Source organism: Ideonella sp. sgz306126, from assembly GCF_056032705.1.
The window spans coordinates 445,266-500,532 of the sequence record NZ_JBVYWP010000002.1 but is presented as its reverse complement, the minus strand read 5'-3'; the positions used below and the strand labels follow the sequence as shown (position 1 = coordinate 500,532).

Annotated in this window: 54 protein-coding genes and 1 riboswitch (2 of these 55 only partly in view); of the genes, 26 read left to right on the top strand and 28 right to left on the bottom strand. The window is 70.1% G+C overall.

The genetic code is table 11. From position 1 onward, the window contains the following. The 3 genes from thiC to AC0N04_RS06770 all read right to left on the bottom strand — a co-directional run. On the bottom strand, positions 1-22 hold the start of the coding sequence (thiC, locus tag AC0N04_RS06780; RefSeq protein WP_474279884.1) for a phosphomethylpyrimidine synthase ThiC. Its footprint begins 1,892 nt before the window's first position; the window shows 22 of its 1,914 coding nt (coding positions 1-22); its start codon is at positions 20-22; its stop codon lies off the left edge, out of view. An 88-nt stretch (positions 23-110) separates the two neighbouring features. Continuing rightward, positions 111-213: riboswitch (TPP riboswitch) on the bottom strand. A 27-nt stretch (positions 214-240) separates the two neighbouring features. Then, positions 241-1,434, bottom strand: a complete 1,194-nt coding sequence (locus AC0N04_RS06775; protein ID WP_474279882.1) for an acyl-CoA dehydrogenase family protein — start codon at positions 1,432-1,434, stop codon at positions 241-243. Positions 1,435-1,448: 14 nt separating this feature from the next. Then, complete coding sequence (locus AC0N04_RS06770; RefSeq protein WP_474279881.1) at positions 1,449-2,633, bottom strand: lipid-transfer protein; 1,185 nt, start codon at positions 2,631-2,633, stop codon at positions 1,449-1,451. A gap of 265 nt (positions 2,634-2,898) precedes the next feature. On the opposite strand from AC0N04_RS06770, the gene AC0N04_RS06765 reads away from it, so the two are divergent. Continuing rightward, positions 2,899-4,014: an NADH:flavin oxidoreductase/NADH oxidase gene (locus tag AC0N04_RS06765; RefSeq protein WP_474279880.1), complete on the top strand. Its 1,116-nt coding sequence runs from the start codon at positions 2,899-2,901 to the stop codon at positions 4,012-4,014. 10 nt (positions 4,015-4,024) lie between these two features. On the opposite strand, the gene AC0N04_RS06760 is transcribed toward AC0N04_RS06765, so the two are convergent. From AC0N04_RS06760 to pqqA, 7 genes are all read right to left on the bottom strand, one after another. Then, entirely contained in the window at positions 4,025-4,261 is a 237-nt protein-coding gene (locus tag AC0N04_RS06760; RefSeq protein ID WP_474279879.1) for a hypothetical protein, read from the bottom strand. Positions 4,262-4,346: 85 nt separating this feature from the next. After that, positions 4,347-6,668 (bottom strand): TonB-dependent receptor, encoded by a 2,322-nt coding sequence (locus AC0N04_RS06755; RefSeq protein WP_474279878.1) that lies wholly within the window; start codon positions 6,666-6,668, stop codon positions 4,347-4,349. A gap of 96 nt (positions 6,669-6,764) precedes the next feature. Then, positions 6,765-7,937, bottom strand: a complete 1,173-nt coding sequence (pqqE, locus tag AC0N04_RS06750; RefSeq protein WP_474279877.1) for a pyrroloquinoline quinone biosynthesis protein PqqE — start codon at positions 7,935-7,937, stop codon at positions 6,765-6,767. Then, positions 7,934-8,200 (bottom strand): pyrroloquinoline quinone biosynthesis peptide chaperone PqqD, encoded by a 267-nt coding sequence (pqqD, locus tag AC0N04_RS06745; protein ID WP_474279876.1) that lies wholly within the window; start codon positions 8,198-8,200, stop codon positions 7,934-7,936. Before pqqD ends, pqqE begins: the two co-directional genes overlap by 4 nt. Then, complete coding sequence (pqqC, locus tag AC0N04_RS06740; protein WP_474279875.1) at positions 8,200-8,943, bottom strand: pyrroloquinoline-quinone synthase PqqC; 744 nt, start codon at positions 8,941-8,943, stop codon at positions 8,200-8,202. Before pqqC ends, pqqD begins: the two co-directional genes overlap by 1 nt. Then, positions 8,940-9,854, bottom strand: a complete 915-nt coding sequence (gene pqqB / locus AC0N04_RS06735) for a pyrroloquinoline quinone biosynthesis protein PqqB (protein WP_474279874.1) — start codon at positions 9,852-9,854, stop codon at positions 8,940-8,942. Before pqqB ends, pqqC begins: the two co-directional genes overlap by 4 nt. A gap of 107 nt (positions 9,855-9,961) precedes the next feature. Further along, complete coding sequence (pqqA, locus tag AC0N04_RS06730; protein ID WP_474280508.1) at positions 9,962-10,036, bottom strand: pyrroloquinoline quinone precursor peptide PqqA; 75 nt, start codon at positions 10,034-10,036, stop codon at positions 9,962-9,964. A gap of 179 nt (positions 10,037-10,215) precedes the next feature. Between pqqA and AC0N04_RS06725 the strand changes: the two genes are divergently transcribed. The 15 genes from AC0N04_RS06725 to AC0N04_RS06655 all read left to right on the top strand — a co-directional run bounded on the left by AC0N04_RS06725 (position 10,216) and on the right by AC0N04_RS06655 (position 23,036). After that, positions 10,216-11,664 (top strand): sensor histidine kinase, encoded by a 1,449-nt coding sequence (locus tag AC0N04_RS06725; protein ID WP_474279873.1) that lies wholly within the window; start codon positions 10,216-10,218, stop codon positions 11,662-11,664. Continuing rightward, positions 11,661-12,296 carry a response regulator gene (locus AC0N04_RS06720; protein WP_474279872.1) on the top strand — a complete coding sequence of 212 codons (636 nt, stop codon included), beginning with the start codon at positions 11,661-11,663 and terminating at the stop codon, positions 12,294-12,296. Before AC0N04_RS06725 ends, AC0N04_RS06720 begins: the two co-directional genes overlap by 4 nt. 491 nt (positions 12,297-12,787) lie before the next feature. Next, positions 12,788-14,608 (top strand): methanol/ethanol family PQQ-dependent dehydrogenase, encoded by a 1,821-nt coding sequence (locus AC0N04_RS06715; RefSeq protein WP_474279871.1) that lies wholly within the window; start codon positions 12,788-12,790, stop codon positions 14,606-14,608. A gap of 144 nt (positions 14,609-14,752) precedes the next feature. Continuing rightward, entirely contained in the window at positions 14,753-15,139 is a 387-nt protein-coding gene (locus AC0N04_RS06710) for a c-type cytochrome (RefSeq protein WP_474279870.1), read from the top strand. Continuing rightward, on the top strand, positions 15,136-15,999 hold the full coding sequence (locus AC0N04_RS06705; RefSeq protein WP_474279869.1) for a quinoprotein dehydrogenase-associated putative ABC transporter substrate-binding protein: 864 nt from the start codon (positions 15,136-15,138) through the stop codon (positions 15,997-15,999). The genes AC0N04_RS06710 and AC0N04_RS06705 overlap by 4 nt, the downstream gene beginning before the upstream one ends. Before the next feature lie 10 nt (positions 16,000-16,009). Beyond that, a complete protein-coding gene (locus AC0N04_RS06700) occupies positions 16,010-16,747 on the top strand; it encodes a hypothetical protein (protein ID WP_474279868.1) in 738 nt (245 codons plus the stop codon). Further along, on the top strand, positions 16,744-17,127 hold the full coding sequence (locus AC0N04_RS06695) for a hypothetical protein (RefSeq protein ID WP_474279867.1): 384 nt from the start codon (positions 16,744-16,746) through the stop codon (positions 17,125-17,127). The genes AC0N04_RS06700 and AC0N04_RS06695 overlap by 4 nt, the downstream gene beginning before the upstream one ends. A gap of 14 nt (positions 17,128-17,141) precedes the next feature. Next, entirely contained in the window at positions 17,142-18,011 is an 870-nt protein-coding gene (locus AC0N04_RS06690; protein WP_474279866.1) for a quinoprotein dehydrogenase-associated SoxYZ-like carrier, read from the top strand. Positions 18,012-18,026: 15 nt separating this feature from the next. Continuing rightward, the gene (locus AC0N04_RS06685; protein WP_474279865.1) at positions 18,027-19,016 is read left to right on the top strand and encodes a beta-propeller fold lactonase family protein; all 990 of its coding nucleotides are present in this window, start codon (positions 18,027-18,029) and stop codon (positions 19,014-19,016) included. Positions 19,017-19,042: 26 nt separating this feature from the next. After that, positions 19,043-19,591, top strand: coding sequence for an SRPBCC family protein (locus tag AC0N04_RS06680; RefSeq protein ID WP_474279864.1), 549 nt, complete (start codon positions 19,043-19,045; stop codon positions 19,589-19,591). Positions 19,592-19,593: 2 nt separating this feature from the next. Beyond that, positions 19,594-20,613: an MBL fold metallo-hydrolase gene (locus AC0N04_RS06675; RefSeq protein ID WP_474279863.1), complete on the top strand. Its 1,020-nt coding sequence runs from the start codon at positions 19,594-19,596 to the stop codon at positions 20,611-20,613. Positions 20,614-20,624: 11 nt separating this feature from the next. Next, the gene (locus AC0N04_RS06670; RefSeq protein ID WP_474279862.1) at positions 20,625-21,503 is read left to right on the top strand and encodes a quinoprotein dehydrogenase-associated SoxYZ-like carrier; all 879 of its coding nucleotides are present in this window, start codon (positions 20,625-20,627) and stop codon (positions 21,501-21,503) included. Then, complete coding sequence (locus AC0N04_RS06665) at positions 21,500-22,039, top strand: thioredoxin domain-containing protein (RefSeq protein WP_474279861.1); 540 nt, start codon at positions 21,500-21,502, stop codon at positions 22,037-22,039. The genes AC0N04_RS06670 and AC0N04_RS06665 overlap by 4 nt, the downstream gene beginning before the upstream one ends. Before the next feature lie 108 nt (positions 22,040-22,147). Next, on the top strand, positions 22,148-22,552 hold the full coding sequence (locus AC0N04_RS06660) for a DUF6404 family protein (protein WP_474279860.1): 405 nt from the start codon (positions 22,148-22,150) through the stop codon (positions 22,550-22,552). Further along, positions 22,533-23,036, top strand: a complete 504-nt coding sequence (locus tag AC0N04_RS06655; protein WP_474279859.1) for a hypothetical protein — start codon at positions 22,533-22,535, stop codon at positions 23,034-23,036. Before AC0N04_RS06660 ends, AC0N04_RS06655 begins: the two co-directional genes overlap by 20 nt. Before the next feature lie 135 nt (positions 23,037-23,171). On the opposite strand, the gene AC0N04_RS06650 is transcribed toward AC0N04_RS06655, so the two are convergent. The 6 genes from AC0N04_RS06650 to gcl form a co-directional block, all read right to left on the bottom strand. Beyond that, positions 23,172-25,838, bottom strand: coding sequence for a M16 family metallopeptidase (locus AC0N04_RS06650; RefSeq protein WP_474279858.1), 2,667 nt, complete (start codon positions 25,836-25,838; stop codon positions 23,172-23,174). Positions 25,839-26,189: 351 nt separating this feature from the next. Then, positions 26,190-27,128, bottom strand: coding sequence for a pseudouridine synthase (locus tag AC0N04_RS06645; RefSeq protein ID WP_474279857.1), 939 nt, complete (start codon positions 27,126-27,128; stop codon positions 26,190-26,192). Between the two features lie 39 nt (positions 27,129-27,167). Then, positions 27,168-28,499, bottom strand: coding sequence for a glycerate kinase type-2 family protein (locus tag AC0N04_RS06640; protein WP_474279856.1), 1,332 nt, complete (start codon positions 28,497-28,499; stop codon positions 27,168-27,170). Positions 28,500-28,550: 51 nt separating this feature from the next. Beyond that, positions 28,551-29,474, bottom strand: coding sequence for a 2-hydroxy-3-oxopropionate reductase (locus AC0N04_RS06635; protein WP_474279855.1), 924 nt, complete (start codon positions 29,472-29,474; stop codon positions 28,551-28,553). A 23-nt stretch (positions 29,475-29,497) separates the two neighbouring features. Beyond that, positions 29,498-30,277 carry a hydroxypyruvate isomerase gene (gene hyi / locus AC0N04_RS06630; RefSeq protein ID WP_474279854.1) on the bottom strand — a complete coding sequence of 260 codons (780 nt, stop codon included), beginning with the start codon at positions 30,275-30,277 and terminating at the stop codon, positions 29,498-29,500. Between the two features lie 32 nt (positions 30,278-30,309). After that, positions 30,310-32,091, bottom strand: a complete 1,782-nt coding sequence (gcl, locus tag AC0N04_RS06625) for a glyoxylate carboligase (protein ID WP_474279853.1) — start codon at positions 32,089-32,091, stop codon at positions 30,310-30,312. Between the two features lie 122 nt (positions 32,092-32,213). Here gcl and AC0N04_RS06620 point away from each other — a divergent pair, with 122 nt between their 5' ends. Next, positions 32,214-33,122, top strand: a complete 909-nt coding sequence (locus tag AC0N04_RS06620) for a LysR family transcriptional regulator (protein WP_474279851.1) — start codon at positions 32,214-32,216, stop codon at positions 33,120-33,122. 55 nt (positions 33,123-33,177) lie between these two features. On the opposite strand, the gene AC0N04_RS06615 is transcribed toward AC0N04_RS06620, so the two are convergent. The 3 genes from AC0N04_RS06615 to uraH form a co-directional block, all read right to left on the bottom strand. Next, positions 33,178-34,671 carry a nucleobase:cation symporter-2 family protein gene (locus tag AC0N04_RS06615; protein ID WP_474279850.1) on the bottom strand — a complete coding sequence of 498 codons (1,494 nt, stop codon included), beginning with the start codon at positions 34,669-34,671 and terminating at the stop codon, positions 33,178-33,180. A gap of 102 nt (positions 34,672-34,773) precedes the next feature. Beyond that, complete coding sequence (locus AC0N04_RS06610; RefSeq protein WP_474279849.1) at positions 34,774-35,976, bottom strand: urate hydroxylase PuuD; 1,203 nt, start codon at positions 35,974-35,976, stop codon at positions 34,774-34,776. A gap of 335 nt (positions 35,977-36,311) precedes the next feature. Beyond that, entirely contained in the window at positions 36,312-36,668 is a 357-nt protein-coding gene (gene uraH / locus AC0N04_RS06605) for a hydroxyisourate hydrolase (protein ID WP_474279848.1), read from the bottom strand. A gap of 138 nt (positions 36,669-36,806) precedes the next feature. Here uraH and AC0N04_RS06600 point away from each other — a divergent pair, with 138 nt between their 5' ends. The 4 genes from AC0N04_RS06600 to AC0N04_RS06585 are packed head-to-tail and all read left to right on the top strand — an operon-like array spanning position 36,807 to position 41,607. After that, on the top strand, positions 36,807-37,565 hold the full coding sequence (locus AC0N04_RS06600) for a GntR family transcriptional regulator (RefSeq protein WP_474279846.1): 759 nt from the start codon (positions 36,807-36,809) through the stop codon (positions 37,563-37,565). Positions 37,566-37,596: 31 nt separating this feature from the next. After that, positions 37,597-38,556 (top strand): allantoinase PuuE, encoded by a 960-nt coding sequence (gene puuE / locus AC0N04_RS06595; protein WP_474279845.1) that lies wholly within the window; start codon positions 37,597-37,599, stop codon positions 38,554-38,556. 4 nt (positions 38,557-38,560) lie between these two features. Beyond that, positions 38,561-40,369 carry a 2-oxo-4-hydroxy-4-carboxy-5-ureidoimidazoline decarboxylase gene (uraD, locus tag AC0N04_RS06590; RefSeq protein ID WP_474279844.1) on the top strand — a complete coding sequence of 603 codons (1,809 nt, stop codon included), beginning with the start codon at positions 38,561-38,563 and terminating at the stop codon, positions 40,367-40,369. Then, a complete protein-coding gene (locus AC0N04_RS06585; RefSeq protein ID WP_474279843.1) occupies positions 40,366-41,607 on the top strand; it encodes a M20 family metallopeptidase in 1,242 nt (413 codons plus the stop codon). Before uraD ends, AC0N04_RS06585 begins: the two co-directional genes overlap by 4 nt. Positions 41,608-41,637: 30 nt before the next feature. Here AC0N04_RS06585 and AC0N04_RS06580 read toward each other — a convergent pair whose 3' ends face one another. The 5 genes from AC0N04_RS06580 to AC0N04_RS06560 form a co-directional block, all read right to left on the bottom strand. Next, a complete protein-coding gene (locus AC0N04_RS06580; RefSeq protein WP_474279842.1) occupies positions 41,638-42,201 on the bottom strand; it encodes a cytochrome b in 564 nt (187 codons plus the stop codon). Positions 42,202-42,299: 98 nt separating this feature from the next. Next, positions 42,300-43,178, bottom strand: a complete 879-nt coding sequence (locus tag AC0N04_RS06575; RefSeq protein ID WP_474279841.1) for an ABC transporter permease — start codon at positions 43,176-43,178, stop codon at positions 42,300-42,302. 61 nt (positions 43,179-43,239) lie between these two features. Next, complete coding sequence (locus tag AC0N04_RS06570; protein ID WP_474279840.1) at positions 43,240-44,061, bottom strand: ABC transporter ATP-binding protein; 822 nt, start codon at positions 44,059-44,061, stop codon at positions 43,240-43,242. A gap of 91 nt (positions 44,062-44,152) precedes the next feature. Further along, entirely contained in the window at positions 44,153-45,157 is a 1,005-nt protein-coding gene (locus AC0N04_RS06565; protein WP_474279839.1) for an ABC transporter substrate-binding protein, read from the bottom strand. A gap of 130 nt (positions 45,158-45,287) precedes the next feature. Beyond that, positions 45,288-46,217 carry a porin gene (locus AC0N04_RS06560; protein WP_474279838.1) on the bottom strand — a complete coding sequence of 310 codons (930 nt, stop codon included), beginning with the start codon at positions 46,215-46,217 and terminating at the stop codon, positions 45,288-45,290. A gap of 362 nt (positions 46,218-46,579) precedes the next feature. Between AC0N04_RS06560 and AC0N04_RS06555 the strand changes: the two genes are divergently transcribed. Continuing rightward, entirely contained in the window at positions 46,580-47,245 is a 666-nt protein-coding gene (locus tag AC0N04_RS06555; RefSeq protein ID WP_474279837.1) for a response regulator, read from the top strand. Beyond that, positions 47,232-48,635 carry a sensor histidine kinase gene (locus tag AC0N04_RS06550; RefSeq protein ID WP_474279836.1) on the top strand — a complete coding sequence of 468 codons (1,404 nt, stop codon included), beginning with the start codon at positions 47,232-47,234 and terminating at the stop codon, positions 48,633-48,635. Before AC0N04_RS06555 ends, AC0N04_RS06550 begins: the two co-directional genes overlap by 14 nt. 4 nt (positions 48,636-48,639) lie before the next feature. On the opposite strand, the gene AC0N04_RS06545 is transcribed toward AC0N04_RS06550, so the two are convergent. Further along, a complete protein-coding gene (locus AC0N04_RS06545) occupies positions 48,640-49,746 on the bottom strand; it encodes an ABC transporter substrate-binding protein (protein ID WP_474279835.1) in 1,107 nt (368 codons plus the stop codon). Positions 49,747-49,885: 139 nt separating this feature from the next. On the opposite strand from AC0N04_RS06545, the gene AC0N04_RS06540 reads away from it, so the two are divergent. The 3 genes from AC0N04_RS06540 to AC0N04_RS06530 all read left to right on the top strand — a co-directional run bounded on the left by AC0N04_RS06540 (position 49,886) and on the right by AC0N04_RS06530 (position 52,921). Beyond that, positions 49,886-50,242: an ATP-binding protein gene (locus AC0N04_RS06540; RefSeq protein ID WP_474279834.1), complete on the top strand. Its 357-nt coding sequence runs from the start codon at positions 49,886-49,888 to the stop codon at positions 50,240-50,242. Between the two features lie 288 nt (positions 50,243-50,530). Then, positions 50,531-52,384, top strand: coding sequence for a P-loop ATPase, Sll1717 family (locus AC0N04_RS06535; protein WP_474279833.1), 1,854 nt, complete (start codon positions 50,531-50,533; stop codon positions 52,382-52,384). A 276-nt stretch (positions 52,385-52,660) separates the two neighbouring features. Beyond that, entirely contained in the window at positions 52,661-52,921 is a 261-nt protein-coding gene (locus tag AC0N04_RS06530; protein ID WP_474279832.1) for a VF530 family protein, read from the top strand. Between the two features lie 108 nt (positions 52,922-53,029). Here AC0N04_RS06530 and AC0N04_RS06525 read toward each other — a convergent pair whose 3' ends face one another. From AC0N04_RS06525 to AC0N04_RS06515, 3 genes are all read right to left on the bottom strand, one after another. Then, complete coding sequence (locus AC0N04_RS06525) at positions 53,030-54,361, bottom strand: TRAP transporter large permease (protein ID WP_474279831.1); 1,332 nt, start codon at positions 54,359-54,361, stop codon at positions 53,030-53,032. After that, positions 54,358-54,987 carry a TRAP transporter small permease gene (locus AC0N04_RS06520; protein WP_474279830.1) on the bottom strand — a complete coding sequence of 210 codons (630 nt, stop codon included), beginning with the start codon at positions 54,985-54,987 and terminating at the stop codon, positions 54,358-54,360. Before AC0N04_RS06520 ends, AC0N04_RS06525 begins: the two co-directional genes overlap by 4 nt. 116 nt (positions 54,988-55,103) lie before the next feature. Beyond that, positions 55,104-55,267: the 3' end of a TRAP transporter substrate-binding protein gene (locus tag AC0N04_RS06515; protein ID WP_474280506.1), read on the bottom strand. The gene runs 844 nt beyond the window's last position; only the last 164 of its 1,008 coding nucleotides appear in the window; its start codon lies off the right edge, out of view; the stop codon is at positions 55,104-55,106.

The window sequence follows — 55,267 nt, the reverse complement described above, 5'->3', positions numbered from 1 at the left end:
GGGGAGCTGAGGTCGTCGTCATCGGGGCGGTCTTTCCGTTGGGCAGGTGGTGCTCCGGAAAGTGCCCCTTGATGTGTGCGCCACGGCGTGCCGCCATGACGTGAACCTCAACGGGAACCAACGGCTCTTCTTACGCCGGTATGAACCGGATCAAGTTCGTCGGGTTCGGCGTCGTCGCCATCTCAGCACTTGCGTGCACCCCGGAGCGGGGCGCAGTGTACGGGCGGCGGCGCGCGAAGGTCAAGACGATGATGAACGCGCCAACCCGTCCCGGCCGTCACCCGAGGCGAACAGCCGGCGCGAGATCAGGTCTTTCATGATCTCGGTGGTGCCGCCGTAGATGCGCTGGATGCGCGCATCGGCGTAGAGGCGCGCGATCGGGTAGTCGACCATGTAGCCGTAGCCGCCGAACAGCTGCAGGCACTCGTCGGTGACCTTGCCCTGCTGTTCGGTGCACCACCACTTGGCCATGTAGGCGGCCTCGTCGTCGAGTGTGCCGTCGAGCAACCGCTGGATGCAGTCGTTGACGAAGCTGCGCACGACATGCGCCAGCGTCGCGCATTCGGCGAGCTTGAAGCGGGTGTTCTGAAAGTCCGACAGCGGCTGGCCGAACGCGTGCCGCTGCCGGGTGTAGTCGACCGTCAGCTCCACGGCGCGCTCGATCACCGCCGCCGCCGGCACGCACAGCAGCAGGCGCTCGTAGGGCAGCTGGCTCATCAACTGGGCGAAGCCTTCGCCTTCCTTCTCGCCGATCAGGTTGGCCGCCGGAATGCGAACGCCGTCGAAGAACAGCTCGGCGGTGTCGGAGGCGTGCTGGCCCAGCTTCTCGAGCCGCCGGCCAACCCGGAAGCCCGGCAGCCGTTCGGTTTCCAGCACCGCCAGCGAGACGCCACGGCTGCCGGCACCGCCGGTGCGCACCGCCACCACCAGCAGGTTGGCGGTGGCGCCATTGGTGATGAAGGTCTTGGCGCCGTCGATGACGTACGCGTCGCCATCGCGCCGGGCGCGGGTGCGCAGCGCCTTCAGGTCCGAGCCGCAGCCCGGTTCGGTCAGCGCGATGCCGGCGAGCAGCTCGCCGCTGGCCAGCCGCGGCAGCCAGCGCTGCTTCTGCGCGTCGGTGCCATAGTCGAGCAGGTAGTGCGCCGCGATCGTGTGGACCGCGGTGTTGGCCGGCATCTCGGCCCGCGCCAGTTCGTCCTGCACCACCAGCTGGTAAGCCAGCGAGGCGCCCGCGCCGCCGTGGGCCTCGTCCAGCTCGGGCAGCAGGAACCCCATCTGCCCGAACCGGCGCCAGATCTCGCGCGGAATGAAGCCCTGGCGGCGCCAGCCGTCCAGCTGCGGCGCCAGTTCTCCGGTGATGTAGCGGCGGACGGCGTCGCGGAAGGTCTCGATGTCCGCGTCCATCCAGCGATGGCGATGAAGCTGCGGCAGCATGGTCCGGTCCCCGCTCACTGGCGCTCGTAGAGGGTCACCACGCAGGCCCCGCCCAGGCCCAGGTTGTGCTGCAGCGCCAGCCGCGCGCCGTCGACCTGGCGGCGCCCGGCCTGGCCGCGCAGCTGCTGGACCAGCTCGGTGCACTGCGCCAGGCCGGTGGCGCCCAGCGGGTGGCCCTTGCTGAGCAGCCCGCCCGACGGGTTGGTGACGATCCGGCCGCCGTAGGTGTTGTCGCCAGCATCGACGAAGGCCTGGGCGCCGCCGGGCGGGCACAGGCCCAGCGCTTCGTAGCTGATCAGTTCGTTCTGCGCGAAGCAGTCGTGCAGCTCGACCACGTCGAGGTCCTGCGGGCCGACGCCGGCGGCCTCGTAGACCTGCTGCGCGGCCGCCTGCGCCATGCCGTAGCCGACGAGTTCGCGCATGTCGTTCGCCTCGAACGTGGACGGCCGGTCGGTGGTCATCGCCTGCGCGCGGATGCGCACCCGCCGGTCCAGGCCGTGGGCCTGGGCGAAGGCGTCCGAGCAGACCACGGCCGCCGCCGCGCCGCAGGTCGGCGGGCAGGCCATCAGCCGCGTCATCACGCCGGGCCACAGCGTCGGCGCACTCAGCACCTCCTCTTCGGTGACCACGTTGCGCAGCAGCGCCAGCGGGTTGTTCGCGGCGTGGCGGCTGGCCTTGGCGCGGATCTTCGCGAAGGTGGACAGCGGCGTGCCGTACTGCTGCATGTGGGCCAGGCCGGCGCCGCCGAAGTAGCGCAGCGCCAGCGGGATCTCGGCGTGGCCGACGAGGGCGTCGGTGGCCTCGTCGAAACGCTCGAACGGGCTGGGCCGGTCCTTGAACACGGTGCCGAGCGCACCCGGGCTCATGTGCTCGAAGCCCAGCGCCAGCACGCAGTCCGCCGCGCCGCCGGCCACCGCCTGGCGGGCCAGGAACAGCGCGGTCGAACCGGTGGAGCAGTTGTTGTTGACGTTGACGACCGGGATGCCGCTCATGCCGACCTCGTAGAGCGCGCGCTGGCCGGCGGTGGAGTCGCCGTAGACGTAGCCCACATAGGCCTGCTGCACGCGCTCGTAGGCGAGGCCGGCGTCGGCCAGCGCGGCCCGCGCAGCGGTGGCCGCCATCTGCGGATAGGGCAGGTGGGCCCCGGGTTTGGCGAAGGGGATCATGCCGACCCCGGCGACGACGACGTCATGGCGCATCAAGGACTCCTGTGCCAGCGAGGACGCCGGCGCGGGCAGCCGCGCCTCGTGCGCGGCCGTCCCGGGGGCCCTCGATCCCGCGGCGTGGCGGGCCTGACAGTATCGGCCCATGCGGGCCAGGGGCATCCGCGGGGGCCCCTGGCCGGCCGCGCGCTGCAGGCCGCGCCGCCACCACGTACATTGCGGTCTGCCCCGCCGCAGGCGAGGGTGCAGCGCAGCGGCCCGCGCGCCGCTGAGATCTCCGGTCACGATCCCCATCGCCCTCATGAGCCACCTCTTCTCCCCCCTGACGCTGGGCCCGCTGACGCTGGCCAACCGGATCATCGTCGCGCCGATGTGCCAGTACTCGGCCTGCGAGGGCACGCCGGGCGACTGGCACCTGATCCACCTCGGCCACCTGGCCTTGTCCGGTGCCGGCCTGCTGGTGCTCGAAGCCACCGCCGTCTCGCCCGAGGGCCGGATCTCGGCGCTGGATCTGGGGCTGTACTCCGACGCCAACGAGGCCGGCCTGGCCCGCATCCTGGCGGCGATCCGCGCCCACTCGCCGATCGCCGTGGCGATGCAGCTCAGCCACGCCGGCCGCAAGGCGTCCAGCCGCGCCCCCTGGGACGGCGGCGCCCAGCTGGCGCCCGACCAGCCCCCGGGCTGGAAGACCGAGGCGCCGTCGACCGTGCCGCACGCGCAGGGCGACGACCCGCCGCTGGCGCTGGACGGTGCCGGCCTGGCCCGGGTGCGCGACGATTTCGTCGCCGCCGCGCGGCGGGCGGCCCGGCTCGGCCTCGACGGCATCGAAATCCACATGGCGCATGGCTACCTGCTGCACCAGTTCCTGTCGCCGCTGGCCAACCAGCGCCAGGACGCCTACGGCGGCAGCCTGGAGAACCGGATGCGCTATCCGCTCGAGGTGTTCGAGGCTGTGCGCGCCGCGTTCCCGGCCGACCGGCCGGTGTGGGCGCGCATCTCGGCGACCGACTGGGTGCCGGGCGGCTGGGATCCGGACAGCTCGGTGGCGCTGACCCGGGCGCTGAAGGCGCGCGGCTGCGCCGCCATCCACGTCAGCAGCGGCGGCGTGTCGCCGGCCCAGGCGATCCCGCTCGGACCGGGCTACCAGGTGCCGCTGGCCGAGCGCATCAAGGCCGAGGCCGGGCTGCCGACGATCGCCGTCGGCCTGATCACCGAGCCGGCGCAGGCCGAGGCCATCATCGCCAACGGCCAGGCCGACGCGGTCGCGCTGGCCCGCGCGATGCTGTACGACCCGCGCTGGCCCTGGCATGCCGCGGCCGCGCTGGGCGCGCAGGTGCAGGCGCCCAAGCCGTACTGGCGCTCGCAGCCGCGCGAACTGAAGGACTTGTTCGCCGGCGCGAGCTTCGGGCAGCGCTGAGCAGCGGCGCTCAGCAGCGCCCGGAGCGGCGGCTGCGCGGCTGCAGCTTGTCCAGCTCGGCGATCTGCTGCTTCAGCAGCAGCAGCAGCGAGCGGGCGTGCTCGACCGGCAGGCGCAGGCAGCTGGCGCCGGCGGCCTCGTCGCGCGCCGGGCGCGGCAGCACCAGCGCATCGATGCCGATCTCGATCAGCCCGTGGTCGTGCCGGAGCGATTTCAGCCGCTGCACTTCGATGTCGTAGGTCTTCACGCGGGGTCTCCTGGGGGATGCGATGCCGGATTGTCGGCGCCCGCCTGCGCCGCGCCGCGTGTGACACGGGCGCGCGACGAGAAGCTCATCCGCCGGCGGCGCCGTCGCCGAAGCGGTAGCTGAGCCCCAGCCAGAGGCCGCGCGGCGCGCCCACGGTGCGGAACTGCTCGTTGCGCCAGCTCGCGCCGCTGGGGTCGAACTGGTGGCCGGGCGCGGTGAAGACGTTCTGGCCCAGCGTGCCGAAGCTGGCGTAGCGGCGGTCGAACAGGTTGTCGACCTTGGCGAACAGCGAGAGCCCGGGGCGCAGGTGCCAGCGGGCGTCCAGATGGAACAGCGCATAGCCCGGCAGCGGACCGTTGACATCCTGGTTGTTCTCGTCGCCGCGGGCGTATTGGCGCGACTGCGCCATCAGGTTCAGGCCCACGCTGCCGCGGTCGGCGATCCGCCACTCCGCGCGCAGCTTCGCGATCTGCCGGGGCTGGCCCGGCATCCGGTTGCCGGGCAGCACCTGGATGTCGGTGCAGGTCGGGCAGGCCAGCGGTGCGGCGGTCGAGTTGCTCGGGCTGTTGAGCCGCAGCGGCGTCTGGAAGGTGGCGTCGATCAGGCTGTAGTGCGCGCTGAGCCGGAGCGGCCCGGTCCGGCGCTCCAGCCCCAGCTCGACGCCCTGGCGGCGGGTCCGGCCCACGTTCTGGAAGTAGCCGGCGCTGGTCGCGCCGCCGCCGCTGCTGATGAACTGGATGTCGTCGTCCAGTTCGGTGCGGAACACCGCCGCGCTCCAGGCCCAGCCCGGCGCCACGCGGCCGCGCGCGCCCAGCTCCCAGGTGTGCGAGATCACCGGCTTGAGCGCGGGGTCCGACGAGAAGGCGTTGGGCAGCGAACAGGGCGCCGTCGGATCGGCGCAGCTCAGCTCCACCGGCGTGGGCACCCGCATGCCTTCGTTGTAGCTGGCGTAGGTGGTCAGCGTGGGTGCGGGGTTGTAGGTCAGGCCCAGCGCCGGATTGAGCCGCTGGAAGGCATGGTCGCCGTTGAGCGCGGTGCCGAGCTGGTCTTCGAGCCGCACGGTGGCGCGGTTGAAACGTCCGGACAGATTCAGGAAGGTGCGGGGCGTCAGGCCGAAGGTGTCTTCGGCATACACGCCGGTCGCGGTCGCCTGCGAATGCAGCGAGGTCGCCAGCACCACGGGCTGGGTCGAACTCGTGTCGCGCGACGAACCGGCTTCCTGGTTGGACTGGGTGAAATCGGTGCGGCCGCTGTCGACGCTGGCGCCGACCACGAACTGGTTGCGATGCCCCGCCAGCGCGGCCAGCGAGCTGAGCTGCACCGACGCGCCGGGACGGCTCTGGTCGATCTGGTTGATCGCGTTGCCGGTGGGCTGGTTGCCCGGGCCGACCGGCAGCGCCGGATCGAAGTTGTTGTTGACGTTGCTGTTGAACGCATGGGTGTCGACCGCCCGGTGGTACAGATCGCCCTCGATCAGCCACCGGTCGGTCAGTCGCCGCGAGGCCTTCAGGTTGACGAAGACCATGCGGTTGCGCTGGGTGTCCGGCCAGGAGTAGGACTGCCGCAGGTCGTCCATCATCGACAGGGGCAGGGTCTGGTTGCCCTCCATCCGGTTGTCGGCCAGGCTCAGGCTGAGGTCGACCGCGCTGCCGCCGGCGTGCCAGCCGAGCTTGCCGAAGGCCTGGCGCACGTGGCTGGGGTTGTGCTCGCCCCAGCCGCCGTCGACCACGTCGCTGCCGCTCAGGAAGGTGTCGAACGCGCCGCGCTGCGCGCCGGTCTGCACCTGCAGCGCGCGCCGCCCGAAGGAGCCGCCCTGCACCTCGATCTCGGTACCGGGGTCGCTGCGGCCGCTCTTGGTGCCGACATTGAGCGCGCCGCCCAGCGTGTTCAGGCCGAAGACCGGGTTGGAGCCCGGCATCACCGTGACCTGGTCGATCGCGGCGGCGGGGATCAGGTCCCAGTTGACCGTGTCGCCGAAGACCTCGTTGACGCGCACGCCGTCGACGAACACCGACAGGCCCTGCGGCGTCCCCAAGGCGGGCGACGCGGTGAAGCCGCGGAAGTTCACGTCCATCTGGAAGGGGTTGCCGGCGGTGTCGTTGACGTTGACGCTGCCGAGCGCCTGGTTCAGGCCGGCCGACAGGTCCAGCGTGCGCCGGGTCTCGAACTCGCCGCCGGACAGGGTCTGCACGTTCGCGCTGACCTGGTCGATCGGCGTGCCCGCGCCGGGCAGGATCGTGGTCCCGACCACCACCACGGTCTGGGTCGGCGCCGGCTCGTCGGCCTCGGCCGCCGCCCCGAACGCCACCGCCGCCGCCACGCCCGCCAGCAGCCCCGCCGCCCGGCGGCGCGACGGCAGCGCCGGTGCGGCCGGAGAACGGGAAGGGGCGAGAGCACGGGGGGTCATGGCGGCCACCAGGGGAGGGACATCGTTGCGTTCGGCGCCCTCACGGGGCGCGGGTCGCGCAGCGTACCGCAACCGCCCCGCTGCCGCGCCGACCGCTCACCGGCGCGGACCGGGAGGCGCCGCCGTCAACGCCATCGACGAGGCCCGATCGCGGAAGACGATGGGCTGCGGCGCCGGCCGGCCCGACTCGGCCTCGGCGACGGCGCGCTGCACCACGCCGTGATGCGGACTCTTGGGGCAGACCGGGTCGGCGGCGGCCGCGTCGCCCGCCAGCAGGTAGGCCTGGCAGCGACAGCCGCCCAGGTCCTTTTCCTGGTCGGGGCAGGACACGCAGGGCTCCTTCATCCAGCCGGTGCAGCGGAAGCGGTTGAAGCCGTCGGAGTCGTACCAGAGCGCCTTCAGCCCCTGCTCGCGCACGGTGGGAAAGTGCAGGCCGGGCAGCATGCGGGCCGTGTGGCAGGGCAGCGCAGCGCCATCGGGTGCGATCGTCAGAAAGACGTTGCCCCAGCCGTTCATGCAGCGCTTGGGCCGGCCCTCGTGGTAATCGGGAGCGACGAAGAACAATTTCATCTGCCCGGCCAGCCTGAGCCGCCAGGCATCGGTGACGGCCTCGGCGCGCCGCAGCTGCTCGGCCGTGGGCAGCAGGTGGGCGCGGTTGACCTCGGCCCACGAGTAGTACTGGGTGTTGGCCAGTTCCAGGTACTCCGCGCCCAGCGCGTGCGCCATGTCGATGATGCGGTCGATGTGGTCGATGTTGAGCCGGTGGATCACCACGTTCATCACCATCGGCCAGCCCTGGGCCTTGAGCATCTCGCCCACGCGCTGCTTGTGGGCGAAGGTCTTGGTGTGCGAGAGGAAGTCGTTCATCTCGCGGGTGGAATCCTGGAACGAGAGCTGGATGTGATCCAGCCCGGCGGCCTTGAACGCGGCGGCGCGGGTCTCGGTCAGGCCCACGCCCGAGGTCAGCAGGTTGGTGTAGTAGCCCAGGCGGTGCGCCTCGGCGATCAGCAGTTCGAGGTCGTCGCGCAGCAAGGGCTCGCCGCCGGAGAAGCCGCACTGCACTGCGCCCAGCGCGCGCGCCTCGCGCAGCACGCGCAGCCATTCGTCGGTGCTGAGCTCGTCCTCGTGGCGGGCGAAATCGGTCGGGTTGTAGCAGAACACGCAGTGCAGCGGGCAGCGGTAGGTCACCTCGGCCAGCAGCCACAGCGGGGGGCCGATCGCCGGCGTGGCGGCCGGCGGCGGCGTGACCGAGGCGAAGGCGCAGCTCATGCCAGGCTGACCCAGCGTTGGCTGACGGCGAGGTCCAGGAAGGCCTCGACCTCGGGCCGCAGCGCGCTCGTGCCGAAAGCCGCCTCCAGCTGGGCGACCACGCTGTCCAGGTCGGCCTGTCCGTCGCAACGCGCCAGGATCTCGCCGGCGCTGCGATTGAGCTTGACCATGCCCTCCGGGTAGAGCAGCACGTGGCAGCCCTGCGCCGGCTCCCACTGCAGCCGGAAGCCGTGGCCCAGGCGGGGCACCTGCGCGCCGTCCATCAGGCCGCTCGCGCCGCCGGCGCGGCCAGGTAGCGGGTGGCCATGGCGTCGTTCATCGCCCACAGCACGTCGAGCTTGAACTTCAGGATGTCGAGCGCGCGCCGCTGCAGCGCCAGCGTGTCGAAGTGGCTCAGCGTGATCTCCAGGCCTTGCTCCACGTCGCGCCGGGCCTGCGAGATCCGGTTGCGGAAATACTGCAGGCCGGTCGACTCGATCCAGGGGTAGTGCTCCGGCCAGGTGGCCAGGCGCTGCTTGTGGATCTCGGGCGCGAACAGCTCGGTCAGCGACGAGCACACCGCCTCCTGCCACGGCGCGCGGCGGGCGAAGTTCACGTAGGCATCGACCGCGAACTGGACCGCCGGAATGACGTGGCGGAAATCGGTGATCTCCTCGCGGCTCAGGCCGCAGGCCACGCCCAGGCGGATCCAGGCCTCGATCCCGCCTTCGTCGCGGGTCTCGCCGATCTGGAAGCCGTCGTGGTCCAGGATGCGCTGGATCCACTCGCGGCGCACCGCCCGGTCCGGGCAGTTCGACAGCACCGCCGCGTCCTTCACCGGGATCGCGACCTGGTAGCTGAAGCGGTTGGCGACCCAGCCGCGGATCTGCTCGGGCGTCGCGCGGCCGGTGTTGAGCATCACGTTGAACGGGTGGTGGATGTGATAGGCCTTGCCCTGCTCGCGCAGGCGGGCTTCGAATTCGTCACGCGGCCAGGCCGGCGCCGAGACGGGGGAGAGGGGAGTCACAGGTCGATCTCCAGGCCATCGAAACTGACCTCGACGCCGGCGGCGGTGCAGGCCGCACGCTGCGGCGAGTGCTCGTCGAGGATGGGGTTGGTGTTGTTGATGTGGATCAGCCACTTGCGGGTGGCCGGCGGCAGGCGCGAGAGCCAGGCCAGCATGCCGTCGGGCCCCGACTGGCACAGGTGGCCGATCTCGCTGCCGAGCTTGTTCGACAGGCCCAGGCGCCGCATCTCGTCGTCGACCCAGAAGGTGCCGTCCACCAGCACGACGTCGGCGCTGCGCATCGCTTCCCAGACGGTGGGATCGATCTCGGCCAGCCCAGGCGCGTAGAAGATGCGGCGGCCGCTGGCCAGGTTCTCGAACACGAAGCCGACGTTGTCGCCGGCCACCGGCGACGCGCGGTGCGGCGAGAACGGCGCCGGCTTGCTCGACAGCGCCAGCGCCCGCACCCGCAGGCCCGGCACGCCGGGAATCTCGAAGGCCGCGCCATCCGGCGTGATGCGGTGACGCTCGACGCCGCAGAAATGGCCCAGCACGCGCAGGATCGGGTTGCCCTGGGTGAGGTCGTCGTGGACCGGATCGGTGCACCACAGCGGCAGCGGCCGGCCTCGTTCGCGCAGCATGAACAAGCCGGTGGTGTGGTCGATCTGGCCGTCCGCCAGCAGCACGCCGGCGATGCCGCTGTCGCGCAGCGCCCGGCCGGGTTGCAGCGCCGGCGCGGCCTGGATCTGCTGCAGCAGGTCGGGCGAGGCGTTGACCAGCAGCCAGTCCTGCGGCCCGCCGACCGCGATCGACGATTGCGTCCGGGCGCGCAGGCCCGGGCGGCCCGCCCGCACCCCGGCGCATTGGGCGCAATTGCAGTTCCACTGCGGAAAACCTCCGCCAGCGGCCGAACCGAGGACCATCAGCTTCATCGACAAGGACTCGTGGCGCGAAGGGGCGTGCAGGCCGGGCCGGCGGACCGCCGGGAACGCGAAGCGGCAGCACGGCACCGGGGCCGGTGCTGCCGCGGAAGGGCCGCTCAGCGGGCGGCGATGTACATCGTGATTTCGAAGCCGAAGCGGAAGTCTTGCGCGGTCGGGGTTTCCCAGGTCATCGGAGGTCTCCTTCAGGTTGAACAAGGCGCCAGGGCCTGGCACCGATGACGGAGTCTGGGCCGCCGCCGCCGCCGCGTCGTCGCCCCGATCATGATTCGGCGCTCATGATTTTCATGAACCTGCGGCGGCCACGGCGGCCGGCCCGGCGCACCGCGGCGCCGGCGGACACAATCGCGCCATGGCCGATCCCGCACCGCCGCGCCCGCCCTCGCCCGCCCCGGCCCCGCCCGGCCCCGCCGTGCGGGGCGCCGGCCTGCGCCTGCGCCTGAACGCGATCTTCGCCGCGGTGGTGGGCCTGTTCGTGGCCTCGCTGCTGTGGCAGCAGATCGACGCCACCCGCAGCAGCGTGCGCGAGGAGATCGAGGCCTCCAACCGGATCGCCGCGCAGTTGCTGGAGCGCGTCAGCTGGATCGTGGCGCGCGGCGGCCCGCAGGCCATGCTGGGCTTTCTGGAGCAGCTCGGCCACCTGCGCGCCAACGACATCACCCTGGTCGACGAGCAGGGCCGCACGCTGTACCGCTCGCCGCCCGCCACCTACAAGCAGGGCCGCAACGCGCCCGCCTGGTTCAGCGCCTGGGTCGAGCCGCCGCTGCACCGCCAGCTGATCCGCATGCCCGGCGGGACGCTGACGATCCAGGCCAACCCCTCGCGCGCGATCCTGGACGGCTGGGACGACCTGGTCCACCTGGCCGGCTCGGCGCTGCTGGCACTGCTGGCGCTGAACGTGGCGGTGTTCTGGGCGGTGGGCCGCACGCTCAAGCCCTTCGGCCAGATCGTCGACGGCCTGCGTCGCCTGCAAGGGGGCGACTACGCCTTCCGCCTGCCCCGGCTGCGCGGGCGCGAGGCGGGCCTGATCGGCGCCTCGGTGAACCGCCTGGGCGAGACGATCGAGGCCAACCTGCAGCAGCGCCTGGACGCTTTCGAGGCCGAGCGCCGCCTGGCCGAAAGCCGCACCTGGGCGCAGCGCGTGGAGCAGCGCCTGGAGGCCGAGCGGCGCGAGATCGCCGCCGAACTGCACGACGAGCTGGGCCAGTCGGTGACCGCGATCCGCTCGCTGGCGCGATCGCTCACCGGCCGGCTGCCGGCCGGCGACGCCGAAGGCCGCGAGGCGGTGCAGCTGATCGACACCGAGGCCGCCCGGCTGTACGAGGCGATGCACGGCATGATTCCGCGCCTCACCCCGCTGGCGCTGGGCCCGCTGGGCCTGGCCGACGCACTGGGCGACCTGGTCGCCAGCGTGCGCCAGCGTCACCCGGCCTGGCAGCTCAGCCTGAGCGTGGACGGCCCCGACGCGCCGATCGGCGATGCCGTCGCGCTGGTCGCCTACCGGGTGGCGCAGGAAGCGATCAACAACGCCTTGAAGCACAGCGGCGGCCGGCGCATCGCGCTGTGCCTGGCCGAGGCGCCGGGCGCCGGCCTGCGCCTGAGCATCACCGACGACGGCAAGGGCCTGCCGCCGGCCCCCGAGCGGCCGGTGCGCTTCGGCCTGACCGGCCTGCACGAACGCGTGCGGGCGCTGGGCGGGCGTTTCGAGGCCGATCGCCTCGCCGGCGGCGGGACCTGCATCGTCGCCCACCTGCCGCTGGCGCCGGCCGCGGGCGACCTGCCCGCGCGGGAGCGGCCATGATCCGCGTCGTGCTGGTCGACGACCACGCGGTGGTGCGGATGGGCTTTCGCATGCTGCTGCAGGCCGCCGGCGGCGACATCGCGGTGATCGGCGAGGCGGCCGACGGCGAGGCCTTGCTGCGCGGCCTGCCGCAGTGGCCGGCCGACGTGATCGTGATGGACCTGACCATGCCCGGCCTGGGCGGCCTGGAAACGCTGCGCCGGCTGCGCGCGCGCGATGCGGCGCCGCCGGTGCTGGTGCTCTCGGCCCACGAAGACACCGCCTACCCGCGCCGCGCGCTGAACGCCGGCGCGCTGGGCTATCTCGGCAAGCGCAGCGCGCCCGAAGCCCTGCCCGAGGCGGTGCGCGCGGTGGCGCAAGGGCGGCGCTACCTGGACGCCCAGACCGCGCAGCACCTGGCCTTGTCGCAGCTCGACGGCGCAGCCAGCCCGTTCGACGCGCTGTCGGAGCGGGAATTCGAAGTCTTCGTCCGCCTCGCGCAGGGCCGCAGCGTCCACGAGATCGCCCAGCAGCTGAGCCTGTCGTCCAGCACCGTGGGCACGCATCTCTACAACATCAAGCAGAAACTGTCGGCGAGCAACCAGGCCGAACTGACGCTGCTGGCGCTGCGCTGGGGCGTGATCGAGGCCTGAGCGGCGGCCGCGCCGGCCGGCCCGGCGCCTGTCCGCCCCTACCGGGCGCGTGGTCTTGCGTGCGCCCGCCGCCGCGCGACGCGGCCTTCCTGCGGCAGGCCGTTGCGCGAGACAGGCCGCGGCACACTTTGCGTCGAAAGTGGTCAAGAACGGCCGGGCCATGGGCGCTGACGGCGCGGCGGTCCGGCCGGCGACCCGGCCTGCGCCCTCGGTCCCGCCCCGGGACTTTCCCTGAGAAATCGGCGATCCGGCCGTACCGGACCGGCCTGCCGAGCGCAGCCGTCGAGCGCCCCGGCGACGCCCGCCACCGAGCGTAGAACAGGCCTTTTCGAACGCTGCGCCGAGGCTTCGGCGACGCGCCCGGTCGGCTGCCGGCGCCGTTGTCACGGGCACGCTAGTTGCGGAAAGGGCTGCGTCGGTTCATGGGTCGCAGCGGCTTCGGGTGGTGCCTGCGTCCGCCTCCTGACCACCCTTTGTTCGAGGAGACATCAATGAAAGTATCCGGGCTATTGACCCGCCACGTGGTTCGCCGTCTGTGCGTCGGCCTGCTGGCGCTACCGGCATTGGCGATGGCCAACGCCGACGTCGAGAAGAACATCGCCAACCCGGCCAACTGGGCCATGCCGGCCGGCGACATGTTCAATCATCGGTACAGCAAGCTCAACCAGATCAACAAGACCAACGTCGGCAAGATGCAGGTCGCGTGGACCTTCTCCACCGGCGTGCTGCGAGGCCACGAAGGCTCGCCGCTGGTGGTCGATGGCGTGATGTACCTGGTGTCGCCGTTCCCGAACCGGGTGTTCGCGCTCGACGTCGACACCCAGAAGATCCTGTGGAAGTACGAGCCCCGCCAGGATCCGGCGGTGATTCCGCAGATGTGCTGCGACACGGTCAACCGCGGCGTGTCCTACGCCGAGGGCAAGGTCTTCATGCAGCAGGCCGACTCGACGCTGGTCGCGCTCGACGCCAAGACCGGCAAGCTGGTCTGGTCGGTGAAGAACGGCGACCCGAAGACCGGGGCGGTCAACACCAACGCGCCGCAGGTCTTCAAGGACAAGGTCATCACCGGCATCTCGGGCGGCGAATGGGGCGTGCGCGGCTTCCTCGCGGCCTACGACATCAACACCGGCCACCTGGTCTGGAAGGGCTACTCCAACGGCCCGGACAGCGAGATGCTGATGGACCCGGACAAGACCATGACCTGGACCGACGGCACCATGCAGCCGGTCGGCAAGGACTCGTCGCTGAAGACCTGGAAGGGCGACCAGTGGAAGACCGGCGGCGGCACCACCTGGGGCTGGTACAGCTACGACAAGGCGCTGAACGCGGTGTTCTACGGCACCGGCAATCCGTCGACCTGGAACCCGGCCCAGCGGCCCGGCGACAACAAGTGGTCGATGTCGATCTGGTCGCGCGACGTCGACACCGGCAAGGTCAACTGGGTCTACCAGATGACGCCGCACGACGAGTGGGACTACGACGGCATCAATGAAATGATCCTCGCCGACATCCCGGTCAAGGGCAGGATGACCAAGGCCCTGGTCCACTTCGACCGCAACGGCTTCGCCTACACGCTGGACCGCACCACCGGTGCGCTGCTGGTGGCCGAGAAGTACGACCCGGCGGTGAACTGGGCATCGAGCATCGACATGAAGTCCGGCCGGCCGGTCACGGTGGCGAAGTACTCGACCGACCGCAACGGTCCCGACGTCAACACCAAGGGGGTGTGCCCCGCGGCGCTCGGCTCCAAGGATGAGCAGCCCGCGTCGTTCGATCCGAACACCGGCCTGTTCTACGTGCCGACCAACCACGTCTGCATGGACTACGAGCCGTTCCAGGTCGACTACACCGCAGGCCAGCCGTTCGTCGGCGCGACGCTGTCGATGTACCCGGCCCCCAACAGCCACGGCGGCATGGGCAACTTCATCACCTGGGACGCCAGCAAGGGCAAGATCGTGCAAAGCCATGCCGAGCGCTTCTCGGTCTGGAGCGGCTCGCTCAACACCGCCGGCGGCATTTCCTGCTACGGCACGCTGGAGGGCTACCTGAAGTGCGTCGACGCGCGCAACATCAACAAGGAGCTGTACAAGTTCAAGACCCCGTCGGGGATCATCGGCAACGTGTTCACCTACGAGCACAAGGGCAAGCAGTACATCGGCGTGTTCTCGGGCATCGGGGGTTGGGCCGGCATCGGCATGGCCGCGGGCCTGGAAAAGGACACCGATGGCCTGGGCGCCGTCGGTGGCTACCGCGACCTGGCGCAGTACACCGAACTCGGCGGCTCGCTGACGGTGTTCGCGCTGCCGAACTGATCTGACCAAGGGTCTACCTGTAGCCCGCGCTGCGGCGGACCGCGTTGATCACGCTGTCCGCCGCGTTTTTTTCCGCAGGTGTGAACCACCCCGTGGCAGCACACCGACCCCGTGTTCCCTCGTCACCCGGAGATCTCGCTCGTGATGAAACCCGCCGCACTGGTCCTGCCCGCGCTGCTGGCGCTGCTCGCTGGCACCGCCCTGGCCGAAACCCCGCTGTACACGGTCGAAGACGGCTACAAGGTCGACGCCAACACCCTCAAGGGCTTCCATGCCTGGCGCGCGGCTGCCTGCGACCGCTGCCACGGCCCCAACCAGGAAGGCCTGGTCGGGCCCTCGCTGATCGAATCGCTCAAGGTGTTGAGCAAGGACGATTTCGTCAAGACGGTCACCAACGGCCGGCTCGACAAGGGCATGCCCAGCTGGAGCGGCAGCCCGGTCGTGATGAACAACATCGACAGCCTCTACGCGTACCTCAAGGGCCGCTCCGACGGCAAGATCACGCGTGCCCACGTCGAGCCGATGCCATGAAGCCGCCGACCCCCCTTTTCCTTGCGTCGCTGCCGCTGGTCGCGCTGGTCGCGGCGCTGGCCAGCCTGCCGGCCCGCGCCGAGGAGCCCGCGCCACGCAGCGCGCTCAAGGTCTGCCAGGACCCGAACGACATGCCCTTCTCGAACGAGGCGGGCGACGGCATCGAGAACCGGCTGGCCGAGCTGTTCGGCAAGTCGCTCGGCGTGCCGGTGCAGTACTTCTCGTTTCCCAACCGCCTGGCCTTCATCCGCAACACGCTGAAGTACAAGCTGCCGGGCGAGGACTACCGCTGCGACATCGTGATGGGCGTGCCGGTCGGCTTCGACCAGGTCTCGGCCACCAAACCCTATTACCGCTCCACCTACGCGCTGGTCTATGCCAAGGGCCGCGGTCTGGACGCGGTGCACAGCGCCGACGACTTCTTCGCGCTGGGCACCGAGCGCCTGTCGCACCTGCGCATCGGCGTCTTCGACCGCTCGCCCGCGTCGGCCTGGCTGGTCAAGCACCAGTTGGTCGACCAGGGGGTCCCGTACCGCATGCTGAACCCCGACCCGGCCCAGTACCCGGGCGAGATCCTTGAACACGAGCTGGCCGACGGCAAGATCGACGCGGCCGTCGTCTGGGGCCCGCTGGCCGGCTACTACGCCAAGCGGGTGCAGTCGCCGCAGCTGGTGGTCGTGCCGCTGCACTCCGAGCCCGGCGTGCGCTTCGACTACCAGATGGCGATGGGCGTGCGCTACGGCGAGCCCCAGTGGAAGCAGCAGGTGCAGGCCTTCCTCGACACGCACAAGCCCGAGATCGCAGCCATCCTCAAGGACTACAACGTGCCCGTGGTCGACGGCCCGGACGGCACCCCGTGAGACCCGGCCCATGCGCATGATCCGCCTGCCCCGGGTGCTGGCGCTGGCCCTGGCGGCGCTGCTGACGGGGGCGGCCGCCCAGGCCCCGTCCAGCGCCCCGGCCACCGACTTCTCCGAGGCCGAGCGCCTGCTGCTGATGAGCGACCAGCTGCACGCCGTGCATCCGCCCGTGACGCTGCACTACCGCTACCAGAAGAGCGGTTCGCTGGAAGCGGGCTTCGTCGATCAGGTCCGGCTTCACCTGAGCCCCGGGGCCGATGGCCATTGCTGCGCGGCCCGGGGCGAGTTCCTCAGCGGCAGCCGGCGGCTCGATCTGCCGGCGCTGCCGCAGGCCCAGGGCAATCCGGTGATCCTCTTTTTCCTGGAGCGCGACATCCGCGAGATGCAGCGCCTGACCCACGGCAGCAGCAGCTACTTCCGCAAGCGCATCCGGATGGCGCTGTACCAGGCGGCGCAGGTCCGGGTGGTCCACCCGCTCTGGCGCGGCAAGCCGGTGACGGCGCACGAGATCGCGATCCAGCCCTACCTGGCCGATCCCAACCACGAGCGCTTCGAAGCCTTCACCGGCAAGCACTACCGCTTCGTGCTGAGCGACGAGGTGCCGGGTGCGGTGCTGACGATCCAGAGCCGGGTCGACGGCGCCGTCGGCGCGCCGCCGGTGCTCGAAGAAGACCTGGCGCTCGACCCGGCCCGTGGCACCGCCCGCGCCTCGCCCACCCCTTCCGTTGCAACCGCAGGCTCACCATGAACTCCGCAGATCCTTCGCCCGCTCCTCGCCTGGCCGCGCTGCTGATGGCCTTGCTCGCCGGCACCGTGCTGGCGGCGCCCCGCACGGCGCCGGCCCACGATTTCCCCACCATCGACCGGGTGCTCTACGTCAACGACTGCATGCACGCCCATCCCGGACCGTTCTACGAGATGGCCAACAAATGCGCCTGCGCGCTGGACCGCCTCGCCGACGAGGTGAGCTACGACGACTACGTCACCATGTCGACCGCGGTCAACGCCAACAGCATCGCCGGCGAAGCGGGCAACTCGATTCGCGACACGCCGTCGCTGCAGAAGCAGATCCATCGCTACCGCGACTTGCAGGCCAAGGTGCAGAAGGCCTGCTTCATCACCCACTGAACCGGCCTGCCGCGATGCGCTCTGTCCTGTCTCGCCGCGCGCTGGTCGGAGCCGGCCTGGGTCTGGGCCTCGCCGAGGCGCCGCGGGCCCAACCCGAGGCGGCCGCGCCGCCGCGCCATGCCGACGAGAACGACGATCCGCAGACCGGCGTGATGTGGGGCAAGCTGCACCGCCAATTGTTCGGCAACCGGCCGGTGCAGCTGGCGACCGCCGCCGAGCTGGCGCTCCATGCGCCGCGGCGCGCGGCCGACCCGGCCTTCGTCCCGCTGGCGGTGAGTTGCGGCCTGCCGCGCACCGCTGCCAGCTACGTCAAGCGCCTGGCCCTGCTGATCGACGACAACCCCTCGCCGATCGCCGCGCTGATCGACCTGCCGCTGGACGGCGCCTGGCCCGACCTGGAGACCCGGGTGCGGGTCGATCAGTACACCTTCGTGCGGGCGGTGGCGGAGATGAACGATGGCCGCCTCTACATGTCGCCGAGCTTCGTCAAGGCCTCGGGCGGGTGCTCGGCGGCGCCCGGCACCGACGCCGCGGCCGCGCAGACGACGCTGGGCCGGATGCGTTTCCAGACCCAGCGCACGCCGCCCTGGCAACCCGGGCAGCCGCTGACCGTGCAATGGATGATCAGCCACCCCAACGCGTCGGGCATGGTGATGGACGCGTACACCCGCCAGTACGCGCCGGCCGAGTACGTGCGCAACATCCGGCTCTGGCAGGGCCAGCGGCTGCTGCTGTCGGCCGACGTCGATTTCGCGCTCAGCGAGAACCCCAGCCTGCGCTTTCGCTTCGTGCCGCAGGGCGATGCGCCGCTGCGCGCCGCAGCGATCGACACGCGGGACCGGCATTTCGGCGCCAGCATCGAGCTGGCCGCGCTGCTGCGCTGAACCGGGCCCGCGCAGATGCCCACCGTGCAACGCGCCCTGCACCGCGGCGTCCGGCGCCGGAGCCGGTCCCTGGCGGCCCTGATCGGCGTGGCCGGGCTCGCGGCGGCCGGCGTCGCCCTGGCCGCACCGCTGGCCTGGATCACCAACCAGGGCAGCAACGACGTGTCGGTGCTGGACCTGGCCGGCGACCGGGTCGTGGCCACCGTCCCGGTCGGCCAGGCGCCCGCCGGCGTGGCGGCCTGCACGCCCTGCAACGCGGTCTTCGTCGCCAACGCCGCGGGCCACAGCATCTCGGTGATCGACCTGGCCCGGCGCGAGGTCCGCGGCCGCATCGAGGCCGGGCAGGGCACGGTCGGCCTGGGGGTCGGCGGCGACGGGCGCCGGCTCTTCGTGTCCGACTGGTACGGCGCCCGGCTGCTGATCTTCGACACCGCCACGCTGCGCCCGCTGGGCCAGGTGCCGCTGGGTCCGGCGCCCGCCGGCGTGGCCGCCACGCCCGACGGCCGCCAGGTCTGGGTCGCGGAACGCGACGACAACCGGGTCGCGCTGATCGATGCCGAGCGTGCCCGCGTCGTCGCGCGCGTGCCGGTCGGCGCGCATCCGTTCGCGCTGCTGCTCGACCCCGAGCGCCACCGGCTGTACGCGATGAACGTCGAGGACGACTCGATGTCGGTGATCGACACCGGCTCGCGCCGCGTGGTGACCACGCTGCCCACCGGCCACGCGCCGTACGGCGCGACGCTGGCCGACGGCGGCCGGCTGATCTACGTCACCAACCAGCATGACGACAGCCTGAGCGTGTTCGATGCCGCGACGCTCGCCCCGCTGCGCATCCTCACCGGCTTCGGCTACCCCGAAGGCATCGCGACGCTGGGCGACCGCGTCTACGTCGTGAACTGGATGGACGACGACCTCGCCGTGCTCGACGCCGCCAGCGGCAAGACCCTGGCGCGCATCCCGCTGGGCAAGAACCCGCGCGGCTTCGGCGCCTTCATCAGCCTGTGATCCCGACCCTTCCTGGAGACCCCCGCATGATCCGACCCACCCGCCTCGTCCCCCTGGCCGCGCTGGCCGCCGCACTGGTGGCGCTGCCCTGGCCGGCCCAGGCGCATGGCCCGACCCGCCAGAAGGTCGAGGAAAGCATCGACATCGACGCCCCGGCCGCCGCCGTCTGGGCGCGCATCAAGAAGTTCACCGCGCTGCAGGACTGGCAGCCGCTGGTCGTGCGCAGCGATGCCGACCACGGCGACGAGCCCGGCTCGCTGCGCACCGTCCAGTTCAAGGCCGGCGGGCAGATGGAGGAGTCGCTCGAAGGCCTGGACGAGGCCGGGATGCGCGTCAAGTTCCGCTCCAAGCTGGGCGGCGGCCTGCCGGTGCTGCCGGTCAACAACTACACCTCGTCGCTGCAGGTCAGCGACGAGGGCGGACATTGCAAGGTCGAATGGCGCGGCGCGTTCTACCGCGGCTACCCCAACAACGACCCGCCGCCCGAGCAGAACGACGAAGCCGCCGTCAAGGCCGTCACCGCCTACTACCAGGCCGGCCTGGCCCACCTCAAGGCGCTGAGCGAGGGGCATTGAGCATGGGCATCGCGCTGCGGCGACGGCGCTGGCTGGCGAGTCCGCTGGCGGCGCTGTGGGCGCTGGGCGCCGGCCGGGCGCGCGCCGCACCCGAACCGGCGGCGGTGGCGGTGGCGGTGGGGGACGACGTGGCGCCGGTCGACGAAGTGGCGCCCGGCGTCTTCATGAGCCCGGGCCGGCCGGGCGAGATCGAGCCGGCCCACCGCGGCCGCATCGGCAACGCCGGTTTCATCGTCGGGCCCCGCGGTGTCGTGGCGATCGACAGCGGCGTTTCGTGGCGCCAGGGCCAGGCGCTGCGCGCGGCAATCGCGAGGACCACTTCGGCGCCGCTGCGCCTGCTGGTGCTGACCCACACCCGCCAGGAGTTCCTGTTCGGCGCCGCGGCCTTCCAGGACGCCGGCGTGCCGGTGGCGATGCACCGTGCCGCCGCGCGCCTGATGGCCGCCCGCTGCGAGCATTGCCTGAAGCTGCTGCGCGAGACCCTGGGCGAGGCCGAGATGCGCCACAGCCGCGTCGTCAAGCCCGATCATCTGCTGGACGGCACCGCGCCGATCGCGCTGGCCACGCTGGCCGACATCGGCCGCCCGGTGCGGCTGCAGGCCTTCGGGCCGCAGGCCCACTCCAGCGGACCCGGCGACCTGGCGGTGTTCGACGACGCCACCCGCACCGTGTTCGCCGGCGGCCTGCTGGACGCGCACACCATTCCCGACGTGCAGGACGCCGATTTCAGCGGCTGGCGCGAGGCCCTGGCCGCGCTGGACCGGCTCGCGCCGGCGCACATCGTGCCCGGGCACGGGCCGGCATCCGGCGCGGCGCTGATCGGGCAGATCGGGCGATACCTCGACCAGCTCGAAGCGCGTGCCGCCGCGCTGCTCAAGGCCGGCACGCCGCTGAGCGACGTGCCCGACGCCAGCCAGTTGCCGGATTTCGCCGACTGGGACCAGGCCGGCACCATCCACCGGCGCAACGCCGCCATCGTCTTCCTCCGCCTGGAGCGGGCGTTGCTGCTGCGCCAACCCTGAAGGCCCCGCCCATGCGCCGCACCGAACTCGACCGCCGCCACTGCCTGGCCCGCCTGGGCGTGGCCGCTGCCGCGCTGTGCCGGCAGCCCGCCCGGGCCCAGGCCGGCACGCCGTCGGCGATCGCGACAGTGGACCACGAAGCCAGCTCGCCCGAATGGGAACGCCTGCGCCCCAAGCTGTTCGGCCAGCGCAGCATCCAGACCGGGCCGGCCAGCCTGGTCCAGCTCAAGGTGCCGCTGCGGGCGGCCTACGGCGCCTCGGTGCCGGTCCGGATCATCGCCGGCCTGCGCCAGACGCCCGAGCGCTACCTGCGCCGCCTGACGCTGCTGGTGGACAAGAACCCGTCGGGCGTGGCCGCCACGCTCCAGCTCACGCCGGCGCTGGGCCAGGCCGATCTCGAGACCCGGCTCAAGGTGGACGAATACAGCCACGTGCGCGCCATCGGCGAGCTCAACACCGGCGAGCTGCACATGGGCTCGCGCTTCGTCAAGGTCTCGGGCGGCTGCAGCGCGCCGCCCAACCGCGACGCGCCCGAGCTGATCGGCAAGACCCGCCTGCGCCTGCCCGAAGGGCTGATGCCCGCCGGCCAGCCCACGCCCGCCGAGGTCAGCGTGATCCACCCCAACGACACCGGCTTCGAGCTCAACCAGGTCAGCCTGCTCTACATCCCCTCGTACTTCGTCAGGACGATCCGCGTGCACTACGACGAGCAATTGCTGTTCGACGCCGACACCGATTTCTCGATCAGCGAGAACCCCAGCTGGCGTTTCGATTTCCTGGCCCGGCCCGACGGCGGTGGCCAGCTCCGCGCCGAGGTCGAGGACAGCCACGACGGCCACTACCGCGCCACGCTGGACCTGGCCGGCGCGCCCAGGGCGGGCGGCGCATGACGCGCTGGCTGCGCCGCGTGCTGGCCGCAGGCGCGCTGGCCGCCGCATGCGGCCCCGCGGCCTGGGCCGGCATCCCGGCCGCGTACCAGCCGATGGTGGTGCAGCCCACCCCCGGCACCGCCGGCAACGTGGTGGAGTTCGACCTGAGACCGGCGCTGCTGCGCGCCCGCCGCGAAGGGCGCCGGCTCTACGTCTACCTCGGCGCCACCGACTGCCCCTACTGCCGGCAGTACGAGGCCTTTCTGGCCGCGCACACGGCCGAACTGGTCCCGCCCTTCGCCGAGCACTACCTCGTCGTCGACCTGCGCAGCCGCCTCGACGTCCAGGCCCCGCGCCTGGTGCTGCGCACCGACACCCTGCGCCTGCCCTACGCCGAGTTCCAGCGCGCCATCGGCGACCAGCGCGCCCGCCTGCTGGTCTACCCCAGCGTCTGGCTGCTCGACGGCCAGGCCAGGCCGCTGATGCAGATGCCCGCCGGCACCGGCACCTTCCAGACCGTGCCCGAGCAGCTGGAGATCCTGAATCTGGTGGAGTGAAGGGTGCGCCGGTGGCGGCGCGCTATAAAGGCACCAGCATGATGACGCTGCGACGAACCTCATTGCGTCATTGCGTCTCTGCCAACTTGAGCTGAATCGAGAATAAAAGTGAAACCCAAGCCGTCGTGCGACCGTTCAGTTTCTTCCGCAAATACGGGCGCAAAGCGCGAAGCGGCGCTAACGCTTCTTCGTGGAACTGGGCTCATGCAAGCGAATTACGCGCCCCACGGGGTCAAACTGCTGTGGCGCCTGGGCATTGATTGCCCGCCACCTCACCTTGCCCGCTTCTGGTCGGTGTTCCTGGTCTGCGCCCTTTATTTCGGCCTGAGCATGGGTCTCCTCATGTGGGGCGCCGCATCCTGTGCGGGCGTCTGTGCGTTTCCTTGGGTTCCGGTCGGCGCGGGCGTTGCCGGCGTCTGCTTCGGTCTGCTCATGGCCTCGTACTACGCGATTGGGCGCATGAAGCACCAATTGCCTCTGTGGAAAGACCTCCGTGCAAGCGTCGAAACCTGACATTTCCATCGACGCGAGACCCAAAGGCGGCGCGCCGGTGCCCGAACGTGCCATGAATGACCGACTCCGCTTTCTCGTCGCCCTCGTCGTCGGTGTTGGCCTGGCCTGGCTTGCCGCGTTCTTGATGGGCTGGCTTGCGGCCCGGCCGTTTCCGGTCGTCGTGTTCCGCAACGAGTATCGCGGCTTGGTAGCGATCCTGATCACGACACTGCTCGTGCAAGTGCCCGTCGGCGGCCTGGCCTGGGCGGTGGGCTGGCTGTTGTTCCGCTCGCTCGGGCGCGCCAGCATGGCGCTCGTGCTGGCCTGTGCTGCGCCATGGCTTGCGTATTGGGTGACGAGCTCTGTTCAGTTCTACCTCGCCGCAGCGCTTGCGCCGGCCATCAAGCTGGCGTACGTTCTCGGCTGGCAGTCCTTGGTCGGTGCGGCGGTCGTGCCGCTTGGGTTGTGGCTGGCGTCGCGGGTCCCGGCCCGGCGGACGCCCTGACCAAGCCGGGCAGGCCGGGACCGCGAAGCGACATCCCGGTCAAGCTGAAAAGTGCTCGCACGCCGGCGGTCGACCCTCGGTCGCCGCCGGCCCGCTCGGGCCGCGCGTCGCTGACGCCGGCCGCGCGGCCTGCCCTCACGGCTTGGGTGCCGGACCTTTCACCGCGGTGACGAAGTCGTCCGGCCGCAGGTGCTTGGCGTAGGCCTGCTGCACCTGTTCGGCGGTGAGCTGCAGGTACTGGTGGGCGGCCAGCGTCATTGCGTTCAGTGGCCGGTCCTGGCTGGCCAGGGTCAGCAGCTGGCCGCCGACGGCGCCGAAGCTGGCTTCGCTCAACGGAATCTGCCGCATCAGGATGCTCTTGGCGCGCTTCAGGTCGTCGGCCGAGATCGGCTCGCTCTGCATCTGCTTCAGGTCCTTGACGACGATCGCGCGCGCCGCGGCCACCTTGTCCGGGTCGCAGCCGTAGCTGACGCTGTAGGTGCCGCGGTGCTTGTCGAAATCGAAGCGGGTGCCGACGGTGTAGACCAGGCCGTTGTGGTCGCGCAGATCACGGTACAGACGCGAGGCGTAGAAGCCGCCGCCCAGCACTTCGTTGCCCAGGTTCAGCGCGTAGCGCTCGGGGTCGTCGCGCGTCACGTCCAGGGTCTGCACCAGCTGCACCGCGTCCTGCACCGCGCTGGCGTCGGGCACGTGCAGCTGGGCCGCCTGGTTGGCCGGCACGGCGGGGTATTCGACCTCGGGCTTGGGCCCGCTGGCCTGCCAGGCGCCGAAGGTCTTCTCCACCACCCGCAGGGCCTGCGCCGGGTCGACCTTGCCGACGATCACGATCGTCGTCATGTCGGGGCGGAAGGTCTGCCGGTAGTACTGGCGCACCTGGTCCAGCGTGATGCGGTTGATCTGCTCGGGCTTGGCGTAGCGCAGCGACGGGTCGCCCTGCGGCAGCAGGGCTTTCGCGACGCCGAGCTGGAACAGGAAATCGGGCGACTGGATCTGGCCGGCGACGAAGCCGGCCTGCTGGCGCTGCACCACCGCGAAGGCCGAGGGCGGCAGGGCCGGCTGCAGTTCGTTGTCGGCCAGCAAGGCCATGCCCTGCTCGAAATGCGCCGCCGGCACCGCCAGGCCGAAGCTGCTGCCGGCGTTGGCACGGGCGCTGAGGTCGTCCAGCGCGCGCTGCAACTGCAGGCGGTCGAGGTGGGTGCTGCCGAAGGGGAACAGGCCGTCGAGCAGGTCGGCGATGCCTTCCTGTCCGGGCGCGGCCTGCAGGTCCTGGTTGGTGCGGATGCGGCCCATCACCTCGACCGTGTCGCTGATGCGCTCGGGCTGCACGATCAGCCGCAATCCGTTGGGCAGCACGGTGGAGACCGGCGCCAGCGTCGACTGCGGCACCGCCAGCTCGCCGAAGGAGCGGGCCGCCCAGTCGGGCAGCTGCACCGGCTTGTCGGGGCTGGAGGCGAAGTTCTCGGCGCCGCCGAAGCCCTTGGACGCGACCGGCTTGGCCGACGATTCGGGCGTCAGGATCGCGGTCACCGCGTGGTCCGGGTCGAAGCTGGCGCGGGCCAGCGCGTTCACCTGGGCCGGCGTCACCGCCTCGATCGCCTGCCTGATCTCGTCGGGCGACGACAACCCCTGGAAGGCCAGCGCCGACGACCAGGCATTGGCCAGGCCGGAGACCGAGTTCTTCTGGAACTCCAGGCTGGCGATGGCCTTGCGCTTGGCCGCCTCCACCAGCTCGGGGTCGATGCCCCGGGTGGCGGCATCGGACAGGATCGCGCGCATCTTCAGCAGCAGCGGTTTCGGATCGGCCCCGCGCGCGAAGATGCCCATGGCCATGCCGATGCCGGCCTCGGGCATCGCCTGCATCGAGAAGCCGCCGTACAGCGCGCTGCCGTCCATGCCCAGGCCGAACAGCGCGGCGCGCTGCGAACCCAGCGCGCTGCCCAGCACCAGCGCCGCAGCGTGATCGCGCGCCTTCAGGCCCGGCATGCGGTAGCCGATGTAGACCGAGCCATAGGGGTTGTCGGTGGGCAGCTCGATGGTCTTGGCCGCCACCGGCCCGAAGCGGAACGCCGGCCGGGCCGGCAAGGCCTTGCGCGGGATGTCGCCGAAGCGGGCGCGGACCTGGGCGATCGTGGCCGCCGGATCGACGTCGCCGGCGATCACCAGGATCGCGTTGTTCGGCGCGTACCACTGCTGGTGGAAGCGACGCAGCATCGCGCCGGTGGTCTTGTCGAACGATTCACGCGTGCCCAGCGGCGTGTGCTCGTAGGGCGTGCCCTCGAACAGCCGCGCCTGCAGTTCGGTGTAGAACTTGAAATCGGGGCTGGACAGGTCGCGCGACACTTCCTGCTCGATCGCCCCGCGCTCCTTGGCCCAGGCCGCGTCGGTGGCGTCCAGCGCGCGCATGCGCAAGGCCTCGGTGTGCAGGGCCACGTCCAGGTCCTGCACCGGCGTGTTGAAGAAATACTGGGTCACGCTCTGGGTGGTGTCGGCGTTGAAGCTGCCGCCCAGGTTGGCCGAGATCGCCGCCAGCTGGTCCTTGCTCAGGCCCGGGCTGCCGCGGAACATCATGTGCTCCAGCGCATGGGCGGTGCCGGGGAAACCGCGCGGCACGTCGTCGGAGCCGACCAGGTAGTTGAGCTCGGTGGTCACCACCGGGGCCAGGCGGTCGCGCACCACCACCACCTGCAGGCCGTTGGACAGCGTGGCCCGCGCCACGTCGACGGCGGGTTCGGCCGCCCGGGCGGCACCCAGCGAAAGCAGGGCCAGCATCGCCCAGACCGGGCTCTTGAACGTGAAGCTCACAAACACTCCTTGAAGTTATCGATGTGGGCGCGGGCCGAGGCCTGCGCGGTCTCCGCGCCCCGGGCCGCGGATGGCCGTGCGACCGCGGCTGGCAGGCCAAGTTCCCGCAGCGGGGTGCCGGCCGCGGTGCTGTCAAGGCACAAGGCTGTGGACAATTTTTGAGCAAGCACCTGGTTGTCCACAGGCAGGGGAGTTTCGCTGAAGTTGCTCGTGCCGGCTCCCGTCCGATCCAGGGCCTGCTTCACAGGCTTGCACAGTTGGCAAGTACTTGTCGAGATTGATGAAAATCCGGTTGTCCACAAAAAAACGGCTGCTCTACCAGTACCACCAGTTTGAAAGAGAAGATAAGAGCTATACAACGGCTTCGCCGGGAAAATTCAAGATCCGCTCGCTGACGAAGCGCCGTGGCGCGCCGGTCACCGGGTCGGTAAAGCTCAATTCACGGGCCAGCAACTGCAGCGGGTGCTGGTAGTCTTCGTCCGCTCCCACCGGGGTTTCGGGCTGCAGCACGGGGTAGATCCGGTCGCCGGCCAATGGCAGGCCGAGCGCGTTCATGTGGACCCGAAGCTGGTGGGTGCGGCCGGTCAGCGGCGTCAGGCGGTAATGGCCCCAGGCGCCGCGCCGGGCGATCAGCTCGACCCGGGTTTCGGCATTGGGCTCGCCCGGGACCTCGGCGACCTGCATGAAATGCCGCTCGCTGGTCTGCAGCCGGCTGCGGCGGGTCAGCGGCAGTGCCAGGTCGGGCCGCCAGGGTGCGATCGCCTCGTAGACCTTGCTCACCCGGCGGTCGCGGAACAGCGCGTGGTAGGCGTCGCGGTGGGCCGGCTGCAGGCTGAAGACCACCACGCCGGCGGTCTCGCGGTCGAGCCGGTGGATGGCGCTCAGGCTGTCCAGGCCGGTCTCGCGCTGCAGGCGGGCCAGCAGGGTCTCGCGGGCGTAGCGGCCCTTGGGCGACATCGGCAGGAAGTGCGGCTTGTCGACCACCAGCAAGGCCTCGTCGCGGAACAGCGTGCGGGCCGGGAAGGGGATGGTCGCCTCGTGGTCCAGCGTGCGCCAGTACCAGAGCCTCGTGGCGGGCCGGTAGGGGCGATCCGGGGGGAGGGGGTGCCCGGCCTCGTCCAGCACCTCGCCACGGGCCATCCTGGCGGCCCAGTCGGCCTCGGCCACCAGGGGCAGGCGCCAGGCCAGGAAGCTCAGCACCGTGGGCCAGGGGCCGGGCGGCAGGGCCACGGCACTGGCGCTGACGCCATCGCGCGGCGGCGGCCGCCAGGCGGGGCGCGGACGGGTCATCGCTGGAACGCAGGGGAAAGGGCCACGATGGCCCCGAGCTTAGCGCGCCGGTGGCGGCGGGGCCGGCTCGACCAGGATCGCGCGGAAGTCGTTGACGTTGGTGCGGGTCGGGCCGGTGATGACCGAGTCGCCCAGCGCCTCGAAGAAGCTGTGCGCGTCGTTGTCGGCCAGGCGCTCGCGCGGGTGCAGGCCGGCGGCGCGGGCGCGGGCCAGCGTGGTCGGGCCGATCAGCGCCCCGGCGATCTCTTCCTGGCCGTCGACGCCGTCGGTGTCGCCGGCCAGCGCGTGGATGCCCGGGTGGCCGTCCAGCGCGACCGCCAGCGCCAGCAGGCATTCGACGTTGCGCCCGCCGCGGCCCCGGCCGCGCACCGTGACGGTGGTCTCGCCGCCCGACAGCAGCACGCAGGGCGCCGCCAGCGGCTGGCCGTGGCGGGCCACCTGGCGGGCGATGCCGGCCAGCACGGTGCCGACCTCGCGCGCCTCGCCTTCCAGCGCGTCACCCAGGATCATCGGCGTGACGCCGGCCGCGCGGGCCACCGCGGCCGCGGCCTCCAACGCCTGCTGCGGCGTGGCGATCAGCCGGGTTTCGCAGCGCGCCAGGCGCGGGTCGCCGGGCTTGATGGATTCGCCCGCGCCGCTCTCCAGCACCGCCCGCACCTCGGGCGGCACCGCCAGGTCGTAGCGGCGCAGGATGGCCAGCGCGTCGGCGCAGGTGCTGGCGTCGGCCACGGTGGGGCCGGAGGCGATGTTGACCGGGTCGTCGCCCGGCACGTCCGAGATCAGCAACGTCAGCACGCGCGCCGGGGCGCAGGCCGCGGCCAGCCGGCCGCCCTTGATCGCCGAGAGATGGCGGCGCACGCAGTTCATCTCGCTGATGGTGGCGCCGCTGGCCAGCAGCGCGCGGTTGACGGCCTGCTTGTGGGCCAGCGTCAAGCCCGGCGCCGGCAGCGGCAGCAGCGCGGAGCCACCGCCCGAGATCAGGCACAGCACCAGGTCGTCCGGGCCCAGGCCGGCCACCCGCGCCAGCAGGCGCTGCGCCGCAGCTTCACCGGCGGCGTCGGGCACCGGGTGGGCGGCTTCGACGATCTCGATCTGCTCGCAGGCCGCGCCGTAGCCGTAGCGGGTCACGACCAGGCCTTGCAACTGCGAGCGCGGGCCGGTCCAGTGCCGTTCGACGGCCTGGGCCATCGCGGCCGAGGCCTTGCCGGCGCCGATCACGATCAGCCGGCCGCGGCCCAGGTCGGCCGGTGTCGGCAGGTGCGGCGGGACGCAGCGCTCGGGCTGGGCCGAGGCGATGGCCGCGTCGAACATCGCGCGCAGCAGGGATTGCGGCGCGGCGGCGGTGGGAGAGGGGGGGGAGGTGGACGTCATCAGCGCTCGATTGTGGGCCCCGGCGGCGTGGCGCAGGCCGCCGCAAGGCGCTCAGGCCGCGGGCTGGCCGATCTCGAAGTTCGACAGCTTTTCCAGCGCGCGCAGCATCGCCGAGTGGTCCCAGCCGCTGCCGCCGTGCGCGCTGCAGGCGCCGAACAGCTGCTGGGCGCTGGCGGTGTGCGGCAGCGCCAGGCCCAGCGCGCGGGCGCTGTCGAGCGCCAGCGCGAGATCCTTCTGGTGCAGCGCGATGCGGAAGCCCGGGTCGAACGTGCGCTTGATCATCCGCTCGCCGTGCACCTCGAGGATGCGCGACGACGCGAAGCCGCCCATCAAGGCCTGGCGCACCTTGGCCGGATCGGCACCGGCGCGGGCCGCGAACAGCAGCGCCTCGGCCACCGCCTCGATGTTGAGCGCGACGATGATCTGGTTGGCCACCTTGGCGGTCTGGCCGTCGCCGTGGCCGCCGACGTGCGTGATGTTCTTGCCCATCAGCTCGAACAGCGGCCGGATGCGGGCGAACACCGCCTCGTCGCCGCCGACCATGATGGACAGCGTCGCGTTCTTCGCACCCACTTCGCCGCCGGACACCGGCGCGTCCAGGCAGTCCGCGCCGAGTGCGGCGAGCTGCTGGGCGAAGGCCTTGGTGGCGATCGGCGAGATCGAGCTCATGTCGACCACGACCTTGCGCGGGCTGCCGGCGGGCGCGTTCTTCAGACCGGCGGCGATGCCGTTCTCGCCGAACAGCACCTGCTCGACATCGGGGGTGTCGGGCAGCATCGTGAACACGATGTCGGCGCGCTCGGTCACGCCGCGGGCGTTCAAGCACTGCGTGGCGCGGCCGGTGGCGATCGCCTCGGGCAGCTTGCCGCGGGTATGGACGAACAAGGTGTGGCCGGCGTGGATCAGATGGCCGCACATCGGTGCGCCCATGATGCCCAGGCCGATGAAGCCGATCTTGAGGGGTTCGGTGGTCATGAAGTGGGAGCAGGGTGTGAAGTTCAGAGCGCCAGGCGCTGGCGCCAGTCCAGGCCGGCCTCGGTCGTGGTGGCGGGCTTGTATTCGCAGCCGATCCAGCCGGCGTAGCCGAGGCGGTCCAGCTGCTGGAACAGGAAGGGATAGTGGATCTCGCCGGTGCCGGGCTCGTGGCGGCCGGGGTTGTCGGCCAGCTGGATGTGGGCGATGCGGTCCAGGTGCCGCGCCAGCGTGCCGGCGAGCTCGCCTTCCATGCGCTGGGCATGGTAGATGTCGTACTGCAGGAAGGCGTTGTCGGCACCGACCTCGTCGAGCAGGCGCAGCGCCTGCTCGGTACGGGTGAGGTAGAAGCCGGGGATGTCGAAGTGGTTGATCGGCTCGATCAGCATCCGCAGCCCGGCGGCTTTCAGCGCGGCGGCGGCATGGCGCAGGTTGTCGACCAGGGTGCGGCGCAGTGTCGCGTCGTCCACGCCGGACGGGGCCTTGCCGGCCAGCACGTTGAGCTGGGGCACGCCCAGCGCCTGGGCGTAGCGGATCGCCTGGACCACGCCGGCGCGGAACTCGTCGACCCGGTCGGGGTGGCAGGCGATGCCGCGCTCGCCGTCGTCCCAGCGGCCGGCCGGCAGGTTGTGCAGCACCACCTGCAGGCGGTGGGCGTCGAGCCTGCTGCGGATCGCCTCGACGTCGAAGGCGTAGGGGAACAGGAACTCCACGGCCTCGAAGCCGGCGCGCGCGGCGGCCTCGAAGCGGTCGAGGAAGGGCTGTTCGGTGAACAGCATCGTCAGGTTGGCGGCAAAGCGGGGCATCGGTCTCTCTCTCTCTCTCGTGAACAGGGGCGTCAATCGAGCAGGGCGAGCGCGGTGGGCACGTCGGCACGCTCGCTGGCCAGCGCTTCGAATTCGACCACGTTGTCGATCTCGGTGCCCATCGCGATGTTGGTGACGCGCTCCAGCATCACCTCCACCACCACCGGCACCTGGTGCTCGGCCATCCAGGCCTCGGCCTGGGCGAAGGCCGGGGCCAGTTCTTCCGGCCGGTGCACGCGGATCGCCTTGCAGCCCAGGCCTTCGACCACCTTGACGTGGTCGACGCCGTAGCCCTGGACCTCGGGGGCATTGATGTTGTCGAAGCCCAGCTGCACACAGTAGTCCATGTTGAAGCCGCGCTGCGCCTGGCGGATCAGGCCGAGGTAGCTGTTGTTGACGACGACGTGCAGATACGGCAGCTTGAACTGCGCGCCCACCGCCAGCTCCTCGAGCATGAACTGGAAGTCGTAGTCGCCCGACAGCGCGACGATCTTGCGCTGCGGGTCGGCGGCGCGCACGCCCAGCGCCGCCGGCACCGTCCAGCCCAGCGGCCCGGCCTGGCCGCAGTTGATCCAGTGGCGCGGATGGTGCACCTGCAGGAATTGCGCGCCGGCGATCTGCGACAGGCCGATGGTGGAGACGTAGCAGACGTCCCGGCCGAAGGCGCGCGTCATGCACTGGTAGACCCGCTGCGGCTTCATCGGCACGGTGTCGAAATGGGTCTTGCGCAGATAGCCCAGCGAGGCCTTGCGGGCGGTGCATTCGGCGGCCCAGGCCGAGCGGTCGGGCAGGCGGCCGGCGGCCTGCCATTCGCGCGCCACGGCGACGAACAGCTGCAGCGCGGCCTTGGCGTCGGAGACGATGCCGTAGTCCGGCGCGAAGACCCGGCCGATCTGGGTCGGCTCGATGTCGACGTGGATGAAGCGCCGCCCCTTGCAATAGACCTCGGGCGAGCCGGTGTGGCGGTTGGCCCAGCGGTTGCCGATGCCGAGCACGAAATCGCTCGCCAGCATCGTCGCGTTGCCGTAGCGGTGGCTGGTCTGCAGGCCGCACATGCCGGCCATCAGCGGATGGTCGTCAGGCAGGCTGCCCCAGCCCATCAGCGTCGGGATCACCGGAATGCCGGTGATCTCGGCGAACGCGACCAGCAGCTCCGAGGCGTCGGCGTTGATGATGCCGCCGCCGGCGACGATCAGCGGCCGCTCGGCGCTGGCCAGCATCTCCATCGCCTTGTCGATCTGCGCCCGGTTGGCCGCCGGCTTGTAGACCGGCAGCGGCTCGTAGGTGGCGATGTCGAATTCGATCTCGGCCACCTGCACGTCGAACGGCAGGTCGATCAGCACCGGCCCCGGACGGCCGGAGCGCATCAGGTGGAAGGCCTGCTGGAACGCACGCGGCACCTGGGCCGGCTCCATCACCGTGGTGGCCCACTTCGTGACCGGGGCGGCGATGCGGGCGATGTCCACCGCCTGGAAGTCTTCCTTGTGCAGCCGGGCGCGTGGCGCCTGGCCGGTGATGCACAGGATGGGGATCGAATCGGCCTGGGCCGAGTACAGGCCGGTGATCATGTCGGTGCCGGCCGGGCCCGAGGTGCCGATGCACACCCCGATGTTGCCGGCCCGGGCGCGGGTGTAGCCCTCGGCCATGTGCGAGGCGCCCTCGACGTGGCGGGCCAGGATGTGGCCGATCGTCTGGCGCTCGCGCAACTGGGCGTAGAGCGGGTTGATCGCCGCGCCGGGCACACCGAAGGCCTGCGAGACGCCTTCCTTTTCCATCACCAGCACCGCGGCCATCGCGGCCGTCATCTTTGCCATGCCTTGTCTCCTTGGGTTGGCAGCGATGGTCGCGGCGGGGCGCCGATCTGTGAACCCCAGTCAGGAGATAAGTGCTATTCCGTGCAGGAATGATCCGCCTGCGCGGCCCTACAGTCCGCGCCATGGACCGCATCACCGGGGTACAGCTCTTCATCCGCGTCGTCGAAACCGGCAGCTTCAGCAAGGCGGCGGCAGAGTTCGGCATCACCCAGCCCACCGCCACCAAGGCGGTGGCGGCGATCGAGCAGCGCCTGGGCGCGCGGCTGCTGCACCGCTCCACCCGCGGCGTCACCGCGACCGAGGTGGGCGCGCTGTACCACGAGCGCTGCAAGCGCATCGCGCACGAGATCGACGAGGCCGACAACCTGGCCACGCTGCTGCAAGGCCAGGTCGGCGGCACGCTGCGCCTGAGCAGCTCGGTGGCCTTCGGCCGGCGGGTGATGGTGCCGCTGGTGCTGCGCTACATGCGCGAGCACCCGGAGGTGATGGTGGACCTCAGCTTCGACGATCGCTACGTGAACCTGGTCGAGCAGGGCGTGGACCTGGCCGTGCGCATGGGTCGGCTGGCCGATTCCTCGCTGGGGGCGCGCTACCTGGGTACCAACCCCTGGGTGATGGTGGCCGCGCCCCCGTACCTCGCAGCCCGCGGCACGCCGACCTGCACCGCCGAGCTGGCGCAGCACGCCTGCCTGGTCTACAGCAGCGTGCAGGGCGACGACCGCTGGACGCTGACCACGCCGCAGGGCCTGCAGCAGTCGGTGCCGGTGCGCGGGCCGCTGCGCTCGAACAACCTGTCGGCGGTGCTGGCGGCGGCCGTGGGTGGGATGGGGCTGGCGGTGCTGCCGCGCTACGTGGCCCGCGAGGCCTTGCAGGGCCGTCGGGTGGTGGCGCTGATGGAAGACCATGCGCTGGCGGCGCAGGAAGTGCACGCCGTGTTTCCGTCGCCCAAGCTGGTGCCGCAGAAGGTCAGCCACCTGATCGGCTGGCTCCAGCAGGTGCTGGCAGGGGCGTGGTGGCAGCGGGATCTGTAGCTCGCACGGCGCGCTGAGGCCGGGGCCGTGCCGCGGCATCCGGGGAGTGATCGGCTCAGTGCGCCGTGAAGCTCCTCGACGCCTCGATCGACGCGGCGAGGTCGCCGCGGCTGCCGTTGAAGTACAGGTTCAGCGCGACGGCGCTGAGCGCGGCGAGCAGGATGCCCGAGTCGAGCAGGATCTGCAGGTCGTGCGGCATCTGCTGGGTCCAGCGCGGCGCCACCAGCGGGATCAGGCCGGCGCCGAGGGAGATGGCGACGATGTAGAGGTTGTTGCGCTGGGTCTGGAAATCCACCTTGGCCAGGATGCGGATGCCAGTGGCGGCGACCATGCCGAACATCACCAACCCGGCGCCACCGAGCACGAACTGCGGCACTTCCTCGACCAGCGCGGCCATCTTGGGCACCAGGCCCAGCAGCATCATGATCAGGCCGGCCGCGACGCAGACGAAGCGGCTGCGCACGCCGGTGACGCCGACCAGGCCGACGTTCTGCGAGAAGCTGGTGTAGGGGAAGGTGTTGAACAGGCCGCCGATCAGCGTGCCCAGGCCGTCGGTGCGCAGGCCGCGGCTCAGGTCGGAGGGCTGCAGGCGCTTGCCGGTCATCTCGGCCAGCGCCAGGAACATGCCGGTGGATTCGATCATCACCACCACCATCACCAGGGTCATGGTCAGGATCAGCACCGGGTCGAAGGTCGGCAGGCCGAAGGCCAGCGGCGTGACCCACTCGAACCAGCCGGCGTGGGCGACCTTGTCGAAATGCATCGTGCCCAGCCCGGCGGCGGCCACGCAGCCGGCCACGATGCCCAGCAGCACGGCGATGTTGGCGACGAAGCCGCGGCCGTGCTTGACCAGCAGCAGGATGACCGCCAGCACGAAGCCGGCCATGCCCAGGTTGCCCAGCGCGCCGTAGAAGGCGTTGTCGGCCATCGGCACCGGCCCGGGCAGGCTCAGCACGGCCGCCGAGGCGCCTGAAGCAGCCGCGGCGGCGGCCTGGGCCTTGGCGGCGTCGACCATCGCCACCAGCCTGGGCACGTCCACGTGCTGGGCCAGGAAGGCCGGCCCACCGGTGGCCCAGCCCACGCCGACGCGCATCAGGCTGATGCCGATCACCGAGATGATCGAGCCGGTGACCACCGGCGGGAAGAAGCGCAGCAGCCGGCCCATCACCGGCGCCAGCAGCATCGCCAGCACGCCGGCACCGATGATGCTGCCGAAGATCGCGCGCGCGCCCTCGACCCCGGGCATCGCGTTGGCGATCGCCACCATCGGGCCGACCGCGGCGAAGGTGACGCCCATCATCACCGGCAGGCGGATGCCGAACCATCGGGTGACGCCCAGCGACTGGATCAGCGACACCAGCCCGCAGCAGAACAGGTCGGCCGAGATCAGCAAGCCGATCTGCGCCGGCGCCAGCTTGAGCGCGTGGCCGATGATCAGCGGCACCGCGATCGCGCCGGCATACATCACCAGCACGTGCTGCAGGCCCAGTGCAGCCAGTCGGCCGGCGGGCAGTCTCTCGTCCACGGGGTGGACCTGGGTCGGGGTCATGGCGTGTCTCCTGTCGTTGGGGGTGGACTGCTCGGCAAGGGGTGGGCAGGGCGCTGCCGGCCGGCCGCCCGTGGCGCCGCCGGCCTGCGCGGATACCGGGGCTTACTGCGCCGGCGCGCCGGCGTCGAACCAGCGGCCCAGCGCGGCGCGCTCGGCGTCGGTGATCTGGGTGGCGTTGTTCAGCGGCATGCGTTTCTCGACCACCGCCAGCTGGTGGATCTGCACCGCGTGCGCCAGGATCAGCGCCGGGGTGTGGAAGTCCATGCCCTTGTTCTGCACCTGGGCGTTGTGGCAGATCACGCAGCGCTGGGTGACGATGGCCTGCACCTGGGCGAAGCGGGGCGGCGGTTCGGTGGACGCCTGGGCGCCCAGGCGGTCCCACGGCGCACCCAGCGCGATCGCCGCGAGCAGCGGCACGATGCCGGCCACCGCCCATCGCCAGGGCATGCTCGCGCCCGCCATGTGCGCCTTGTGGCGGCTGACGAAGAAATGGCGGATCAGCGCGCCGCCCAGCATCAGCAGCACCAGGATCAGCCAGTTCCAGCGGTGGCCGTAGAGCTCGCCGTAGTGGTTGCTGAGCATGGCCACCAGCACCGGCAGCGTGAAATACGTGTTGTGCGTGCTGCGCTGCTTGCCGCGCTTGCCGTGGATCGGGTCGGGCGTCTGGCCGGCCGTCATCGCCGCGACCGTCTTGCGCTGACCGGGGATGATCCAGAAGAACACGTTGGCACTCATCGACGTGGCCATCATCGCGCCGACCAGCAGGAAGGCGGCACGGCCGGCGAAGAGCTGGCAGGCGCCCCAGGTGGCCAGCACCACGAAGCCGAACACCAGCGCACCGACCCGGCCGTCGCCGCCTTCGCGCTCGCCCAGGCGGCGGCAGAGCTGGTCGTAGATCAGCCAGAACGCCACCAGGAAGCCGAGCGCGGCGGCCACCGCGGCGGCCGGGCTCCAGGCATGCACGCTCTTGTCGATCAGGAAGGTCCCGGCATTCCACAGGTAGAGCACGGTGAACAGCGAGAAGCCCGACAGCCAGGTCGAGTAGCTTTCCCAGTAGAACCAGTGCAGCTCGGTGTGGATCTTCTTCGGCGCGCCGAGGTACTTCTGCGGGTTGTAGAAGCCGCCGCCGTGCACCGCCCACAGCGCGCCGCCGACGCCCTTGTCGAGCAGGTCCTGCGAGGTCGGCTTGACCAGGTGGTTGTCGAGCCAGACGAAGTAGAACGACGAGCCGACCCAGGAGATGGCGGTGATGACGTGCAACCAGCGCAGCAGCAGGTTGGCCCAGTCGAGAAGGTATGCGTCCACAGTGGCCTCACGAAAGACAGGCCGTCGCGGCAAACGATGCCAGGGCGACGGCCCTCACCACAGCGGGCTCTGTGAGGGTGGACGTCGCAACCGGGTGCCGGCCTGGGGCCGGCCACCGCGGGCTCCGCGGCGACGTGTTGAAAGTGTATACAGTCGTCAGCGCGCCATGGCTAGAGGCTAACCCGAAGAACCGACGCAATCTGCCATGCAAGCGGTGTGCCCGTTGCGGTACCCCGCGACCGGGTGCGCCACCCAGGCCAGCGCACGGCCGCTCCGAAGCGGCCTGGGCTCCCCTCCCGGAGGGGGTTGCGGTATCCCGCAACCGGGTGCCCCATTCAAGAGCCGCGGTAGGTGGAATAGGCCCAGGGGCTGACCAGCAGCGGCACGTGGTAATGGCCGTCGGCGTCGGCGATGCCGAAGGCGACCGTCACCTCGTCGAGAAAGGCCGGATCGGGCAAGGCCACGCCGCGGGCGCGGAAATAGGCCGCCACCGAGAACACGAGCTGGTAGCGGCCGGCCGCCATCGCGGCAGCGTCGAGCAGCGGGCCGCCGTCGCTGCGGCCGTCGGCGTTCAAGGTCAGGGTCTTGACGGTCTCGGCCTGCGCACCCTTCAGGCGCTGCAGCGTCACCGCCATGCCCGCGGCGGGGCAGCCGTTCATCGTGTCGAGCACATGGGTGCTGAGATGGCCCATCGTGGCCTCCTGGTTGGGTCCGGGGTGGTGCGTGCGGGGCGATCGCGGTGCGTCGCGTGGCTTGCGCTTCGGCCAGAAGTGTATACACTTTGGTGTCCAGGTCAACGCTTCCGGGTGACTCGCACCCGCGCCCCACCGATGCCCGTCCCGTCCCGCTCTCCCCGTCCGCCGCGTGCCGCCGCGAAGGCGCCGCCGCGCGCAGCCCGGCGGGCGGCCGTGGCCGAGGCGGCGCCGGCCGGCGCGACCGAGCGCATCGTCGACGCGATCACCACCGCCATCATTGAGCGCCGGCTGATGCCCGGCACCAAGCTGGCCGAGCAGAAGATCGCCGACCTGTTCAAGGTTTCGCGCACGCTGGTGCGCCAGGCGCTCAACCAGCTCAGCCGCGACCGCCTGGTGACGCTGACGCCGGCGCGCGGTGCCTGCGTCGCCACGCCCAGCCCCGAGGAGGCGCGCCAGGTGTTCGAGGCGCGCGCGATGATCGAGGCGGCGCTGGTGCGCCAGCTTTGCGCGGTCGTCACCGATGAGCAGGTCGCCGCGCTGCGCAGCCACCTGCGCAGCGAGCGCGAGGCGCTGGCGCGCACCGACGTGACCGGACGCACCCGCCTGCTGGCCGATTTCCACGTGCTGCTGGCGCGCCTGCTGGGCAACGAGGTGCTGGCCCAGTTGCTGGCCGACCTGCTGAGCCGGTCGTCGCTGATCGCGCTGATGTACCAGTCGGCCCATTCGGCCCAGGCCTCGCAGGACGAGCACGAGCAGATCGTCGAGGCCTTGCACCGGCGCGACGCCCGCGCCGCGGCGCGGCTGATGGAGCAGCACCTGCACAGCGTCGAGCGCAACCTGAACCTCAACCCGCGCGCGCCGGACCTGGCCGCCGCCCTGCAACTGGGCGGTTGAGGCCAGGCCGTCCCCACACCAGCGATCCCCCATGACCCGACCCCTCGCCCCCGCCCGCTACCCGCGCGACCTGCGCGGCCATGGCCGCCTGCCGCCCGACGCCCACTGGCCCGGCCGCGCCCGGGTGGCGCTGCAGTTCGTGCTGAACTACGAGGAAGGCGGCGAGAACTCGGTTCTGCACGGCGATGCCGGCAGCGAGCAGTTCCTCTCGGAGATGTTCAACCCGGCCAGCTACCCCGCGCGGCACCTGAGCATGGAGAGCCTCTACGAGTACGGCGCGCGGGTCGGCGTGTGGCGCATCCTGCGCGAGTTCGAGCGCCGCGGCCTGCCGCTGACGGTGTTCGGCGTCGGCATGGCGCTGGAGCGCTGCCCGGAGGTCACGGCGGCCTTCGTCGAGCTGGGCCACGAGATCGCCTGCCACGGCTGGCGCTGGATCCACTACCAGAGCCTGCCCGAGGCGGTCGAGCGCGAGCACCTGCGCCTGGGGCTGGACGCGATCACGCGGCTGACCGGCGAGCGTCCGCTGGGCTGGTACACCGGCCGCGACAGCCCGAACACCCGCCGCCTGGTGGTCGACGCCGGCGGCATCGAGTACGACAGCGACGCCTACGGCGACGACCTGCCGTTCTGGCTGCAGGTGCGCAAGACCGACGGCGCGCTGGCGCCGCACCTGGTCGTGCCCTACACGCTCGATTGCAACGACATGCGCTTCGCGCTGCCGCAGGGCTTCAGCCACGGCGACGAGTTTTTCGAGTACCTGCGCGACGCCTTCGACGTGCACTACGCCGAGGGCGAGGAGTTCCCCGCGATGATGAGCATCGGCATGCACTGCCGGCTGCTGGGCCGGCCGGGCCGCATGCGCGCGCTGCAGCGCTTCCTGGACCATGTCGAGGCGCATGACCGGGTCTGGGTGACGCGGCGCATCGACATCGCGCGGCACTGGAAGGCCACCCATCCCTTCGATGCGGCCACCGCCTTTGTCTGGGAGTGACGAGATGACGCGCCCGACCCCTTCGTCCACCGCGGCGCTGACGCTGGAGCAGCTCAACGCCGCCACGCCCGACGAGGTGGCGGTGCTGCTGGACGGCACCTACGAGCATTCGCCCTGGATCGCCGAGCGCGCCGCCGCGCAGCGGCCGTTCAAGAGCCTGGCGCACCTGAAGCAGGCGATGGCCACGGTGGTGCGCGAGGCCGGCCGCGATGCCCAGCTCGGCCTGATCCGCGCCCACCCCGAGCTGGCCGGCAAGGCCATGGTCAGGCGCACGCTGACCGCCGAGTCGACGAACGAACAAGGCCGGGCCGGCCTGACCGATTGCACGCCCGAGGAATTCGCCCGGCTGCAGCAGCTCAACGCGGCCTACAACGACCGGTTCGGCTTCCCCTTCATCCTCGCGGTGCGCGGGCCGCGCGGCCTGGGGCTGGGCCGCCAGGAGATCATCGCCACCTTCGAGCGTCGTCTCGGCAACCCGCCGGACTTCGAGCTGGCCGAGTGCCTGCGCAACATCCACCGCATCGCCGAGATCCGCCTGGGCGACAAGTTCGGCGTCACGCCCGCGCGGGGCCACCAGGTGTGGGACTGGGCCGAGCAGCTGGCCGAGTTCTCCGACGCCGGCGCGGCCGAGCGCGGCGAGCTGAGCGTCACCTACCTGACCGACGCGCACCGGGCCTGCGCGCAGCGGCTGGCGCAGTGGATGCGCGACGACTGCGGTTTCGACGAGGTGCAGGTCGACGCGGTCGGCAACGTGGTCGGTGTCTACCGCGGAAGCGAACCGGGCGCGCCCCGGCTGCTGACCGGCAGCCACTACGACACGGTGCGCAACGGCGGCAAGTACGACGGCCGGCTCGGCATCCTGGTGCCCATGGCCTGCGTGCGCGAGCTGCACGCGCAGGGTCGGCGCCTGCCCTTCGACCTGGAGGTGGTGGGTTTCGCCGAGGAAGAGGGCCAGCGCTACAAGGCGACCTTTCTCGGCTCGGGCGCGCTGGTGGGGCAGTTCGACCCGGCCTGGCTGGACCAGCGCGATGCCGACGGCATCCCGATGCGCGAGGCGATGGCCGCGGCCGGCCTGCGGCCCGAAGGCATCCCGGCGCTGCGGCGCGACCCCAGCCGCTACCAGGCCTTCGTCGAGGTCCACATCGAGCAGGGCCCGGTGCTCAACGCGCTGGACCTGCCGCTGGGCGTGGTCACCTCGATCAACGGCAGCGTGCGCTTCGTCGGCGAGTACGTCGGCATGGCCAGCCACGCCGGCACCACGCCGATGAACGCGCGGCGCGATGCGGCCACCGCGGCGGCCGAGCTGGCGCTGTACGTCGAGCGACGCGCCGCGGCGGTGCCCGACCTGGTCGGCACCGTCGGTCAGCTGGAGGTGCCGTCCGGCTCGATCAACGTGGTGCCGGGCCGCTGCCGCTTCAGCCTGGACCTGCGCGCCACCACCGACGCGGTGCGCGACGCCTGCGCCGCCGACGTGCTGGCCGAGGCGGCGCGCATCGCCGAGCGGCGCGGCCTGCAGCGGGTGCTCGAAGAAACGATGCGCGCGTCGGCGGCGCCCAGCGCACCGGCCTGGCAGCAGCGCTGGGAGGCGGCGGTGAGCGCGCTGGGCCTGCCGGTGCTGCACCTGCCCAGCGGCGCCGGCCACGACGCGATGAAGCTGCACGAGGCGATGCCGCAGGCGATGTTGTTCGTGCGCGGACAGAACGCCGGCATCAGCCACAACCCGCTCGAAGCCATCACCAGCGAGGACGCCGAGCTCGCCGTGCTGGCCTTCAACCATCTGCTCGACCAACTTGCCACGGAAGACCTCGCATGACCGCATCCGATGACCTGCACGCCCGGCTCGACGCCTGGATCGACGCCCACTTCGATGAGCAGGTGCGCTTCCTGCAAGCGCTGGTGCGGGTGCCCACGCCGACCCCGCCGGGCAACAACGCGCCGCACGCCGATCGTCTGGCCGAGCTGCTGCAGGGCTTCGGCCTGGCGGCCGAGAAGTACCCGGTGCCCGAGGCCGAGGTGCGTGCCTACGGCATGGCGTCGATCACCAACCTGGTCGTGCGGCGCAAGTACGGCGAGGGCCGCACGATCGCGATGAACGCGCACGGCGACGTCGTGCCGCCCGGCGACGACTGGACCCACGACCCCTACGGCGCCGAGATCGAGGACGGCCGGCTCTACGGCCGGGCCTCGGCGGTCAGCAAGTGCGACATGAGCACCTACACCTTCGCGGTGCGGGCGCTGGAGGCAGTGGCCGCGCCGCGCCGGGGCGGCGTCGAGCTGATCTTCACCTACGACGAGGAGTTCGGCGGCGAGCTGGGCCCGGGCTGGCTGCTGCAGCGCGGGCTGACGAAGCCGGACCTGCTGATCGCCGCCGGCTTCAGCTACCAGGTCGTCACCGCGCACAACGGCTGCCTGCAGATGGAGGTGACGGTGCACGGCAAGATGGCCCACGCCGCGATCCCCGAGTCCGGCATCGACGCGCTGCAGGGCGCGGTGGCCATCCTGGCCGCGCTCTATGCGCAGAACCAGCGCTACCCATCGATTCGCTCGCAGGTCAAGGGCATCACCCACCCGTACCTGAACGTCGGCCTGATCGAGGGCGGCACCAACACCAACGTGATCCCGGGCAAGGTGGTGTTCAAGCTGGACCGGCGCATGATCCCCGAGGAGAACAGCGCCGAGGTCGAGGCCGAGGTGCGGCGCGTGATCGCCGAGGCGGCGGCGGCGATGCCCGGCATCACGGTCGAGATCCGCCGCATGCTGATGTGCGAGGCCCTGAAGCCGCTGCCCGGCAACGCGCCGCTGGTGGAGGCCTTGCAGCGCAACGCCAGCGAGGTCTTCGGCGAGCCCATCGAGACCTCGGGCACGCCGCTCTACACCGACGTGCGGCTGTTCGGTGCCGCCGGCGTGCCGGCCGCGATCTACGGCGCCGGCCCGCGCACCGTGCTGGAGAGCAACGCCAAGCGGGCCGACGAGCACATCGTGCTGGAAGACCTGCGCCGCGCGACCCAGGTCGTGGCGCGCACGCTGGCGGATCTGCTCGGCGCGGCCTGAATCGCGCCCGGGTTCAGCGGCGCAGCGCGATCACCGGCGCCCGGGCAGCATCGACGCCATCACGCCGTCCTTCAGCACCCACTGGTGGAAGAGGGCCGCCACGGCGTGCAGGCCGGCCAGCCAGACGATGGTGTCGCCGAGGAATTTGTGCACGTCGCCCCAGTCGGCCAGGCCGGCGAGGGCGGAGTCCTTGACCAGCGGGATCTGCTCGACGCGCAGGCCGCCCAGCAGGGTCAGCGGATGGCTCTCGCTGCCCAGGGCCAGCAGCGCCGCGATCGGCAGGGCCAGCAGCAGCGCCCAGAGCAGCCCCTGGACCGCCTTGGACGCGATGTGCATCGCGCGAGACATCTGAAAGGCCGGCGGCGTGGGCCGCAAGGCCACCCAGACCAGGCGCAGCAGGGTCAGCACGAAGACCAGGCTGCCCAAGGACTCGTGCCAGACGATGTCGATGCGTGTGGCGGGGTCGACCCCTTGATCCATCAGGCGGCCGAAGTGGTCGGGCCCGAGGATGAAGGCGACGACCACGGCGACGGCCGTGATCCAGTGCAGCGCCTGGCTCAGGCGATCGTAACGGGTGGGGGAAGGCGGGTTCATGACGCGTCCAGGAGAGTTCGGTGTGACTATAAGAGCAGCGTGCTAAGCGATGTGAACGAGGGCCCGGCGGCGGGCCCTCGTTCCTTGGGGGGAGGGGCTCAGACCGTGTCGTGCAGCGGCGCCGGGCGCCATTTGGCCAGGCGGTTTTCGAGCAGGGTCATCAGGTACTCGGCGGTGAGCGCGACGCCCATGATGATCACGATCGCGGCGTACATGCCGGCCGCATCGAACGAGCCCTGCGCGACGTTGATCAGCAAGCCGATGCCGTAGCGCGAACCGACGAACTCGCCGACGATGGCGCCGACGATGGCGAAGCCGAAGCTCACGTGCAGCGAGGCGAAGATCCAGCTCATCGCCGACGGCACGATCACCGTGCGCGTCAGCTGCCACGGCGAGGCGCCGAGGATCTGCGCGTTGGCGATCAGCGACCGGTCGGCCTCGCGCACGCCCTGGAAGGCGTTGGAGAACACGACGAAGAAGACCATCACGAAAGACAGCGCCACCTTCGAGGTCAGGCCCAGGCCGAACAGCATGATGAAGATCGGCGCCAGCACGACCCGCGGCACCGAGTTGATCAGCTTGATGTAGATCGAGAACACGTCGGCCGCCATCTTGTTGCGTCCGAGCGCGACGCCGATCAGCACGCCGGCGAGCGAGCCGGTGAAGAAGCCGATCAGCGATTCCTCGGTCGTCACCCACAGGTGGTACCAGAGCGAGACGCCGTCGGCGCCCTCGGTGGCCCATTCGTACAGGCGCAGCACGACGGCCGACGGGCTGGAGAAGAACAGCTCCCGGATCAGGTGCAGCCGGGAGGCCAGCTCCCAGCCGCCGAGGAACGCGATCAGGATGGCCCAGCGCCATGCGAGGACCCGGCGCCGGCGCCGCAGCGCGGCGGCGGCCGCGGTGGCCTCGATGTCGGCGTCGGACGTGCCGGGTCGATGGGTGCTGCTCGGGGCCGCGCGCTCGGGGCTGCTCATGCGTGTCTCCTGGGGCCGGATCGGGCCGGCGGTGTTCGGTGCGGGGATGGCCGGCATGGTGTCAGGCCGCCACTTCGGTGCGCGCGGCGCCGATCATGACTTCTTCGCGCAGGTCGTTCCAGATGGTCTGCGAGAGCTCGATGAAGTGCTTCTCGTAGCGGATCTCGGACACCACGCGCGGGCGCGGGATGTCGATGCGGTAGACCGACTTGACGGTGGCGGGCCCGGCGGTCAGCACGTAGACGCGGTCGGCCAGGCCGATGGCCTCCTCGAGGTCGTGGGTCACGAACAGCACCGAGGCGCGGGCCTCGGACCACAGCCTCAGCAACTCGTCGTGCATCAGCACCCGGGTCTGCACGTCGAGCGCCGAGAACGGCTCGTCCATCAGCAGGATCTGCGGCTCGTTGATGAAGGTCTGCGCCAGCGCGACCCGCTTGCGCATGCCGCCCGACAGCTGGTGCGGGTACTTGTCTTCGTGGCCCGACAGGTTGACGCGGGCCAGCCAGCGGTGGGCGCGCTCGTAGGCCTCGTCCTTCGCGACGCCGCGGTAGAGCGGCCCGGCGACGACGTTGTCGATCACGCTGCGCCAGGGGAACAGCGCGTCGGTCTGGAACGCGAAGCCGATGCGCGGGTCGATGCCGTTCACCGGTCCGCCGAAGACCCGGACCTCGCCGCTCGACGGCTTGGCCAGGCCGGTGACCAGGTTCAGGGTGGTGGACTTCCCGCACCCGGTCGGGCCGACGATGGCGACGAACTCGCCTCGCTCGACCGTCATCGAGAAGTCTCGAATCGCGGTCATCGATTTGCCGTCGGGCGTCATGAAGCGCCGGCTGGTGTGGATCAGCTCGATGGCGGGGCTGTCGGGGGCGGTGGGATCGGGCATGGCGGTGGGCGGTGGAGCGTGCAGGTCGGCACGCGGAGCAACGTGGAGGGCCGCGGCACCGGCCGCGCGAAGCGGCCGGTGTCGCAAGGGCTTACCGGGCGTTCTTGACGAACTCGGTGGTGTAGGTCTTGCCCAGGTCGATCTTCTTGCCCTGCAGCGACTTCTTGAATTTCGACAGCACCGCCAGCACGGTCTCCGGTCCGCCGGCCGGCATCACGCCGTCGGGCGTGAACATGCCCTTGCCGTTGGCCAGCGCGGCGACGTAGCCGGCCTTGTCGCCGACGTAGTAGTCCGCCGGCATCTTGTCGGCGATCTCGGCGGCGCTGTGGGTGTTGATGAACTTGAGCGTCTTGACGAAGGCGTTGGCGAGCTTCTGCGTCGTCTCCCTGTGGCTGTTGACCCAGGACGTCTCCATGTACAGCGAGGCGGCCGGGTAGGTGCCGCCCAGCGCGGCCTTGGTCGACTCCATCGAGCGCATGTCCAGCAGCACCTTGGCCTCGCCCGACTTCAGCAGCCGCGAGACGGTGGGCTCGGTGGTCATGCCGGCCTGGATCTTGTCCTGCTCCATCGCGGCGATGAAGGTCGTGCCCGCGCCGACGCCCAGCGAGGTGAAGGCGCCCAGCGGCACGCCGTTCTTGACGGCCAGGTACTGGGTCAGGAAGTTCGTCGACGAGCCCAGGCCGGTGACGCCCAGCGTCTTGCCCTTCACGTCGGCGAAGGACTTGATCTCGGGGTGCTTGGTCGACACCAGCTCGACCTCGCCGGGGGCCTGGCTGAACTGCACGACGGATTCGATCGACTCGCCCTTGCCTTGCAGGTCGATGCAGTGGTCGTAGAAGCCGACCACGCCCTGCACCGAGCCGGCGATCAGCTCGACCTCGGCGTCGACCCCGGCCGGTTCGTTGAGGATGGCGACATCGAGCCCCTCGTCCTTGAAGTAGCCCAGCCGCTCGGCCAGCTTGGCGGGCAGGTAGATCTGCTTTTCAAAGCCGCCGACCATCAGGGTGATCTTCTCGGCCGCCAGCGCGCCGGTGGAGGCCGCCGCGGTCAGGGCGGCGAGGAGGACGGTGCGGCGCACGCTGCGTTGCTTCGACATGGTGTGTTTCCTGGGTTGTGTCTCGCGCTGGGCGAGGAAAGGCGCCGGGCTTGGGGGGAAGGACGGCCCGGCGCGGGACGAGACCTGGACACGACGGGGATTCTGCGAGTCGCCCGTGCGTGAACGCAAGTCAGAACACGTGGTTGATACCGAGGTCGTAGCCCGACTTCTCGGTCGCGAGCTTGCTGTCGTTCGCGACGTCGACGTAGAGCTTGGTCCGCTTCGACAGCCAGTGGTGGTAGCCGATCGCGAGCTTCTGGTGGATCGTCACGCCGGCCTGCTGCTGCTCTGCAAAGCCCATGCGCACCTGGCCGGCGCCGACCGGCACGATGGCGCCGACGAGGTAGCCGTGGGTCTTGGCGCCGGTGGTGGTGGTGCCGCCGCTCCAGCCGGCGCTCAGCAGCACCGTCTTCAGGTCGTAGCGCAGCCCCAGCGAGGAGATCCTGTCGGACGCGCCGGCCGGCTTCTCCAGGCCCGCAGCGAGGAACAGCGGCCCGGTGGTGTAGTTGGCCGCGACCGAGTACGGACGGTCGGGGCCGCCGTTCTTGTCGGACTCGCCCAGCGTCGCGGCGAGGTTCAGGCCGTTGGCGCTGTAGTCGTAGCGCACCGAGCCGGCCACGCGCACCTTGTCGACGCCCAGGCGCAGCCCGATCTCGCGCAGGCTGCCCACCGTCTCGCCGTCGAACGGGTCGAGCTGGTTCTGGATCAGCGAGAACGCGGCGACGTACTGGCGACCGAGGTTCACCGTGCCGTAGGCGGTGTGCAGGCCCACCGTGCTGTAGCCGTTCCAGAAGTTGCTGGTGGCCGCGCCGGTGGACGGATCGAAGCGCGCCTCGATGCCGAACAGCGCGCTCATGCCGTCGCCCAGGTCCTCGCTGCCCTTGAAGCCGAGGCGGCTGCCGACGGCGTCGGCGATCGCCTTGTTGCTGGTACCCAGGTCCTTCTGGAAGCCCATGTCGATCTTGCCGTAGACCGTCACGTTGGACTGGGCCGCCGCCGTGGTGGCGACGGCGGCCCCGGCCGCCAGGGCGGCCAGGGTGCGCAGGGAAATCTTTCTCATCGTGTCTCCTCGTTGTGATGTGTGCGGGGCCTGCCCGCGCCCGCCGGTGTCGTTCCGTGCGGTGCGTGGAGCACGCCGTGGTGCGGGTGTCGCTGCCGGCCGCCGCCGCGGTGTCCTACACTGGCCGGCGCCGGTGGAGCGGCGCGCGGCCCGGGGCGGCAGCCGGGGTGGCATGCGAAAAGGTGGGTGGTTCTGCAGTCTCCTGACATCGATTCGGTCGGTGGGCGCCGGGGGCCGGCGGGGGCGGGTTCGTCGACGCGGCGCAGTGTGCTGGGCAGCAGCTTTCACGCTGCTTTCCTTTGCCCATCGCTAGGGAAACCCCCAGCGCCGCCGGACGACCACCGCCACGGAAGGAACATCGAATGCGACTGCTTCTGGTCGAAGACAGCCTCAAGCTCGCCAGCTGGCTGGCGAAGGCGCTGCAGCAGGCGGGCTATGCCGTGGACCTGGTCCACGACGGGCGCGACGCCGACCACCTGCTGCTGACGCAGCCCTACGACGCGGCCATCCTCGACCTCGGCCTGCCGTCGATGGACGGGCTCACCGTGCTGCGCCGGCTGCGCGAGCGCGGCGTGGCGATGCCGGTGCTGATCCTGACGGCCCGCGGCGGGCTGGACGATCGCATCGGCGGCCTGAACCTGGGCGCGGACGACTACCTGGTCAAGCCGTTCGAGCTCGCCGAGCTCGAGGCGCGGCTGAAGGCGCTGATCCGGCGCGCGAACGGGATCAACCTGCCGCTGATCACGGTCGGCCCGCTGTCCTACGAGAGCAGCGGACGCGTCTTCACGCTGGCCGGCCGCACGCTGGCGCTGCGCCCCAAGGAGCACGCGGTGCTGGAGGTGCTGGCGCTGCGCGTCGGCAAGGCCACCAGCAAGGACATCCTGTACGAAAAGGTGTTTTCGATGAACGCGACCGCCGGGCAGGACGTCGTCGAGGTCTACATCCACCGGCTGCGCAAGCAGCTGCAGGACTCGGGGGTGTCGATCGTCACGCTGCGCGGCCTGGGCTACGTCCTTGAATCCCGCTAGCAGCCTGCGCCTGCAGCTGCTGGGCTGGCTGCTCGGCCCGCTGGTGGCGCTGCTCGGCGTCAACGCGTACTTCAGCAACGACGCCGCCGTGGCGGCCGCCAACCACGCCTTCGACCGGCTGCTGCTCGCGTCGGCCGACACGATCGCCGAGGACGTCTCGGTGCAGGAAGGCCAGATCGTCGTGGACCTGCCCTACGCGGCCCTGCAACTGCTGGAGTCCAACCTGCAGGAGCGCGTCTTCTACCGCGTGGTCGGCCCCGGCGGGCGCACGCTGACGGGCTACGACGACCTGCCGCTGCCGGCGCGGCCCGCCGCCAGCCCGGACGAGGCGAGCTTTTATTCGGCCGATTACCGGGGCGACCGGATCAAGCTGGTCGCGCTGTACAAGCGGCCCTTCCGGGTCGCCTCGACCGAGCCGATCGTGATCGTGGTGGCCGAGACCGGGGAGTCGCGCAACGCGCTGTCGCACCAGATCTTCATCGAGGGCCTGGCGCGGCAAGGGCTGCTGATCGCCGTCACCGGGGTCCTGGTGTGGCTGGGCCTGGCGCGGGGCCTGCGGCCGCTGATGCGCCTGCGCGACAGCGTGTTGCGCCGCTCCTCGTCCGACCTGAGCCCGATCGACGACAGCCTGGTGCAGGCTGAGGTGCGGCCGCTGATCCAGGCGCTGAACCAGCACACCGGCCGGCTCGAAGGCCTGATCGCCAGCCGGCAGCGCTTCATCGACGACGCCTCGCACCAGTTGCGGACGCCGCTGGCGGAAATGCACACGCAGATCGAATACTGCCTGCGCCAGGGCCGGGCCGACCTGGCGCAGCAGACGCTGGCGGACCTTCAGCGCGACATCCACGACATGGCCCACCTGGTGGCGCAGATCCTGTTGCTGGCGCGTTCCGATCCGGCCATGCTGGCCGATCAGCGGACCGCCTGCGTGAACCTGACCGCGCTGGCCCGCGCGGCGGCGCACGAGCACGTGCCCGCCGCACGCAAGAAGGCGATCGACCTCGGTTTCGAGGACGACGGGCAGGACGTGCGGGTGCACGGCAACGAGGTGCTGCTGCGCGAACTGGTCGCGAACCTGCTGGACAACGCGATCCGCTACACCCAGCACGGCGGCGCGATCGAGGTGCGGGTGGCGCGCGACGGCGTGGCGATCCTGGAAGTGCAGGACAACGGCCCCGGCATCCCGCCGCACGAGCGCGAGCGGGTGTTCGAGCGCTTCTACCGCGGCACGGCGGCGCAGGCGCCGGGCTCGGGGCTGGGGCTGTCCATCGTCCAGAGCATCTGCGCGGCGCATCGCGCGCAGATCGAGCTGGGCACGGCGCGCTCGGGGCGCGGCCTGTGCGTGCGGGTCCGCCTGACCCCGGCCGACGACGCCCCCGGCCTGCGGTGAGCCGTCAGTTCGGCGGGCCGATGGCCTGATGCCAGCGGCGCAGGAAATCCGCCTGCTTGGCCCGGTCGAGGTAGACCAGCAGCGTCGGATCGACGCGGATCGGCTGCAGGCTCGCGCCGAGCTGGCGCTGCAGCGCGGCCGCGGTGAACTCGCCCTCGACGTCGGCGCGGATCGACGACAGCTCCGAGCGCCTGGCCAGCACCGTCTGGCCGCGCCGCGACAGCAGATAGTCGAGCCACAGCCGCGCCGCGCTGGGATGCGGCGCGGCGCGCGAGATCAGCGCGATGCGCGACATCACCAGCGTGTAGTCGGACGGCAGCACGACGCCGATCGACGGGTCGCGCCGGGCGCGCGTCAGCGCATACGAGCCGATCAGGTTGTAGCCGAGGTAGGCCTTGCCGGAGGCGATGCGCTCCATCATCACCGAGGTGTCCGACTCCAGCTCGACCGAGTTGGCGCCCAGCACGCGCGCGAAGTTCCAGAACGCCGGCCGGGTGCGGCTGTCCTGCGTGGCGAACAGCTTGCCGACCGCGGATTTCTCGATGTCGTAACTGGTGACCCGGCCGACGTACTTGTCGCGGCGCGTCTCCAGCAGGCGCTGGAAATCCGCGTGGGTGCGGGGGATCTCGGCGCCGGTCACCAGCCGCGTGTTGTAGACGAACACCGCCGGCTCGAAGGTGGTGCCGTAGCCCGTGTCGCGCCAGACCGCCCAGGCGGGCAGCGCCGCCGCTTCGGGCGAGCGGTAGGCCGCAGCCAGGTTGTCGTTGGCCAGCTTCATCTGCAGGTCCATCGCCGAACTCCACAGCACGTCGGCCGACGGGCGGTGCGCCGCCACTTCGTCGACGTAGCGCGCGTACAGCTCGCTGCTGTTGAGTTCGGTGTAGACCACCCGCACGCCCGGATAGATCGACTCGAAATCGCGGATCAGCGGGGCCGCGGCGGCCAGGTCGGTCGCCGCATACACCACCACCTTGCCTTCGGAGCGGGCGGCCGAGACCAGCTGGACGTCGCTCGACGGGTAGACCGGCGGCAACTGCGCCCGGGCCGCCGGGCAGCACAGGGCCAGCGCAGCGGCGAAGAAGGACAGGACGTGCGACGCGCGCGGATTCACGGATGAAGTGCCCAGGTCAGGAGCCGCGGTCGGCACCGGGGCGCGGCGAGTATAGCGGCGCCCACCTGACGGTTTCGTCATCGGGCGGTCAGCCCCGCGTGCCGGGCCAGGGCCTACCGTGCCAGCCCTGATGCTGCCGATGATCCCGCCCCCCCTGCCGTTCCCTCCGCGCGCCGCGCCGCGACGGCGATCGTCCCGGCCCGCGCTGGGCGTGGCCGGATCGGGCTACTGGATCGCGCAGCGCACCGACCATGCCGAGGTGGCGGTGAGCAACCCTAGCGCCACGATCGCCGCCGAGCACCTGGAGCGGCTGTTCGACCGCTTCTACCGCGTCGACAGCTCCCGCGCCAACAGCGGCGACAGCCACGGCCTGGGCCTGGCGATCGTCAAGGCCATCGCCACGATGCACCAGGGCCAGGTCTTCGCCCACTCGGTCGACGGGCTGACGACGGTGGGGTTCAGCGTCGCGCTGGCGCCGCCCGCGACCCGGCACTGAGCCGCTGCGGTAGCTCGCGAACGGCAGAGGGCGGCGTTGCGGAACGGCCTGGAAGGTTCGCGAGTGAGCGCCTTCCGTGGGACCTCAAGGCCGGCCTGCGAGCCGTTCCTCCCGGGGCTTGCGCATCTGGGCTCGGCCGGGCAAAGTCGGTCCGAACGGAGTGCTGCTGGGGTCGGCTTGATAACACCCACCGTACCGGTTGGCAAGGTGTTGCACTTCAGATTTGAGACCGCCCCGGATGAAACCACGGATAACCACCCACAAAGCTAATGGCGATCACAGCACAGCATGGCTATAGTCAACCTACGCCAGTTCCCGTTAAATCGTAAAAGCGAGAGCCTGAGACCTATGGATAACCCGCAGTCAAAGCAGCCTCTGTGGAAGACTCTCGATCAATTGAAGGATCCCTTCAATGACGCAGTGAACTACAGGACGCGTCAGGAGAAGGAGTTCTTCAATCAGATCTTTCTGCGTACTACCGACTTGTTCGACTGCCTCAAACCATCCGTCTACTATTTGATTGGCGAAAAGGGCTCGGGCAAGACGGCGTATGCCGCCTATCTTGAAAATAACGATGTTGAGAAGACCCGCTGTAAACTCTCCACAATGACCGAGAGTCAGTACAAACGCTTCATTGCACTAAAGCGTCAAGGAAAACTAGAATATAGCGACTACGCGAACATCTGGCGCCCGATGCTGCTAAATATGACGGCACAAGCGTTGATCCAAAAGTCGAAGGGCTTTCTCGAGAGTTTCACTGGCAAATTTAATGAGATCGAAGCCGAAGTAGAGACCTTCAATAAAGATGCGCTCAATCCTGAGGTTGAAGTTGCGTTCGAGATGATCAGGGAATTATCGGATTCCTTCCAGGTTGGTTACGATAAGTTCGCCAAGGTTTCAGCAGAGGATAAATCTAAAATTTCGGATAAAACTGAGCAGATAAAGCACCATCTGCTGGAGAAGGAAACGCGCCTGAAGCAGGCGATCGCCGATCTGCGCTTATCTCGGAATCACGTTCTTTTTGTGGACGGCATCGACTACCGACCAGAGAATGTCCCTTACAACGATTACTTGGCCTGCGTCAAAGGACTCGGGGAAGCTGTTTGGCAGTTGAACACTGAGTATTTTGGAAATATTCGGGACTCAAAGGGGCGTATAAAGATAGTGCTTCTCGTGCGTCCGGATGTTTTTCATTCACTCAATCTGTACAACTCCAACTCGCGTCTTCGTGACAATTCCGTATTACTTGACTGGTCGACAACCGAACAAGGAATGCGAGACTCTCGGCTGTACGAGGCTACCGGAAAGTTTTTTGCAAGCCAGCAGGACGATGAGGTCAACGACCTCGTCGCCGCTGACCACTATCTCGCTGCAGATGAGTCACAAACAATATTTCGCCGATTACTACGAGCTTCATTTCAAAAACCACGTGACCTCCTAACCTTTGTAAAGATAGCAAGAGGTGTGTCAGTCAAGCGACTCGGTCGAGGAGCTGAAAACAAGTTTGGTTCAGATATTGTACGTAACCCAGATTTCACGAAAGAGTATGCAGATTACTTGTTGGGTGAGGTAAGAAATTACTCTGCCTTTTATATGGAGCAGGAGGATTTCTTTCTGTACATAAAGTTCTTTCAATATTTGGATGGAAAGCCAGAATTTAAATTTGATGATTTTGTCAGAGCATTTGATAGATTCAAGGGCTGGATTCGCGGGGAAACCGTAAGGGCAACTGAATATCTTCGCGACCCTGAAGCACTTCTACAGTTTTTCTACGATATTAATGTAGTTGGATATCGAGAGATAGTTGGGGATGATGCAGAAAAGTTCTTTCATTTTTCGTTTCGGGAGAGAACGCTGACAAATATTGCACCGAAGGTCAAAACTTCCGGAATCCTGATGATCAACTTGGGCGTGTCCAAGGCGCTCGATATTGGGTTACGCGTCCAGAATTCGACCAATCAGAATACCGGCCCCAGTGGTTCTCGCAGACGGCGGCAGGGGTCTAAGCAGCAACACCGGGGCTCTAAAGAGACCGTCCACAGTGCTGCCCGGCAGCCGCAGGCGGCTAGGAAGGTTTTTGGAACTACGGTGGCTAAAAAGACGTCGGTGAAGCCTTATCGAGGAGGTTCGAAGAAAGGCTAATGTCGTCCGCGAGTAGACGTGCATAGAGCGGTCTATCCTTGTACAGGAGCTCCCCACCACCTCAACCAATCGTTTTGATTTCGCTGGTCTGCCTTTTTTCTTCCTGGCAAAGCCGTATTCGTCCGCGGTGATGCAGCGCCAATCGGAACAGACGGCCCATCTAACGGCGGCCAGGTTGCACACGGAGTGGGTGCGGGCCTCGATACGAACCGCGTAGCAAGGCGCCGTGCATTTGTCGTCGCCCCCCCTCCCGCCCTCGCCGGCGACAATCGCGTCATGACCACCCCCCTCCCGTCGCCCCAGGCGCAGCCGCGCAACCCGCTGCATGGGGTGACCCTCGAGGCCGTTGTGACCGCACTGCGCGACGAGTACGGTTGGGCGGGCCTCGATGCGCGCATCCCGCTGCGCTGCTTCGCCTTCGACCCGAGCATCAAGGCCAGCCTCACGTTCCTGCGCAAGACGCCGTGGGCGCGCGAGAAGGTCGAGGGGCTCTACCTGTTCATGCTGCGGGAGCGCCAACGCAGCCAGCCCCGCTGAGGCGGGGCTGAGAGCGGCCCTGAGGGCCTGGGGTTCGCCGGGGGCCGTCAACGGCCTGCGCCCACCGGCCGGCCGGCCGCGGGACCCGGGGCCCCGCGGCGGCAGGCCTCAACCGCCGGCCATGCCGAGCAGCTTGGGCAGGAACATCGTCAACGGCGGCCAGTAGGTCACCAGCACCAGGAAGCCGATCATCGTCAGCAGCCAGGGCCAGACGGCCACCGTCAGTTCGGTGATGCCCATCTTGGTGATGCCCGACGCGACGTAGAGGTTCAGCCCCACCGGCGGGTGGCACATGCCGACCTCCATGTTGACCGCCATCAGGATGCCCAGGTGGATCGGGTTGACGCCCAGCTTGACGGCGACCGGGAACAGGATGGGGCCGAAGATCAGCACGATCGCCGACGGGTCCATGAAGTTGCCGGCGGCCAGCAGGATGACGTTGACGATCAGCAGGAAGACCACCAGGCCGAAGCCCTGCGTGGTCATCCACGCGGCCATGCCTTGCGGGATCTGCTCGGAGGTCAGCAGGAACGAGAACATCACGGCGTTGGTGATGATGTAGAGCAGCATCGCGCTCATCGCCGCGGCGTTCAGCAGCGTCTTGGGCACTTCCTTGAGCTTCAGGTCCTTGTAGACGAAGACCGAGATGAAGAAGGCGTAGACCGCCGCCACGGCGGCCGCCTCGGTGGGCGTGAACATGCCGCTGTAGATGCCGCCGATGACGATGACGATCAGCAGCAGGCCCCAGGCGCTGTCGCGGAACGCCTTCCAGCGCTCGGCCCAGGAGGCGCGGGGCATGCGCGGATAGTCGTTCTTGCGGGCGCGCCACCAGGTGGTGATGCCCAGCAGCGCCGACAGGCACAGGCCGGGCACCACGCCGGCCATGAAGAGCTGGCCGACCGAGGCCGAGCTGACCGATTCGCCGTGCGGGCCGGTGACGCTCATGCCGGCGGTGGCCAGCGAGTACATGACCAGGTTGATCGACGGCGGGAACAGGATGCCCAGCGCACCCGAGGTGGTGATGACGCCGGCGCCGAACTCCTTCGGGTAGCCCTGCTTGACCATCGCGGGCAGCATGATGGAGCCGACCGCCACCACCGTGGCCACCGACGAGCCGGAGATGGCCGCGAACAGCGCGCACGAGAGCACGCCGGCCAGGCCCATGCCGCCGTACCAGTGGCCGATCATCGAGGTGGTGAAGCGGATCATCCGCCGCGCCACGCCGCCGTGCGTCAGGAAGGCGCCGGCCAGGATGAAGAACGGGATCGCCATGATCTCGAAGCTCTCGATCCCGGTGAACAGCTTGAGCGCCACTGATTCGATCGGCACCTGCGTCATCGTGAACAGGAAGGTCAGCACGGTCAGGCCGAGCGAGATCGAGATCGGCATGCCCGTCAGCATCAGCGCGAGCAGCAGGACGAAGATGATCAGGGCGCTCATGAGCGGACTCCCGGGCTGACGAGGTTGGCGTCCAGCGGCGCGTCGTCGATGCCTTCGACGTGGCCGTGTTCATGGTGCGGCACTTCGCCGGTGCGGATGAAATGCCAGGCGACCTGGAGGAAGCGGAAGCACATCAGGTACGAGCCCAGCGGAACGCAGGAATAGGGGATCCAGGTCGGGATCTCCATGTCGGGCGAGGTCGGGCCCTCGGGCAGGTCGCCCAGCGGGAGGTTCAGCGCGTGGTACAGCGCGTAGTGGAAGCCGTTCTCCCAGACGAAGCGCGCGCCCAGCGTGCCGACGATGCCGGTGAACACCGCGCCGGCGAACAGGCCGAACAGCACCAGCCACTTGGCCTTGTCCGGCGGCAGCTTGCGCACCACCACGTCGACGCCGACGTGGGTGCCGCGCCGCACGCCGTAGGCGGCGCCGAACTTGGCCATCCAGACGAACATGTAGATCGTCGCCTCCTGCGCCCACGAGAAGTTGAGCGTCAGCAGCCAGTCCTGCACGTAGGGGATCGCCAGGCCGGAGGCGTAGCGGTGCAGCACCGCGGTGAAGGTGAGGAGGGTGGCAACGCCCATCATCACCGTGATGATCCATTCCTCGAGATGATCGAGCCACTTCATGGGGCCCTCCTTGCAGGCCCCGCGGGCCCAGGTTGATGCGGCGGGCCGCTGCGATCAGCGGCCCGCCGGAGGCGACGACGGCGCGCGGGCATCCCGCCCGCGCCGCGCTCAGGTGCTTACAGCTTGGCCGGGTCGAAGCCGGTGGCCTTGTAGATCGCGTTGATGGTCTCGGCGCCGATGCGCGATTCCATCTGCTTGTGCACCGGGATCAAGGCCTTCTTGAAGGCCAGGCGCTCGGCCGGCGTCGGGGTGTAGACGTCGGTCTTGCCCGAGGCGCGGA

Excerpts from the sequence above, each read along its gene's own strand:
- AC0N04_RS06775 (WP_474279882.1), bottom strand. The coding sequence starts at position 1,434 with ATGCTGCCGCAGCTTCATCGCCATCGCTGGATGGACGCGGACATCGAG.
- AC0N04_RS06770 (WP_474279881.1), bottom strand. The coding sequence starts at position 2,633 with ATGCGCCATGACGTCGTCGTCGCCGGGGTCGGCATGATCCCCTTCGCC.
- AC0N04_RS06765 (WP_474279880.1), top strand. The coding sequence starts at position 2,899 with ATGAGCCACCTCTTCTCCCCCCTGACGCTGGGCCCGCTGACGCTGGCC.
- AC0N04_RS06755 (WP_474279878.1), bottom strand. The coding sequence starts at position 6,668 with ATGACCCCCCGTGCTCTCGCCCCTTCCCGTTCTCCGGCCGCACCGGCG.
- pqqE (WP_474279877.1), bottom strand. The coding sequence starts at position 7,937 with ATGAGCTGCGCCTTCGCCTCGGTCACGCCGCCGCCGGCCGCCACGCCG.
- pqqD (WP_474279876.1), bottom strand. The coding sequence starts at position 8,200 with ATGGACGGCGCGCAGGTGCCCCGCCTGGGCCACGGCTTCCGGCTGCAG.
- pqqB (WP_474279874.1), bottom strand. The coding sequence starts at position 9,854 with ATGAAGCTGATGGTCCTCGGTTCGGCCGCTGGCGGAGGTTTTCCGCAG.
- AC0N04_RS06725 (WP_474279873.1), top strand. The coding sequence starts at position 10,216 with ATGGCCGATCCCGCACCGCCGCGCCCGCCCTCGCCCGCCCCGGCCCCG.
- AC0N04_RS06720 (WP_474279872.1), top strand. The coding sequence starts at position 11,661 with ATGATCCGCGTCGTGCTGGTCGACGACCACGCGGTGGTGCGGATGGGC.
- AC0N04_RS06715 (WP_474279871.1), top strand. The coding sequence starts at position 12,788 with ATGAAAGTATCCGGGCTATTGACCCGCCACGTGGTTCGCCGTCTGTGC.
- AC0N04_RS06710 (WP_474279870.1), top strand. The coding sequence starts at position 14,753 with ATGAAACCCGCCGCACTGGTCCTGCCCGCGCTGCTGGCGCTGCTCGCT.
- AC0N04_RS06705 (WP_474279869.1), top strand. The coding sequence starts at position 15,136 with ATGAAGCCGCCGACCCCCCTTTTCCTTGCGTCGCTGCCGCTGGTCGCG.
- AC0N04_RS06700 (WP_474279868.1), top strand. The coding sequence starts at position 16,010 with ATGCGCATGATCCGCCTGCCCCGGGTGCTGGCGCTGGCCCTGGCGGCG.
- AC0N04_RS06695 (WP_474279867.1), top strand. The coding sequence starts at position 16,744 with ATGAACTCCGCAGATCCTTCGCCCGCTCCTCGCCTGGCCGCGCTGCTG.
- AC0N04_RS06690 (WP_474279866.1), top strand. The coding sequence starts at position 17,142 with ATGCGCTCTGTCCTGTCTCGCCGCGCGCTGGTCGGAGCCGGCCTGGGT.
- AC0N04_RS06685 (WP_474279865.1), top strand. The coding sequence starts at position 18,027 with ATGCCCACCGTGCAACGCGCCCTGCACCGCGGCGTCCGGCGCCGGAGC.
- AC0N04_RS06680 (WP_474279864.1), top strand. The coding sequence starts at position 19,043 with ATGATCCGACCCACCCGCCTCGTCCCCCTGGCCGCGCTGGCCGCCGCA.
- AC0N04_RS06675 (WP_474279863.1), top strand. The coding sequence starts at position 19,594 with ATGGGCATCGCGCTGCGGCGACGGCGCTGGCTGGCGAGTCCGCTGGCG.
- AC0N04_RS06670 (WP_474279862.1), top strand. The coding sequence starts at position 20,625 with ATGCGCCGCACCGAACTCGACCGCCGCCACTGCCTGGCCCGCCTGGGC.
- AC0N04_RS06665 (WP_474279861.1), top strand. The coding sequence starts at position 21,500 with ATGACGCGCTGGCTGCGCCGCGTGCTGGCCGCAGGCGCGCTGGCCGCC.
- AC0N04_RS06645 (WP_474279857.1), bottom strand. The coding sequence starts at position 27,128 with ATGACCCGTCCGCGCCCCGCCTGGCGGCCGCCGCCGCGCGATGGCGTC.
- AC0N04_RS06640 (WP_474279856.1), bottom strand. The coding sequence starts at position 28,499 with ATGACGTCCACCTCCCCCCCCTCTCCCACCGCCGCCGCGCCGCAATCC.
- AC0N04_RS06635 (WP_474279855.1), bottom strand. The coding sequence starts at position 29,474 with ATGACCACCGAACCCCTCAAGATCGGCTTCATCGGCCTGGGCATCATG.
- hyi (WP_474279854.1), bottom strand. The coding sequence starts at position 30,277 with ATGCCCCGCTTTGCCGCCAACCTGACGATGCTGTTCACCGAACAGCCC.
- gcl (WP_474279853.1), bottom strand. The coding sequence starts at position 32,091 with ATGGCAAAGATGACGGCCGCGATGGCCGCGGTGCTGGTGATGGAAAAG.
- AC0N04_RS06620 (WP_474279851.1), top strand. The coding sequence starts at position 32,214 with ATGGACCGCATCACCGGGGTACAGCTCTTCATCCGCGTCGTCGAAACC.
- AC0N04_RS06615 (WP_474279850.1), bottom strand. The coding sequence starts at position 34,671 with ATGACCCCGACCCAGGTCCACCCCGTGGACGAGAGACTGCCCGCCGGC.
- uraH (WP_474279848.1), bottom strand. The coding sequence starts at position 36,668 with ATGGGCCATCTCAGCACCCATGTGCTCGACACGATGAACGGCTGCCCC.
- AC0N04_RS06600 (WP_474279846.1), top strand. The coding sequence starts at position 36,807 with ATGCCCGTCCCGTCCCGCTCTCCCCGTCCGCCGCGTGCCGCCGCGAAG.
- puuE (WP_474279845.1), top strand. The coding sequence starts at position 37,597 with ATGACCCGACCCCTCGCCCCCGCCCGCTACCCGCGCGACCTGCGCGGC.
- uraD (WP_474279844.1), top strand. The coding sequence starts at position 38,561 with ATGACGCGCCCGACCCCTTCGTCCACCGCGGCGCTGACGCTGGAGCAG.
- AC0N04_RS06585 (WP_474279843.1), top strand. The coding sequence starts at position 40,366 with ATGACCGCATCCGATGACCTGCACGCCCGGCTCGACGCCTGGATCGAC.
- AC0N04_RS06580 (WP_474279842.1), bottom strand. The coding sequence starts at position 42,201 with ATGAACCCGCCTTCCCCCACCCGTTACGATCGCCTGAGCCAGGCGCTG.
- AC0N04_RS06575 (WP_474279841.1), bottom strand. The coding sequence starts at position 43,178 with ATGAGCAGCCCCGAGCGCGCGGCCCCGAGCAGCACCCATCGACCCGGC.
- AC0N04_RS06570 (WP_474279840.1), bottom strand. The coding sequence starts at position 44,061 with ATGCCCGATCCCACCGCCCCCGACAGCCCCGCCATCGAGCTGATCCAC.
- AC0N04_RS06565 (WP_474279839.1), bottom strand. The coding sequence starts at position 45,157 with ATGTCGAAGCAACGCAGCGTGCGCCGCACCGTCCTCCTCGCCGCCCTG.
- AC0N04_RS06560 (WP_474279838.1), bottom strand. The coding sequence starts at position 46,217 with ATGAGAAAGATTTCCCTGCGCACCCTGGCCGCCCTGGCGGCCGGGGCC.
- AC0N04_RS06555 (WP_474279837.1), top strand. The coding sequence starts at position 46,580 with ATGCGACTGCTTCTGGTCGAAGACAGCCTCAAGCTCGCCAGCTGGCTG.
- AC0N04_RS06540 (WP_474279834.1), top strand. The coding sequence starts at position 49,886 with ATGATCCCGCCCCCCCTGCCGTTCCCTCCGCGCGCCGCGCCGCGACGG.
- AC0N04_RS06535 (WP_474279833.1), top strand. The coding sequence starts at position 50,531 with ATGGCTATAGTCAACCTACGCCAGTTCCCGTTAAATCGTAAAAGCGAG.
- AC0N04_RS06530 (WP_474279832.1), top strand. The coding sequence starts at position 52,661 with ATGACCACCCCCCTCCCGTCGCCCCAGGCGCAGCCGCGCAACCCGCTG.
- AC0N04_RS06525 (WP_474279831.1), bottom strand. The coding sequence starts at position 54,361 with ATGAGCGCCCTGATCATCTTCGTCCTGCTGCTCGCGCTGATGCTGACG.
- AC0N04_RS06520 (WP_474279830.1), bottom strand. The coding sequence starts at position 54,987 with ATGAAGTGGCTCGATCATCTCGAGGAATGGATCATCACGGTGATGATG.